We start from the raw sequence: 57538 nt of genomic DNA on the forward strand, positions 1-57538 counted from the left end.
CAGCAGGTGGCTGCCCGCGAGGACAGTCTCTCCGCTCCCGTCGGGCCTGCCGATGGCCAGTCTCGGCCCCTCTGCCCCCCAGGTCACGGACCGTGCCACCATGCCCTCGTGAAGCTGGACCTCCTCCCTGGCCATCGCGGACCGGGCTACCTCCACCAGCTCCGGGTCGTCCCGGTTCAGCAGGCTGGCCATCTCCACCAGATGGACCTCCGCCCCCAGACGCCGGAAGGCCTGGGCCATCTCGCAGCCGATGGGGCCGCCTCCCAGGATCAGCAAGCGCTGGGGAAGGTCTGCGAGATCGAAGAGCGTCTCGTTGGTCAGGAAGGGGCCGTCGGAAAGGCCAGGGATGGGCGGCACCAACGGCCTCGATCCGGTGGCGACCACCACCCGTCGGGCGCTCACGCCTCGCTCTGTTCCGTCCGCTGCCGTCACGGATAGACTGGTGGCGCCGGTGAAGCGGGCTGTGCCGGTGAGCACGGTCACACCCAGCCCTGCGAACCGCTCCACCGAGTCGTGCGGTGCAATGCCCGCGATGACTCCTCGGATATGGTCGCGAACCCGGGCCATGTCGATCCGGGGAGGATCCAAATCCACACCGAATTGGCCCGCAGTCCGGGCTGACTGGGCGGCATGGGCCGCCGCGAGCAAGGCTTTGGATGGCACGCACCCGAAATTCAGACAGTCTCCTCCCATCGGTCCGCGTTCCACCAAGGCCACACTTGCGCCCATCTGGACGGCTCCCGCCGCCACGGACAGCCCCGCAGAGCCGCCCCCGATCACACAGAGGTCAACCGCCAAGGGGGAGAATGTCGTCATCTCCATCTTCCTTTTTCTGAGCCCCCTTGAAACTTTTATAGGCCACAGGCAGCAAAGCCAGGGCCGCGAGTCCCAGCAGGGGGCCGAAGACAGCAGGGTCGAAAATAAGGGACAGGTCAGGGCGTCCGCCCGCCTCCAACACAGCCCCCAAGCCATTCCCAACCGAGGCATAAACAGCGGTCCCCGGGATGATGCCTAGGACCGTGCCTAAAACATAGGTCCGCGTGGGCACCCCTACGAAGGCCGGGACCAAATTGACCAGCCAAAAGGGGAAAAGAGGGATCAGACGGAGAACCAGCAGGTAAGAAAAGGCGTGGCTTCGAAACCCCCGTTCCATTCGTCGGGCCATCTTGCCGGAGACCTTGTCTTTCCAGCCATCTCCCAGAACATAGCGGGCAAGCAGGAAAATCGCGGTGGCCCCCAGGGTGGCCCCCAAGACCACATAGATCGTGCCCGCCAGAGTCCCGAAGACATAGCCGCCAATAATGGTCATCCACAGCGCCCCGGGCAGGGAAAAGGTCACCGCCACGAAATACAGCAGGATGAACAGGCCAATCGCCAGAACGCCGTGTCGATCCACCCAGCTCTGTATGGCCTCGTGGTTTTCGGCAAAAGCCGCAAAGCTGAGCTGATGATGAACGCCACTGGCAAAGATCCCGGCCACCAGGGCCAGGAACAGCCCCAGGACCAACAGGCGCCCCCAGGGCCACCCAACCGCCGGTTTGGTGGCCTGCTCAGCCGGAGCGGCATCCGTTTTGCCTAGATCAATCGGTTCCATGAATCCTCCGGCCACTTGGCCGTTTTCTTTTTAGGACAGGGGTGGTACTTCTCGCCGGGGCGGAAGCCAGTTCACCCCATCAGGGTGCGCCCCGGGGCTTCCAAAGGTCCAATAAACCTTTCGTGAGGCGGAATTTCCTGCGGTTGGTCGTTGACCGAACGCAATCCCGCCGCTATACACACCGCCTTTCGGAATTCTGGAGCGCCAGGAGGCGCTCCCAAGTCGGAGTACAACCGGTGAAACGCACCTATCAACCGAGCAACCTGGTCCGCAAGCGCCGCCACGGCTTCCGTAGCCGTAGCGCCACCGTTGGCGGTCGTCGTGTCCTGGCCAACCGTCGGTCCAAGGGTCGGAAGCGCCTGTCCGCTTAAGAGAGCGGCCGGGAGGCTCGGGAACGGAGTCTCTCCCATGGGATCCATGAGCGAAGAGTCCGGGGAGACATCCTCGATCCATTCGCGCAAGGAGTCCAAGGGAGAGGATCGGCAAGTCGATACAGAAATGCTCCCATCCCAAACGGCTTCCGCGACCCAGTTCGAGTCCTCTTTCGAGGACTCGGAACCGCAGCGGAATGCCCACAAGGGCACAGCCGAGGCGGTACATTCGGAATCAGTTCTGAAAAATCCGAACCCCAAAAAGTCAAATTCGGGTGAAAGCCCCCCGATCGGTCGCTTGAAACAGCGCACCGACTTTTTGCGCGTGGCCGGAAAGCGGAAGAAGTGGGCCGCCCCGGGACTCGTTCTTCAGGTGGCTCCCCAACCCGGCGCGACAGCCCGCCATCCGGCCCCCGATCGGCCGATCCGCGTGGGGTTCACCACCAGTAAAAAAGTGGGGGACGCTGTCGAGCGGAATCGGGCCCGTCGGCGGCTCCGAGCGGCTGTCGACATTGTCTTCCCAGGGGAAGCCCAAACGGGCCGCGATTATGTGGTGATTGGCCGATCGGCCACAGTAACGCGCCCCTTCGACCTGCTTGTGGCCGATCTCCGCGCCGCCTTGAAACGCCTGGGTTCCAGGCGATGACCAAAACGCCTGGGCGGCAGGCGAGGAGCAAAACGCCTGGGTGGCAGGCGAGGATCCTCCTGCGCTGGGCGTCCCGGGGAGTTGGGCTCGTCCTGATGGGACTCATTTACATCTACCGGCTGTTCCTATCGCCCCTGCTGGGCCAAAACTGCCGATACGACCCCACCTGTAGTCGCTACACCCTGGAGGCGATCACCCGACACGGCCCCTTTTGGGGCGTTTGGTTGGGGCTCAGGCGGATTTCGCGTTGCCATCCGTGGGGAGGCATGGGATACGATCCCGTTCCCGAAGACCCCCGGCCCCAACGCTGGAGGTCCCCGCATGCGCCCACGCCGGACGCATCAACGGAGGGGGACATGTCAACGGGGCGCGGGCCAAGTGATCACAGGATCCGCAGTCCGGGCGACCCGGCGGCCAATCAAAGTAGTGGGAAGACGGATTAATGCTGGAACAGCGTAACCTTATCCTCGCCATCGTGCTGTCCATGGCGGTTCTGTTTGGGTTCGAACACTTTTTCGGATCCAAAGCGCCGCCACCAACACAGCAAACGGCAGAGACCAGCGCTGGCGCGCCCTCCGTCGCCGCACCGGGCGCCGCACCGGGCGCTGCACCGGGCACAGCCCCTTCGGCTCCCGGCGGAGCAACGGTGCCGACCGCACCCGGCGCGACCGCTGAACAGGTCGCCACCGAGACTCGGGCCCAAGCGCTGGCCGCCGACACCGATCGGGTCACCATCAACACGCCCAGTCTCAATGGCTCGATCCGGCTGAAGGGCGGCCGCATCGATGATCTGACTCTCGTCACCTACCACGAGACCACGGACCCCACGAGCCCGGAGATCACCCTTCTTTCGCCCACCGGTGCCCCCCACCCCTATTATGCCGAGTTCGGTTGGGTCACCGGGGACAAGAGCGTGAAGGTTCCTGACGCCAATACGGTCTGGACCGCGTCGTCCAAGACTCTCACTGATAAGGCTCCCGTCACCCTGACCTGGGACAACGGCCAGGGACTGAAGTTCACCCGTCGGATTTCCATTGACGCCCACTACATGTTCACCATTGAGCAGATGGTCGAGAACACCTGGGACACCCCCCGGACCCTGTTCCCCTACGGCCTGATCAAGCGGGATGGCGAGCCGAAAACCGTCAACTTCTACATCCTTCACGAAGGTCCTCTCGGCGTGTTTGACGGCACGCTGAAGGAGGAGAAATACAGCGCCGTGAAGGACGATGGCGAAATCAAATACACCACCGAAGGGGGGGGCTGGCTGGGGATCACCGACAAGTACTGGCTGACCGCCCTGGCCATGGACCAGACCATGCCGAGCAACGCCCGGTTCCTTTATGCTCCCAAGGGCACCGAAGACGGCTACCAGACCGATTATACCAGCAGCAAGCCCTATGACGTGTCCCCCGGTAGCATGGTCCAGGTGACCAACCGCTTCTTCGCGGGCGCCAAGGAAGTGGATCTGCTGGACGCCTATACGGACAATTTGGGCATCACCAATTTTGATCTGGCCATCGACTTCGGCTGGTTCTACTTCCTGACCAAGCCCTTCTTCCTGGCCCTGCAGTTTCTGCACGGGATCCTGGGCAACATGGGATTGGCCATTCTGGCCTTCACGGTTTTCCTGAAGGCTTTGTTCTTCCCGCTGGCCAACAAGTCCTACCGGTCCATGTCCAAGATGAAGCTGCTCCAGCCGGAGATGAAAAAGCTTCAGGAGCGTTTCAAGGACGACCGCCAGCGCCTGAACACGGAAATGATGGCCCTGTACAAGAAGGAAAAGGTCAACCCGCTGGCCGGCTGCTTGCCCATCGTCATTCAGATCCCGGTGTTCTTCGCCCTCTACAAGGTGCTGTTCGTTTCCATCGAAATGCGCCACGCGCCGTTCTACGGCTGGATCAAGGATTTGTCGGCGCCCGATCCCACCAATATCTTCACGCTGTTTGGTCTCATTCCCTGGGATCCGCCAAGCATGCTGATGATCGGGATCTGGCCGGTGATTATGGGTATCACCATGTTCCTGCAGCAAAAGCTGAACCCGGCCCCCGCTGATCCGACCCAGGCCAAGATCATGATGTTCCTGCCCTTGATCTTCACCTTCATGCTCGGGCACTTCGCGGCCGGTCTGGTGATTTACTGGAGCTGGAACAATACCCTGTCCATCACCCAGCAGTGGATCATCATGAGGCGCATGGGCGCCAAACCCTAGGTCCGCACGATGAACGAAGCTCCCAAGACTCCAACCATTCCTGACGGTTTGGACGCGGCCTTCCCCGAACAGGGGGAGGCCGCAAAGGCCGTTGAACGGGGCCGCTGGCTGTTCACCCAGTCCTGCAGCTTCCTCAAGGGCTGCGTTGCCCTGACCGGTCTGCCCGAGCACAGCCTGTCGGAAATCGCCTTCGCCGGACGCTCCAACGTGGGCAAGTCGAGTCTGGTGAACGCGCTGACCGGCCGCAAGACCCTGGCCCGGACCTCCAACACCCCGGGCCGCACCCAGGAACTGAACTACTTCCGCCTCGGCCCGGACGAGGCGGACCCGGCCCTGATGATGGTCGACCTGCCCGGCTACGGCTTCGCCCAGGCCCCCAAGGATACGGTGAAGCGCTGGACGCGGCTGATCATGGACTACCTGCGCGGTCGTCCCCAATTGCGCCGGGTCTGCGTTCTCATCGACGCCCGCCATGGCATCAAGGACAATGACCGGGACGTGATGGAGATGCTCGATGCCTCGGCGGTGGTCTATCAGATCGTCCTGACCAAGGCCGACAAGCTGAAGCTGACCGAGCAGGAGGCCATCCTGACCAAAACCCGCGCGGAAGCGGCGAAACACGTCGCCGCCCACCCAGACGTGATCCTGACCAGCAGCCAAACTGGCATGGGTGTGCCCCAACTGCGCGCCCAACTTGCCGACTTGGCCTTGGGTTGGGGCGACCGGTGAGAGACAGCACACACAAAAATCAGCATCGACGGGGAGACCACAGCATGAGCGACACACCCAAGGCCGACTCCACCCTGTCTGCCGAGCCCACCATTGCCGAAGATCCGGACCTCTGGCTGCGCAAGGCCAAGACCCTGTCGGAGGCCCTGCCCTATATGCGCGCCCATGCCGGGCGCACCATCGTGGTGAAATACGGCGGCCATGCCATGGGCGACCCCGAGTTGGCCAAATGCTTCGCCCGGGACGTGGTTTTGCTCAAGCAGGTGGGCATGCACCCGGTCGTTGTCCATGGCGGCGGCCCGCAGATCGCCAAAATGCTGGAGACCCTGCGCATCCAAAGCAGTTTTATCGATGGCTTGCGGGTGACCGATGCGGCCACGGTGGACGTGGTGGAAATGGTCCTGGCCGGATCCATCAACAAGGCCATCGTCACCGAGATCAATCAAGCCGGCGGTTTCGCCGTGGGCCTGTCGGGCAAGGACGGGCGCCTGATCCAGGCCCGCAAGCTGCACCGCACCGTCCGGGACCCCGATTCCAATATCGAGCGGGTGCTCGACCTGGGCTTCGTGGGCGAACCGACGGCGGTCAATCCCCATGTACTCGACCAGTTCCGGGAATCAGATATCATCCCCGTCATCGCCCCCATCGGCATTGGCGAGAACGGCGAGACCTATAACATCAACGCCGACACGGCGGCGGGCGCCGTGGCGGCCCAGATGAAGGCCTCGCGCCTGTTGATGCTCACCGATATCAAGGGCGTTTTGGACAAGGACAAGAACCTGATCCAGGACCTGACCGTGGAGCGGGCCCGCTTGCTGAAGGGCGACGGCACCATCAGCGGCGGTATGATCCCCAAGGTGGAAACCTGCATCGACGCCGTGGAAAAGGGCGTGGAAGCGGCGGTGATCGTGGATGGCCGTGTCCCCCACGCCATCCTGCTGGAGATCTTTACGCCCCGAGGCGCAGGCACTCTGATCCACACGTGATCCCGAGGATGTCGAGACTACAGAGAGCACCGGGACCCCCTCATTCTGGAGAAAGCACGTGACGCAACGGGAGTTCGAGACCTGGGTTTTCGACCTGGACAATACCCTCTATCCGGCGACCGTGGATTTGTTCTCCCAGATCGACATGCGGATGAAGGCCTATATTTCCCAACTTCTGGACCTGCCGCCGGAAGAGGCTTTTCGCCTGCAAAAGCACTATTACAACACCTACGGCACCTCCCTGCGCGGGCTGATGGTGGAGCATCATGTGGATCCAGCGGACTTTCTGGCCCATGTCCACGACATTGACCACGGTGTGTTGTCCCTGGACCCGGAATTGGATGCGGCCCTGTCGCGCATCAAAGGCCGAAAACTGATCTACACCAACGGCAGCGCAAAGCATGCCCAAGACGTGCTGGCGGCCATCGGCCTACACCACCACTTCGAGGCCATTTACGACATCACGGCGGCGGACTTTATCCCCAAGCCCCAACAGCCGAGCTATGACAAGTTCCTGCGGATCCACGGCGTTGACCCAACGGCGGCTATTTTCTTCGAGGATTCCCACAAGAACCTGCTGCCCGCCCATGAGATGGGTATGACCACGGTCTTGGTCCACAACGAGGTCCACTGGTCCTCCCTAGACATCGACCCCACCACCCTTGGCCATTGCCACCACATCACCGACCACCTTGGAAGTTGGCTGAACGGCTGGTTTGACGGACATATTCCCGACAAGGGAGCGGATAGAAGTCCGTCGTTTACCCCTACTCAGACTGACAGCTGATCGGATGCGCCCCTCTCAAAAAGAGTGCACAGCTCAGCCATGCCCAAGCGGCAAGGGTTGAAACCCACACCGCTTGAGATCAGGAAGAGGTACAACCAATTCCACCCGCAATAGATGAAAAATGCCGACCCGCCTTGGGTTTCTACGCTTTTTAACAAGTGCTTTAAGACCGGGTGGAAAAATCGCATCGGGCAAAAACAAGGCGAAATAGACCCAAACAATCGCCACAATCCGGGACCAGATTGATCCTCAGAAAGCTAGAGAGTTCGATTTATTGACCTCCCTGGCCGGACGGTCCGCCCAAGTGCCCCCGGGTGGCTCCGTCCTTCGCGCATCAACGAAAGCGCGAGCGGCTGGCGCCTTCCATTCCCTCCATCACCCCCGGAGCGCCAGCCGCTGTTTCGTTCTCCCTTCCCTTTCTCGCCTCCCGTTCAAAAACGGTTTCCCCCGGCCTTCACCTAGGGTAAACGGGAGCGGTGATGATTGAAACTACCCCTATCTCCAAGCCATCCTTGAGCTCCGCCCCCTTTTCCGGGCGGGATTTGCTCTGCATCCGCGGAGAGCGGGTGGTCTTTGCCGAGTTGTCCTTCGACATCGGTCCAGGGGATGCCTTGCTTTTGCTGGGACCCAATGGGTCTGGCAAGTCCTCCCTCCTGCGCCTCCTTGCCCTCTTGCTGCATCCGGCAATGGGACGGCTGACCTGGAATGGCGAACCGGTGGACAAGAACCCCGAGACCCACGGCGCCCGAACCCGCTACCTGGGCCACCAGGACGCCATCAAACCGGTCCTCTCCCTGCGCGAGAACGTCGCCTTCTGGGCGCGCCTTTATGGCGCCGGAGAGACGCAGGTGGACAAGGCCCTTGAGGCCTTTGGCCTGACGGCCTTGTCCGGTGTGCCGGGACGCATGCTCTCAGCAGGGCAGAAGCGGCGCACGAATCTCGCCCGCCTGCTGGCAGCGCCTGCCCCCCTTTGGCTGCTCGACGAACCGACGACGGCCCTGGACAAGCAATCCATCGCCATTCTGGAAGCCCTGATGGCCGAGCACCGCAGCCGTGGCGGCATGGTGATCCTCTCCACCCACCAGGATGTGGTCCTGCCCGACGCCAAACTTTTGACTCTGGACAGCTTTGCTCCGGATCCCGACCGCCATGGCGGTCTCTTCCTGGAAGACGAACCGTCCATAAAAGATGCACTGGCCATGAAAGACGCGTCGGCATGAGTGTCTTTTTTGCTATTCTTGCGCGGGAATTGCGACTGGCCCTGCGGCAAGGAACCGACAGCCTGATGGTCGTGGCCTTCTTCGTCGTGACCGTCGTCCTGTTTCCCTTCGGTGTGGGGCCGGAAGCCGCGATCCTGGAGCGCATCGCCGCAGGTGTCCTTTGGGTGACTGCCCTGCTTGCCTCCATGCTCTCCCTGGACCGCCTGTTCCAACAGGATTACGAGGACGGGAGCCTGGACCTTCTCACCCGAGCTCCCGCCTCCCTGTCCCTGGTGGTGGCCGCCAAGGTGGCGGCCCACTGGCTGACCTCTGCCCTGCCCCTGATGGCTGCGGCCCCCCTTCTGGCGGTCCTGATGCAGATGCATGGGGACGGTTTCGGAATTCTATTGGCCGCCATGGCGCTGGGAACGCCGACCCTCAGCCTGGTGGGGGGCGTCGGTGCGGCCCTCGTCTTGGGGGCACGACGGGGTGGCGTTCTGGTGTCCCTGTTGATCCTACCTCTCTATGTTCCCGTGCTGATCTTTGGCGTCTCCGCTGTGGATGCTGCGGTCATGGGCTTCGCCTACGACGCCCAATTGAAGGTCCTGGCCGCCATCCTGCTCGTCGCCCTGGTCATTTGCCCCCCAGCCACGGCGCTGGCCCTTCGCCAAGCTCTGGAATAGGGGATCCTGAGCGGACGGAAACACCTCTCCCCGTACCGATCACGACAACGAAAACGGGACGGGGCTAGAGGGAAACGGGATCAGCTTGAGTCAAGCTGGCCCCGTTTCCCTCTAATTATATAGATTTTAGAGTATCTTCGAGATCAAGTTTGGTCGCAAAGCGACCCAACTTGATCTCGGAATACTCTAGAAACGGCGAAAGCCATTGGCTATGGTGGCCGCGCTCATATTAGAGGCTCCTATCCGCGCCAGAGCGGTAGGGCGAGCCGAAGGATGAAACGAGTCCACTCATGCACAAATACGCCAACCCTACGCGCTTTCTCCGCCTGAGCAAGATCCTGGTGCCCTGGTGCGCCGGATTGACCGTCATCCTGCTGATCGCAGGCCTGGGGTGGGGTTTGGTTTTCTCCCCGCCGGACTACCAGCAGGGCGAGACGGTCCGCATCATGTATGTCCATGTTCCCGCAGCCTGGCTGGGCATGTTCGCCTATACCTTCATGGCCTGCGCCTCGGCCGTGGCTCTGATTTGGAAACATCCCCTGGCCGACCTCGCCGCCCGGGCGGCGGCGCCGATCGGCGCGGGCTTCACCCTGCTCTGTCTCGTCACCGGATCCCTCTGGGGCAAGCCCATGTGGGGCACCTGGTGGGTCTGGGACGCCCGCCTGACCTCCATGCTGGTGCTGTTCTTCCTGTATCTTGGCTATATGGCCCTGGCCAATGCGTTCGACGACGTCACCCGGGGCAACCGGGCCGCAGCCATCCTCTGCCTTGTGGGGGCTGTCAACGTGCCCATCATCAAGTTTTCCGTGGATTGGTGGAATACCCTGCATCAGCCTGCCAGCGTGATGAAAATGGGGGGGCCGGCGATCGATCCAGCGATCCTGTGGCCCCTGATCTTGATGGCTCTCTCCTTCCAGTTCTACTTTGCCACCCTCATCCTGTTGCGCATGGAAAGCGGGATCGCCGCTGCCAAGATCCGTGCTTTGAGTGGACTGGAGTCCCGGGCATGAGCGATTTTCTATCGATGGGGGGCTATGGGGCCTATGTCTGGCCCTCCTTTGCGCTGACCGCCTTCATTCTGGTCGGTCTACTCGTCCAGACCTTGGCCGAGCGCAGACGAAATCTCAGGCGGCTGGAGCAATTGCGATCCCTGCGTCGGGGCCGCACCGACTCCTCGGAGTGATACGCAAGCGACAGTACGGCGCGCGCGGGTGGTTCCTGCCCCATTTTTGCCCCAACTTATGGGATAAACCGGAAGCCAGCGGTCGCGCAGAAACAGTCAGGGGGGACCCGGGAGGGGACCTCCGGTTACGGGAGGACACAGGGTGACCCGCAAGAAACGCCGTCTCTATTTCGTGGTTTTAGGCATGCTGGCGCTCGCCGCAGCGGCAGCCCTGACCCTGACCGCCTTTCAGGACAACCTCGTCTTTTTCTACAGCCCCTCCGACATCAAGGAAAAGGGGGTCGAGGAAGGCCGCCGGTTCCGCGTCGGTGGTTTGGTGGAAGAAGGCAGCGTCGTGCGCAACGGCAAAACCGTGGACTTTGTGGTTACGGATCTGGTCAACAGTGTTCCCGTGACCTTCACCGGTATCCTGCCTGACCTGTTTCGCGAGGGGCAAGGCGTGGTTGCCGAAGGGGCCTTGGAATCCGATGGCACCTTCCAGGCCTCCAACGTTCTGGCCAAGCATGACGAAAAATACATGCCTCCCGAAGTGGCCGAGGCCCTGAAGGCCAGCGGTCAATGGAAGGACGGTCCGCCCAAGGGCATGACCGGCGCCCAATAGGGCCATCCCTGCGACGCATTCTCCCTTTTTCCGGACTCAAGGACGCCCCGCTATGATCGCCGAACTTGGACATTTCTGCCTGGTCCTGGCGCTGTTCGTCGCCCTGACCCAGGCCATTGTGCCGATGGTGGGTGCCCACCGGGGCGATGCCGCCTGGATGGGCTTGGCCCGCCCGGCCTCTGCGGTGCTGTTTACCCTGATCGCCCTGGCCTTCCTGGCCCTGATGCATGCCTTCGTCGTCAGCGACTTTTCTGTGATGAACGTCTTCCAGAACAGTCACACCGACAAGCCGATGCTCTACAAGATCTCCGGTGTCTGGGGGAGCCACGAGGGCTCCCTGCTGCTGTGGATCCTGATCCTCTCGGGTTTCGGGCTGGCCGTCGGGCTGGTGGGGGGCAACCTGCCGCCCTCCCTGCGGGCGCGGACCCTGTCGGTCCAGGCCCTGATCATCACCGGCTTCCTGCTGTTCATCCTGTTCACCTCCAACCCCTTCGACCGTATCCCGGACGGGTCCATCCCCCTGAACGGTCGGGGCCTCAACCCCTTGCTGCAGGATCCGGGTCTGGCCTTCCACCCGCCCATGCTCTATGCGGGTTACGTGGGCTTTTCCATGGCGTTTTCCTTCGCCATCGCCGCCCTGATCGAGGGTCGGGTGGACGCCGCCTGGGCCCGCTGGGTGCGTCCCTGGACGCTGGTGGCCTGGATCTTCCTGACCTTCGGCATCGCGCTCGGCAGCTGGTGGGCCTATTACGAACTGGGCTGGGGCGGCTGGTGGTTCTGGGATCCCGTGGAAAACGCCAGCTTTATCCCCTGGCTCTCGGGCACGGCCTTGCTCCATTCGGCCATTGTGGTGGAGAAACGGGACAGCCTGAAGGCCTGGACCATCCTGCTGGCCATCATCACCTTCTCCCTCTCCCTGTTGGGCACCTTCCTGGTGCGCTCGGGTGTGATCACCTCGGTTCATGCCTTCGCCAGCGATCCCACCCGGGGTCTGTTCATCCTGGGTCTGCTGCTGGTCACCGTGGGGGGGTCTTTCACCCTGTTTGCCATCCGCGCACCCATCCTGAAGGGCGGCGGACTCTTCGCCCCCATTTCCCGGGAGGGCGGGCTGCTGATCAACAACCTGTTGATGGCCACGGCCTCGGCCACGGTCCTGTTGGGCACCCTTTATCCCTTGATTGCCGACTCCCTGGACCTGGGCAAGGTCACCGTCGGCGCGCCCTTCTTCAATTCAGTCTTCGTCCCGTTGATGGTGCCGACCATGCTTCTGATGGCCATCGGCCCCCTGCTCGCCTGGAAGCGGGCGGATCTCAAAGGCGCTCTCAACCGGCTTTGGGTAGCCCTTGGCGTCTCGATTGGCGTCTTCGCCGTGACCTTCATGGTCACGGGGGGCGGGCTGGATCAATTGGGCGCGGCCTTCGGCCTAGGTGTGGCCGCCTGGTTGTTTGCCGGAACCCTGGTGGAACTGTCCGAGCGGATCCGCCTGTTCCATGTCCCCTTCCGCGAATCGGCCCGGCGACTGATCAACCTGCCCCGGTCGGCCTGGGGCATGACCCTGGCCCACCTGGGTGTTGCCGTCGTGGCCGTTGGCGCCGTGGGCAACATCGCCTGGAAGCAGGAAATCGTCCAGTCCATGAAACCGGGGGAGAGCCGCGAGATCGCCGGGCACACTTTCACCTTCATGGGGGCCGAGGAAGTCCAAGGCCCCAACTACACGGCCATCCAGGGCACCATGCGCCTTTCCAAGAATGGGGAGGAGATCACCACCCTGTTCCCGGAAAAGCGCACCTACCAGACCCCGCCCATGCCGACAACGGAAGCGGCCATCCACAGCAACGGCGTGAGCGACTATTACGCCGTGGTCGGCGATCCCACGGAGGATGGGGGCTATGTCACCCGGTTCTATTACGAACCCGTCGTTCCCTTCCTGTGGTATGGCGCCCTGATGATGGGTTTGGGTGGTCTCGCCTCGCTGGCGGACCGGCGCCATCGGATCGGAGCCCCCCGCGTCCGAAACGCGAAGGGTCGCTCCTCACACACCACGACCACCCCGGCGCCCGCCGAATAGACTCTGGAGCCTTCTTCCCATGGATACGACGGAAACCCAGGACGGCCCCACGCCGGAAAGCAGTGATGGTCTGCCCAACACCCATGTGCCCCAGGCCAGCCGCCGCTGGTTCTATTTCCTGCCCTTGGCGGTCCTGGCTGTGCTTGCCGTGCTGTTCGCCATGGGTCTGGGCAACGATCCACGCATCCTGCCCTCAGAATTGATCAATCGGCCCCTGCCCGAATTCTCCCTCGACGCCCTACCGGAGCGGGGGAAGCCCCTCACCAGCGAAGACGTGAAGGGCGATGTGACCCTGGTCAACATCTTCGGCTCCTGGTGCGTGGCCTGTTTGCAGGAACATCCGGTCCTGCGCGCCATCTCCCAGGAAGGCTTCGTGAAAATCCACGGCGTTGACTGGCGGGAGAAAAACCCCCGGGATGGTTTGGCTTGGCTGCGCAAGCATGGCGACCCCTATGACCGGGTGGGCCTGGACCCCGACAGCAAACTCGCCATCGACCTGGGGGTGACCGGCGCACCGGAGACCTTCGTCGTCGATGCCCAGGGCATCGTCCGCTACAAATACATCGGTCCCATTACGCCCCAGGCCTGGACCGAGAAGCTCAAGCCCCTGATCGCCGACCTGCGGAAAGGCACCCCATGATCCGCCGCCCCCTGGCTTCCCTTGCTCTGGCCTCCTTTGCTTTGGCCCCCTTTGCTTTGGCCTGTGCCCTGTTCTGGGTGGCTCTGGTCAGCCCGGCGGGTGCCGTCCTGCCAGACGAACAACTAAGCGACCCCGTGCTGGAAGCCCGCGCAAGGGAAATCAGCGCGGGCCTGCGCTGCGTGGTTTGCCAAAGCGAGAACATCGACGGCTCCAATGCCGAGCTGGCCCGGGACATGCGCATCCGCGTCCGGGAATTGCTGGTGGCCGGCAAAACCAACGAAGAGGTCATTCAGTATATGGTTGATCGCTACGGCGATTATGTCCTGATGGATCCCCCTTTCAAGGCCAGCACCTATCTGCTGTGGTTCGGCCCTTTCCTGATCTTGATCCTGGGCGGCATTGGCGTGCGCTCCTTCTATCGGAGCCGAGCCACATCAGCGGCACCACTCCCGGGCGCCGCGGGATCCGACCTTTCAGCCGAAGAACGGCGGCACCTTGAGGATCTTCTGGTGGACTCCACTGAACAGGACAGGGGCCAGGACGAGGACCAAAAAACGGATATCGACGGAAACAGGGACTCCAAGGCATGATTTTCTGGCTGATCGCCATCGCGCTGGCCCTCGCCACTGCGGGATTACTCGCGCGTCCCCTGATGAAGTCCCATGCGAAAGCGGCCCGTCGGGCCGATTACGATATCGCCGTCTACAAGGACCAGCTTTCTGAAATCGACCAGGACCTGGAACGCGGTGTGCTCACCGCCGATCAGGCAGGCGCCGCAAAACTGGAGGTGCAACGCCGGGTCCTCGCCGCAGCCAGCCGGGGCGAGAAGGAAGGCGAACCCCAGGATGCCTCCGTGACGGTTCCCAAGACCGCGCGGACCGTGGTCACCTCCCTGATCCTGCTCATCCCCTTGGCCTCCGTCGCCCTTTACTTGGGCGTCGGTAATCCCGGCATGCCCGACCATCCCTTCGCCCAGCGCATGGCAGACATGGAAGCCCAGCGGCACGCCGCCCTGGAAGAGGCCAATAAGCGTGTGGCCGAGCTGCGCGGCCAATTGGAGAAGGACCCCACCTCCCTCGACACCCGCGTGAGTCTTGCCCGACTGCTGCTCCAGATTGGCAAGACCGACGAAGCCCGTAGCCTGATGACCGAAGCGGTCAAAGCCGCACCCAATGACCCCGCCGTCCAGGCCGAATATGGTCAATTCCTGGTCAGCGCAGCAGATGGGGAGATTGCGGGAGAGGCCCATGCGATCTTCATGCGGGTTCTCACCCTCGACCCAGGCGACCCCCGTGCCCGGTTCTTCCTGGGTCTGGAGCGCCTGCAACTGGGCGATCCGTCGGGTGCACTCGCCATCTGGCGCGACTTGAAAAACGACACCCCCCCAGACGCACCCTGGGCGGAGATGTTAAACGGCCAGATCCGCGACGTGGCCATGGAGGCCGGGATTCCCCCGATCTCCATCAAGCCCGCCCCGCCCACCGCCTTCCCTGCGGACAGCTGGACCGCCGATACGGCAGCCATGGCCCAGGCAGCCCCTGGCCAAGACACCTCTCCGGGAGCGGCCATGAGGGCTGAAGCCGATGCAAAACGTGCGCCCGGGCAGGGCTTCACGGAAGACGAGAAGGCCATGATCACCAATATGGTCGCGGGCCTCCAGGACCGTCTAAAAACCGAAACCGAGGACTTCGACGGCTGGATGATGTTGGGCCGTAGCCTCGCCAACCTGGGTCGCCCAGGGGAGTCCGCAGAAGCCTATGCCAAGGCCGCAGCCCTGCGCCCCGACGACATAACACCCAAGCGCCTCCAGGCCCGCTCCCTGATCGCCCAATCCCAGCTCGACGGGGCGAGCGCACCGCCAGACGCGGTCTACCCGCTGATGGATGCCATCCTTGCCGCCGAGCCCAACGACATGGAGGCCCAATTCTTCGTGGGCCTGCGTGCGGCGAACACCGGCGACGCGGACAAGGCTCGGGCCTTGTGGGGAAAGATGCTGAAACAGCTTCCTGAAGAGGGTCCCCTGCGGGACCAGATCCAACGGCGCCTGGACGCCCTGCCCAAGTGACGAAAGCAGACCGACCGACGCCCCATCCCGAATACTCTAATACCAAGCGGCGCGGGTTGAAACCCACGCCGCTTTTCTTGCGTTCAAATGCCAGGCGGGCTTTTACGCGCCATAAGGCGCGGCGGCCACTTGGCCGCTTCCAAGGTGCGGTGAGGCAAACTCACCGCACCTTGGTATAAAACTTATAGAAGGAGAGTGAAACGGGATCAGCTTGACTCAAGCTGATCCCGTTTCACTCTAGAGCAGGGTACACGACATCCCGTCACGGGACTTTGCTCCGTTCCCCACCGGGGCCGAAAGGCCCCAGACCCCGGGCACTTATTCTTGAAAGAAAAAGGGGAGGGGAGGGGGCATTTGCCCACAAATGGGTTTGGGTAATCGCCCAAAAAAGACGAGACACCGTCGTGGCCTATGAGATTGAATCGGAAGGCACTCTAGACTTCTGTTTAAGTGAGATTTTTCGCAATGAAATTCGGTCGATCAGACCTCATTTCATCGTGACCTAAGGCGCCTTTCCCGTCGCTCGTTTGATCGTCATCCAGGATTCTGTAGGATGGTAGGGTGAAGGACACCGTGGTCCCCATCCCAGGCTCACTCTCCACGTCAAGCGTGGCACCGTGGATCAAAGCCAGATCCTGGGCAAGCGGCAGGCCCAGACCCGTTCCCTCGTGGCGACCGGAGAGGGAGATATCGACTTGGCCAAACCGACTGAGCGCGATGGAGATTTCCTCCTTGCTCATCCCCATACCCGTATCCGAAACTGCCAGGATCAGGGCACCATCTGGTTGGAACCGGCAGGTCAGGGACACCGACCCTCCCTCTGGAGTGAACTTGATTGCATTGGTCAACAGGTTCAAAAGCACCTGTTTGATGCGCCGGGCATCGACACGAATCAGACGATCCTTGGCGTCGCCCAAATCCACACGAGGGATCAATCCCGCCTGTCGGGCCCGGTCAGAAACCAAACGCAGGGCGCTATCCACCACATCAGCCAAGGCGACATCTTCCTCACACAGGGTCAAGCGCCCGGCTTCCAGCGCCGCGACATCAAGGATGTCGTTGATCAAATTGAGCAGGTGTTGCGCGGCCCGGTTAATGTCCTGGACATAGTCACCATAGCGATCGTGCCCCAAGGGACCGAAAAGTTGCTCTCCCATGGCATCGGAAAAGCCGATGATCGCGTTCAAGGGGGTTCTCAATTCGTCGCTCATATTGGCCAGCAATTCAGACTTGGCCCGACTCGCGAGTTCTGCCATGTCCCTGGCCCGCGCCAAGTCCCGTTCGGTGTCCTTTTGCGCGGTGATGTCGGTCTGGATAACCACGAAACGCCTGCAGCCCCCTTCGCTGTCGTGAATCGGCGTCAGCGTCACATTGACCCAGCCATCCCGCCCTTGCGGACCCACGGGCAGATCGCCGCTCCAAGAACGGATTTCGCGAATGGCAGAGGCGACCGTCAAAGCATGCTCTCCCGGAATCAAGGACACGATATTTCGCCCAAGAATTTTGCGTTCCGAGACCTTCCTGACGGAGAGGAAACGTGGATTGGCGTATTCCACCCGCCCCTCTTGGTCCGTGAACAGAACCATGTGGGGGCTTTGCTCAAAGGCTATGGCGAAAGCCTGAAGGTGCCTTTTGACTTCCACATGGTCCCGCGCCTCTTCCTCCAATTCCTGAGTCCGCCGGGCCACCCTTTGCTCCAAGGTGTCCCGCGCTGTGATCAACGCCTGCTCTGCGGCAATCCGATCGGTCACATCCAAGGCCACACCCATAACCACCGTCGCGTCAGAATCCCGGCGCACCACCGTTCCCTGGACCTCCACTTGAAACCGTTCCCCGGTTCGACGCAGCCCCGTGAAGGTATAGCGCGCCACATCGGTAATACCTTGCTCCCGCTCCTCGAACATACGGGCTACGCGCTCGCGGTCCTCCGGGGCGATCAGCATGGCCAAAGTGGAGACCCCGATGACCTCGGACGCCTCATACCCGAACATCCGTGTCATCTCCGGATTGGCATAGGTCACAACCCCATCCCGGATTTCGTAGATCCCTGCCAGGGATTGCTCCACAAGTGCCTTAAACACCATATCTGCAGAGGCCCGCTCCTCAGCCATGCGCTGGAAGACCATCACCAGAACGCCCACTCCCCACAGAAGATGGGTAATCAGTCCCAATGCAACGGAGACCACGACCACGGGGTGCGCCATGAAGGAGGCCGAGGGGTCCCAATTCAACACCCCCATGGCCGCAGTGAGAAGCATCAGCAGGGCGTGCGGAAGGAATGACAGCGCCGCCAAGGATCGCCCGCTTCTATTCTCGTCACCGGCCTCAGGCCAAAGACTCAATATGGTTGCAAGCGCGAAAAACGCGATAACCAACCGCACGATCACAATCCGCGCAGAAATATTCGGATCACCGAGAGTGAACCAAGTAAAAATGGCCAAAAATACCAATAGAATGCAGAATAACAGAAGAAAAGGTGCGGGTTCTTCCTTGTGCACCTTGGCGGCACACCACGCCAGCCCTTGCCCTAAGACCAGAAGGCCGTTGGGTATCAGGACAGAGGCAAGCTCCGGAAGCACACCCCGGGTCAGTAGAAGAAGGATACCCGCCCCCCAACAGCCATGGGCCAACCCCCAGACGGTCAGCGCACGGGACCGAATTCCCCCCTTTCCCAGGATCAAAAAGGCCACAGCCAGTGTCATCGACACCAAAGCCGATGCCATCAAAACCGTCACCATATCGATGTGAACCACATCACCTCTCCCGGCCCCTGATCCGGCCCACTCCATCATCCGGCCGTTCCCTTGCCATTTGACAGAAAATTGCAAATTGCATCGCGCATTGCGACGAGCAGCTCCCCGGAAAGGCTGCCGAGACGCGCTTAATGACCCATGCTGGAAATAGAACGGAAGAACAGACCTACCAAATAGTCTATAAGCGCTAAAAATACGCCGACTTCCGAGCACAATTTGACCGAAAACACTCTTTCCTACGCACGAGGATGCATGAATTTACTGCAATTATTAGACCAAGTGCCGTGGGCTACCGGCTCGTCTGATGTGTCTGTCGATAGGTTGCCACTTGGGCTCGGGCTGCCTCTCGGCTATCGGAGGACATGCTTTCAGACAGGCGTTTCGCCGCCTTGATTGCCTCCTCATGGCCCAGATCCGCAGCCAGAGTAAACCAGACCAGGGCCGCGACCGGATCCGCCTTGGCGGCATCTCCCTGGGCCAAGGCCAGCACGCCGAGCCGGAAGCGGGCCTGAGGTTGCCCCTGGGCTGCAGCCCGGATCAAAAGCGCTTCAGCCCGCTCGGGATCGGGGGCGATGCCATCGCCGGACAAAAGTAGGTCGGCTAAATTCACCATGGCCGGAGCGTACCCCCCGGTCACCGCCTTTTCCAGCCATGTCGCTGCTTCCTTGGGGTCGCGGTCAACACCATCCCCTTCAAGCAGAAGTGCGGCCAAACTGAACTGGGAAACGGCCAAACCCTGCTTGGCTGCCCGGCGGTACCAAATGGCGGCCTGGGTCACGTCCTTGGGCTGTCCCAGGCCAAAATAGGCCATGGCACCCAGGTTGTGTTGGGCCTCCGCATAGCCCTGTTCGGCAGACTTTTGGTACCATTCCAGGGCTTTATTCAGGTTCTGCTCCACACCCCATCCCCGGTCGTAGAGCTTCCCAAATTCCTTTTGGGCGGCCGCATGCCCTGCTTCTGCCGCCGCTTCAAGCCACCGATGGGCCGCCGCGTAGTCCAGATTTACCCCGTCCCCATACATATAGGCCCGCCCCAGACGGTACATGGCCTCTCGCTCTCCGGCATCGGCCAAGGGACGCCAAAGGGCCACTGCCGAGCCAGGATCCCCCGCATCAAGGGCCGCCTGGGCCTGTCGGTAGCGGTCATCGGTGGTCACGGCTTTCGCATAGAGGCCAAAAGCAAAGGTTATTAAAAGCGTAAGGGCAAGAATCGGCAAAAACGGCATTGTGAGGACGCCTGGCAGAGAAGATGTCACGGAATACCGTCACCATACCGGTCCGAGTCGTCAAAGGGAATTAGATTGCTCTCCCCTCGTCTTTCCAATTGACGAAAGCCCAGGAGATCGCCATATTCGCCACCTCGCGCCGGAAGGCTGCGGTGCCCCTGTGGCGGAATCGGTAGACGCGGCAGACTCAAAATCTGTTTCCCTTACGGGAGTGGGAGTTCGAGTCTCCCCGGGGGCACCACCTTCAGGTCCTGGTCAGACGGGACCTGAATTTCCGAACCTTTCCTGTTTCCGAAAACAGACTCTTATCCCCAAGCGATGGTCACCGTCGTTCACCTCTGGCCTTCAGGCCCGGGCATCGTCGGCCTTTCAGGTCCAGTCTGTTTTATGGACCGCTTCGCTGGTCTGTTTTATGGACCGCTTCGCTGGTCTGTTTTATGGACAGCTTCGCTGTCGTGGCCCCTCAAAAAGGTAATAAATTTATCCAGGGGTACAGGTCGGCTAAAAAGGTAGCCCTGCGCGATGTCACATCCCAATTCACCGAGGATCCGCAAATGCTCCTCTGTCTCCACGCCTTCGGCGACGACCTTCAAATCCAAGGCATGGGCCATCTTTATGATCGCATCAACGATCACTCGGGAATCCCGATCCTGATGAATCCCCATGACAAAAGATCGGTCGATTTTCAATTCGGAGAAGGGCAAACGGTGTAATTCCGCCAGCGACGAATACCCCGTCCCGAAATCATCAATGGACACGCCGCACCCCTTGATCCGCAAACGCGTCAAAACATCCATGCTGGTCCTGGTATCACGCATTGCCGTAGCCTCGGTCACTTCCAGGATCACGGCGTCGGCAGGGACCCCGTATTTTCGCAGCTTATCCCCAATCCGGTTGGGAAAATCCAAATCCACCAACGCAGAAGCAGAAAGGTTTACCGCTACGCTTGGGGTAAACCCTTCCTTTCCCCAGGTCATCCTGTCCACCAGAGCTTGATCCAACAGCAGATCCGTCATGGGTGGCATCAAGCCACTGCTTTCGGCCAAACCGATGAAGTTATCCGGAAAAACCACCCCGCGACGGGCATGGTTCCACCGAACCAGGGCCTCGGCGCTTGTCACCCGCCCCGAGTCGATGTCCACCTTGGGTTGGTAATAGAAAACCAACTCCTTGGCCTCGATGCCCCGGGCCAATTCATCGGCATCGACATCCCGTTCCATGGCAGGACGATTGGCGATCAGGTCGCGCACCTCCCTGGGTTTGACCGGCTTACGCAAGCCTCCCAGCATCGTGAGACCGTAGGACTGCCCCACCTTCAACGCTGTTCCCAACAGGCGTTCATCAAAGCTGGAAACGAGCGCTACACCCGCCTTGCAGCCCTCTTCGGCAAGCCAACGCAACACTTCAACACCGTCGCCGTCATCCAGGGACAGATCAAGGAAGATGATATCCACGTCCGAGAGCGACCCCCGGTCTCGCAGGGCGCCAAATCCCGACAATTCCTCCGCATCGAAATTAAGAGGGGTGACAATCGCTTTAATGAACCCCCGGATCTCGGCATCGTCATCGATTAACAATGCAACCGGATTGAAACTACTCATCTCTAACGATCCTTATCGCGCGGGACACTATCCCGTCGCTTTTTCCATTTACAGCGTCAAAATCACATTTTCCTCACAACTGCACGCAAAGATCATACCAATTACACGGTTCTATATCGGTCCGACAAATAGGCGAGGGTCTCCGTCATGGTAGGCGCCAGGGATTCGGCCAACACGCGAGCCGCATCCAGATTCCCTTCCTTGCAGGTCGCGTCCAACTCCGTCGCCAAGTCCCGAACGGCACTCAAGCCCAAAGTCGCAGAAACCCCTTTCAGACTGTGCGCCTCCCGTCCCGCCTCGGCAACCTTGCCCTGCGCGAGGGCGTCGGACAGCACGCTCAGCCGCCCCTCTGCTGCCTCAGAGAACTGATGGGCCATGGCCGCCATGACATCGATCCCAAGGTCCTCTTCCAATTCCTGTAAATGGGCTTCATCGACGGCGATCATCAGTCTTCCCTTTTCCAAATCGATTTCCTTCGATACCTCCGCGTTCCCGGAAGGCGTCTCCTCTCCCGCCAAAAGCCCGTGCATTACTTGAAACAGGGCCTCCCGCCGAAGCGGTTTAGACAAGAAGGCGTTCATTCCAGCGCTCAAACACCGCTCCTGGTCTTCCGCATAGGCATTCGCTGTGACGGCTACAATGGGAGCCGAACGGGATTTCCCCTTGCCCGACCGGATATGTTCCGTCGCGGTAACACCATCCATTTCCGGCATCCGCATGTCCATCAGAATGATGTCATATAGTTTGGTTTCGGCCATGGTCCATGCCTCGACCCCATTCCCAGCCACGTCAACATAAACCCCGTGGGGCTCTAGAAAGCCTTTTAGAACCTGCTGATTGATCGCGTTATCCTCTGCCACAAGCAAATGAATAGGGCGGCCATTGGGCAAACGCGGCGGAAGCAGCTTGCGGGATTCCTGTATGGCATGGAGAAGAACCTGACTTTCCTCCACCTCAGGCAGGCGGACACGAATGGTGAAAACGGACCCTTCTCCCAAAGTGCTTTCCGCGGTAACCGTTCCCCCCATCATGCTCACCAACCGCCGGGAAATGGTCAGCCCCAGCCCTGAGCCTCCGAAGCGACGAACAATCGACACATCGGCCTGGGTAAAGCGTTCAAACAAACGGGGCAGCGCCTCCGAAGCGATACCCGCACCGGTATCCCGGACAACAAAGACGACTTCATCGGGCAGGTCCCCCCGGGTGACCAACAAGTTTACCGATCCCTCGTCCGTAAATTTGATCGCGTTGCCCAGGATGTTCAGCAAGACCTGTCGCAATCGACCGGGATCGCCGAGCACCATGCGTCTTGGCGCTGGATCAAAAATGTGGTCCAGGACCAGCGCCTTCTCCTCAGCGGAGGGGCGCAAGAGATCCAAAACCGCGACACAGGCTTCCACCAAGTTGAAAGGAACAACTTCCAAGGTCAATCGTCCCGCTTCCATGCGCGAAAAATCGAGAATATCGTTGATCACAGCCAACAAGGCCTCAGACGACCCTTTTATGGAGCCCAAAGCTTGACGTTGGCTGTCAGACAGCTCCGTATCGAGCATTTGCTCTGATAGGCCGAGAATTCCATTCATGGGTGTACGAATCTCATGACTCATCATGGCGAGAAAGTCAGATTTCGCCGCATTGGCGCGCTCAGCCACATCCCTGGCCTCCTTCAGATCGGCTGTCAAACGCTGCTGTTCGGCCTCACTCTCCCGCAGGGCGTCCTCGCGAATCAGACGTTCGGTCACATCCATGGCATAAACCAGCACCGCAGGGGCCCCGGTCACAGGATCACGCGACCGCCTCCCGCCCACTTCACTGAATGTGGTTCCGGACCGGGTATTCATCGCCGCCACCCGGGGCTCCACATCTCCCCGCTTTAGAACGTCGTCCAGCAGCACCACAGCAGAAGCACCATCGACGAATCGATCGAAAAAGGTCCAAGCCCCACCCTGCGTCCCTGTTCCACTGTTTCGCCCGAAAACCCGGTCGGCGGCCACATTCTGGGCGACCACAGTTCCATCGGCGAGGACGAGGGAAACAGCCAGGGGCGTGCCCCTCCCCAACTCAACGCCCCGCAGCAAGGTGCTCCAAGATGCCTCGCCGCCCGCGTCGGGATCCGCAGGTTCAGCCGATCCGTCCAAGGAGGCCAAAGGCAAGCCATCGATGCGGGACAGAATTTCCACGCCCATGGCTGCATTCCCCTGCCAAGTCATCCCCCAGAACCGGCATCGAAGAGTTACCGGAGTATCCCGTGGATAAAGCGTCCAGACATCGATCACCTCTTCACCCTTGGCAAATTGGATTCGATAATTTGCCAACCGCTCTAAATGGGTCGGAGAGCTGGGAGCCATGTTCCGACGCGCCAACCCCTCCAGCCCATCGGCGTTCCACAGGTCCAAAGCCACCCTATTGGCCCATAGGATCCTTGCCCGGTCCAGGTCGTAGACCCAGACAGGTGTAGACAGACCATTTAGTATCTCGGCCAAAAGGACGATTTCCACTCTATCCATACTTAACCTTACCCCTAAACAGGGGTATTCTCCATGCTCCTATCCAGAAGATGAGATCCAAGGGTCGCCTCACCAACAGAAAGGATGCATGATGTTTGCGTGAATTCGGGAATTGATTTTTCTCGATCTGAGATTCGCTTTCCCTCCATTTTTCTCCCTCCATCGACTTTCGGTGGAGCCCCCTCAGACCCCGAAAGCGATCGGGAGCAAGGAGCCGCACCGCATGACCGAGAACAGCAGGCCTACGGTCGAACGGAATGTCGAAGGCGTGAGCCCCGCCCTCTCCGCAGAAGGGACGAGATCCCAGTCCCTCCTCAAATGGATTTGGCGTTCCTATCTGCATACGGCCCTTGTCCCGCTGATTTTCATCGAATTGGTCTTCTTGGGAATTTACATTGGATCGCACCATGTTTCCACGGACAGAACCCTGGACAGCTTCGGGCGATCCATTGAAACAGAATTCCATATCCTTGCCCAAAAGGAGGCTGAGGTTCTGTCCGAACGGCTTTCAGCGGTCGGAAGACAGGCCCAGGTTTTAGCCGCCCAAACCGCGCGGGTCCTGAGTTCTTCCTGTCCGGATAATGCCCCGGAAAGACGTCGCCTAAAACTGTCACCTGATGGCTCGCTCTATTCCACCAACGACGGGGGAGGGGAAGCCGCCCTTTTCTATTCCGGCATTGTGCCCATTGGACCAGCTCAATGGGATAGGGCTGTCTGCTCGGCCCGGCTGGACCCTCTGATGCGAGACATAAAAGACGTTACCCCCCTGGTCGACCAGATTTACTTTACCACCTGGGATTCCATGAATCGGATCTATCCCTATTTCAACGTCTTGGATCAATATCAACCGAACATCGACCTCTCCGCTTTTAATTTTTATTTTGAAGCCGATGAACGCAACAACCCAGAACGGAATGTTGTTTGGACCGATGTCTATCTGGATCTGGCTGGCCAAGGCTGGATGGCCTCAGCGCTCGCGCCAGCCTACGTCGGGGATCGCTTGGAAGCGGTGGCCGGACTGGACATCACAGTGGGAACCTTCATCAACCAGATCCTCTCCCTAAAGCCGCCCTTTGGCGCTTATGCTATCCTTCTCGACCGCAACGGCGCCATTCTGGCTTTGCCTGAGAAGGCCCGCCGGGACTGGAACCTCCGCCCCCTTCCTGCCACACAGTCCAAGGGTCCCAGCTCCTCAAGCACTGCCCATCAGGATAGCGTCACAGATCCCGCCGAAAATCTGTTCATCCAAGGGGCCGACAGGCGCATCATCGAAGCCTTGCGGACAAAAAATAATGGGGTCGAGGCCGTGCCCTTGAACGGCGAGGATAAACTGATTGCCTGGGCCCGGGTGGCGGAAACGGGATGGACCTTGGCGATCGTCGCAAACCGGGCCGAAGCATTTAGCGAGGTCCTCACGTTGGATGCCCTGTTCACTTTCATAGGGTATTCCATGGCCCTTGGCCTTTTGGTGTTCTACCTGGGGTTCCTGGCCTTCCTTTATTTCCGGGCGCGGAACGTGAGTGCCCTCTTGGCAACCCACTTGTCCCGTCTGAAAGGCATGATCCGAGACGTCGCGTCCGGTTCATACTTTCAAGAGACGCCGTCGTTCCCGATCCAGGAACTTGACGAAACCGGTCGAGAAATTGTGGCCATGGGGGACAGCTTGGGCCGCGCCAACGAAGAATTAATCGCCAATAGGGAAGATCTGATCCGCGCGCGGGATGCTGCTCAAACGGCGGCCAGGGCCAAGGCCGAATTCCTTGCCACGATGAGTCATGAGATTCGCACTCCCATGAACGCTGTCATCGGCATGACAGGCCTGCTCATGGAAAGCCCCCTGAATGAACGCCAGACCGAATATGCCAGAACCATCCAAAGGTCTGGGGAACATCTATTGGGTCTGATCAACGACATTCTAGACTTTTCCCGCATCGACGCAGGCCGCCTGACCTTGGAAGAACGGGATTTCTCCCTGGAGCATGAAATTCAATCCGTGGTCAGTCTCTGCGGCGTTCCCGCCAGCGCCAAACGGCTGCCCATTTCCGTCCGCCTGGACCCGGCCTTGGCTCCTGGATACAGGGGGGACGCGACCCGGTTGCGCCAAATTCTGGTCAATCTGGTGGGGAACGCAGTGAAATTCACCGATACCGGAGGCGTGCGCATCGAAGCCGTTCCCGCCTGGGAAAAGGACAACCTTCACCAGTTGGTTATCAAGGTCGTCGACACGGGCAGCGGCATTCCCACCGGCAGGTTGGAAGATTTGTTCAGCGCCTTTCAGCAGTTGGACGGGTCGGCGACCCGCCGACATGGTGGGACCGGTCTGGGGCTGGCTATTTCCCGACGCCTCGCCCGTCTGATGGGGGGAGACATCCGAGTCCGCAGCACCCCTGGAGAAGGCAGCACCTTTATCCTGGAAGTGCCCCTCGCCCCCCTGGAACATGTGCCCAACCTTGGCATAGAAGAAGGGCCGACCCACCAGACTGAACAGCCTCCCCCCGCCCCAACCCGCCCCCTGCGTATTCTGCTTGCCGAGGATATCCTGGAAAACCAAATCCTGGCCCAGGCCATTCTGGAAAAACAGGGGCATTCGGTGACGGTTGCCGACGATGGTCGGCAAGCCCTGGAGCACATCCACTCGAGCGGTCCCTTTGATGTGGTCCTGATGGATATTCAAATGCCCGTGATGGATGGCATTGAAACAACCAAAGCCATTCGCGACTTGCCGCCGGGCCAGGTGTTCCCGGATGGGCGGCCCATCGCATCCCTGCCCATCATCGCCTTCACCGCTGACGCCCTTCCCGGCGACCGCGAGCGTTTCTTGACCGCAGGCATGAACGAGCATCTACCCAAGCCCCTCAGCATCAAACGCCTGCGGAGCCTGTTGGCCGATGTTGCGGCCAACCGTCCATTAGGGGGTGGGGTGGAGCCCAAACGTCCAAGTAAATTGACCCAGTCGAAGCGGTTGCTTGATCCAGAAGCCCTCGCACAGTTACGGGCGGCCTTGGGGGAAGACTATCCCATCTATTTGCGTGCGGCGTCCGAATCCCTGCGCCAGCGTGCCACAGCCCTCGTCCCCACTCTCCTCCGACAGGATTTCGAGGAAGCGAGTCGCTTGATCCACGGCCTCAAGGGAACCCTGGCCGCCTTCGGTTTGGAGACGGAATCCGCACTTTGCGCCCGCTTGCGGGGGGACTTGGCCGGGGGAGCTGGCTTGGCCATCCGAATGGAGGCAGAAACCTTGGCCGAACAGGTCCTCGCCACGGTGCGCGAAGTGGATCAGCGTCTGGAGCACCTGCCGACCGCCCCCTCCTTCGCTCCAGATGCCCCTCCAGAGTCCCGTTGAGCCTGTTGCACCTGCTGCCAAAGACCATCCCGTTCAAGCGGCCAAACGCCGAGGCTCCCCGGGGGTCTGCAGAGGCCGTTTTCGCCCTTTCCAAGGCCAACGCCTTAGGGTATGGAGATCTTGGCCGAGCCCGCGTGCAGGGTTGATCCAGGAAAACGCCCAGCGTCTTCCTGGATCCGCGTCCTGTCGAGAGCTTCCCCCCGGTCGTGAACCTGTATTCCATCATGATAAAGGAGCACGCCAATGGCGTCTTTCATGGTCAAGGTCGCGGGCGAGGGCCTGGTCGACAAGGCCCACCGGTTGGCCGATTCCGGTCCCACCTCCGGTTCCACCATTATCTATGAAGTCATCGATGTGCCAGACGGCGTATCCTTCGAAACGGTAATCGAATTGGTCAAGAAAGCCGGAGGCAAGCCCGAACACAAGGATTACGAGATCTCCTACAGCTCACTGACGACGGCATGATCTTCCAGGCCCCGGCCACACTCTGTGATCGGGGCCACTGTCGCATAGTCACAAACACTTATTGAAAAAAAAAGGGGTTTGGGGGCATTGATCCCCAAATGGTCTTGGGCAATCGCCCAAAAAAAATCAGGATACAGTCCTGTCCCATAGAGCCGCAGATCAGGCAAGAGACTCTGAACACAGCACCAGAGATTTGGTGGACGGGGGGCGGGGAAAGACGGAACGGGCAAGGCCGCCCGATGGCCCGACACGGGGTTATTCCCCCACTCGTATCCCCGATTTTTTTGGCCCATGATGCACCGAAATTACTTTTCGGGATCAATAGCCATGCTCATCGCCCAGATCTCAGACACCCATATCACAGCCCCAGGGCGCAAAGCCCTAGGTGATCGAGTCGACACGGCTCAGGCCCTGAAACGAGCCTTGGATCACATCCTCGGCATGGCCGTCCCCCCTGATACCCTGATCGTCACCGGGGACGTCGCCGACCACGGACAAGCAGAGGAATATGATCACTTCCGGATGTTGCTCGCCCCTCTCTCCCTCCCCCTCCTTGCCTGTCCGGGCAATCACGACGATCCCGCCCTTTTGAAAGGGGCGCTTGCTGCCATGGACCCCCATCAAGGCCAATGGTCCAAGGGACCGACCCTGGACGTCACCATGGACCTGGGCTCCCTGCGCTTTGTCGGACTCGATACAACCGTGGATGGGGCTCCCCATGGCCAGATTCGCGAACACCAATTGGCTTGGTTGGACTCCAGATTGGCCGAGGCGGCTTTTCTCGAACTGCCCGTCGTCCTCTTCCTCCATCATCCCCCGTTCACCACAGGCATCGCCCATATGGACCGCATGGGGTTGAGAGAATCCGACGGCCTTGCGACGGTCCTGACGCGCCACCAGGGTCGGGTTGTCCGACTTCTCTGCGGTCATATCCATCGCCATATTTCGACACTATGGCATGGCGTTCCGACGATCGTCGGCCCTAGTACCGCCTATTCCGTGTCCCTGGACCTGGATTCCCAGGCTTCGGCCACATTTGCCTTCGAAACGCCAACCTTGCTCCTGCACCATTGGAATGCCCGGGAATCCACCATGGTCACCCATACTGTTCCCATTGGCGCTGCGGACGGGGCTTTTCCTTGCGAAACGTAATCCAACCCGCCTCGACCATGGCATGGACAGATGGAATGCGATAGGTTAACTCTGCATGAGATCATCATTCGTATTGGCCCGTCCCACCAATCCTGATGATTGTGATCGATTACAATGAATTAGAAGGGCATGAGGACGGAATACCGCTGTCCACTTTTCCCCTTGCCGCTCGAACGGTTAAGGGAGCCAAATGGGTCTTTTGTGGTTTCGAACGTAGTCTTTAGGGTGGGCGCACCCCAAAAATTCTGGTGTGTTGTATATGGCAAAGTTGGAGAATGCGGTGAAAACCGACAGCACGACGCGAAGCTCCCAGGGAGGATTCGTTGGTTGGCTTGCGGGCAAACTGCGGGGTGCCGCCGACCGATTGGCCCCCTCCACACAACCCCGAGCCAACCAAACGAAGCGTGACGCAGACCGCATGTCCTCCCCCCACAGTGCCTTGGACCAACTGCTGAAGGCCTATTTAACCGACCAAGGCGATTCCGCCGTCTCCAAGATCCACTTGATCAGCCTGGACGAGATGAAAGAAGCCTTCGGTCCGGAATGGGATCGACTGGCAGCCAAGGCCATGATGATCACCGAAGGGATTATCCGAAAAAACCTGACCGGCGAGGATTATTATTATCGCCAGGCCGATGATTCCTATCTTCTGCTGTTGTCAGGCTTGGGCGTGCACGAAGCGGCGGCCAAGGTCCAAATGATCGCCAACCAGATCCGCCGACGTCTTCTCGGTGATCGGGCTGACAACATGCGAGGTTTCGGCGTCAAGGCGGCCGTTGTCACCCTGTCGGAACTGCTGGAACAGGGCACCATCCCCTGTTTTGACAACATCAACCGGATCCTGGAGGAGCGCCTGCCCGAGGAAGTGGGCGTCCGCACCTTCCGACGTCAAGCCGCCGGGACCGGAGTCAGCCCGCAAGCCCGGGTCTACGAAAGCCTGAACGTGCGCTACCGTCCCGTCTGGAACCCGGCGAGCCAATTGGTCTTTGCCTACCAATGCCAACCCTACCGGACCACGGACTACGGCATTTTTGCGGGTCAGTGGACCCTGAATGGCGGCTACCTGGACCCCCTCGGGATCGAGGTTGACAAGAAAGTCATTGAGGATGCCCTGAAACACATGCGCTCCATGCGCGATGACACCTCGCCCCCGGTCACCCTGATCCCCCTGCACTACAAATCCTTCACCGGGCAGGCCCGGAACGAGATGTTCAGCCTTATTTCCTCATTGCTCAATCAATGTCGACAGGAAATGGTGGCCTTTGAACTGGTGGGGCTGCTCGACAGCCTGCCGGTCAACCGTCTGCCCCAAATCGTCGCGGCCTTGAGCCGCCTGTCCCGCTTTGTGGCCGTCCGGGCCGTCCCGGACCAATTCGACCACATCAAAGGCTATCTGAATGGGGTCCGCCTTCTGGGTCTGGACCTGAATGATATAAGCCGACATGGCGCTGATACGGCCAGCCGTGGCCGTGCCATGATCGATTTCGCCCGTTTCGCCAAGGAACAGGGAATCGCCAGCTATGTCTGGGATCTCAAAACCATAGACGAAGTCAGGCTGGCCCTGGAAATGGGCTTTTCAAATCTCAATGGCCTCGCTGTCGCCTCCGAACTGGCTGAGCCAAAGCATTTGTTCGAACTCAGCGTTCAAAGGGTCATACGGTAGAGGACTTTCTGTCTGATAGAGTGTTCCCGCAGACCCAAGGCAAGAAAGCGACAGTTTTACGCAACACATCCCAGATTCCACCCTGGTTTTATTGCACTGCGGTCCTGTGTTCCCCACGAAACTCCACGCTTTGTTTGATTTTTCGACGAAAGACGTCTACGGTTAGATAGATAGTCCGGAAAATTTCATGACTTTCGCACACCGTTCTTCCTTCCCATATGGGAGTGTCGGTGAGATATAAAGTTTTGTTCGGACCGCCGACGGGTCACCGAAAACGGAGGCATGATAAAAGACCTTCTCTGGCCCAGAACACTGGATGGTGACGGGAGAGCAAATAATGGTTGGCTATCGCAAAATGGAATCACGGAATAGGCGAGACACGGGAAAGCCGGTCACCGCAAGCTGGCCGGATCCCTTCCCTGGCACGGAGGAGCCCCATATTGCCGACCTGATGTCTGACGACGTGATGTTGAGCATCATGTCTAGCGACGGAGTGGCTACCCACGCCTTGGAAGCCCTGATTTCCTCGACGCGCATTCGGCTCGTCGAATAGATTGCACCCGTTCCCTATCCCTCCTTTCGAGTAAAATTTAACATCCTGAGATCTCAGAGTTCCATGTTCGGCGTCCGCCGAACATGGAACTCTTGTCATGACCACAAGGGATAGAACATCAGGGGTTTCCCTGTCACATCCTGCGGAAAGATGGGATAGGATTGGCGCCATGGACGCGCATACGGACATCACGGGCATCGCCTATATCATTCTCATCGCCATGGGGTGCGGGTTGCTTTTCACGCGCCTGCGCCAACCGGCAATCGTGGGCTATATCCTTTGTGGAGTCCTGCTGGGGCCTTCCGGCTTTGAGCTCGTGGAAAGTCGCGGCGACATCAGCCTGATGGCCGAATTGGGCGTCTTGATGCTGTTGTTCGTCATCGGCCTGGAGCTCAAGGTCTCCACCCTGATAACCGTCTGGAAAATCGCCCTGGGCGCCACGGTCATCCAGGTCGGGGGTAGCCTGGGTGTCATGCTCTTGGTCAAAGACTGGTTGGGCTTCCCCCTCGGCCAAGCCATCCTGCTGGCCTTTGCCCTGGCCCTGTCTTCCACAGCGGTGGTCATCAAACTACTGGAGCAATTGGGCGCCTTGCATAGCCGTACCGGTCGGGTGGTGGTCGGTGTCCTGATCGCCCAGGACATGGCCGTCGCGCCCATGATCATGGCCTTGAACGGCCTCGCCGGAGAAGGGTTCACGGGTATCGACGCCGGCAAGGTCGTCGCCTCGGTTGTTTTCCTGGCGGGGCTGGTTCTCTGGCTGGCCCGTCGTCCGCTCCCCCTTCCCTTCGCCAAGGAAGCGACCCGCCATAAGGATCTTGTTCCCCTGGCGGGCATGGCTTTCTGCTTCGGTGCTGCGGCCCTTTCAGGGTCCTTCGGACTATCAGCAGGCTATGGCGCCTTCCTTGCTGGCCTTGTTCTCGGGAACTCGGACCACGCGGACTCCTTCGAGCAGGGCGCCCAACCCATCCAGGCCGTCCTGCTGATGGTTTTCTTCCTGTCCGTGGGCCTGTTACTGAACCTGAGTTTCCTTTCGGAGCATGTGGGGCAGGTGGTCTTCCTCGTGGCGATGGTTTTGATCTTCAAGACCCTGCTGAACATCGGGGGATTGCGCCTGCTCGGCCTGGATTGGCCCAGGGTGATCCTATCCTCGGTCATGCTTGCCCAAGTGGGAGAGTTCTCCTTTGTCCTGACGGGCATGGGCTTGCATTTGGGATTGCTCGACGATGCCACGGGTCAGCTCGTCGTGGCCATCACGGTCTTGTCCCTGGCCGTCACCCCCCTTTGGGTGGCGATCGCCCGGCGCCTGGGCCGTCCCAGCATGCCCCTCCGCACCCTGGCGGACGTGAGACGCGGAATCTTCGGACCCGTTCGCCACAATCTGACGCGGACGAGGGACAGGCTATGGCGGCGAATAAAACCGGCTTCCCGCCCTCTTGTCCCCGCTCTGGCAGAGATATCGGAAACCAGACAGGAAACCCCGGAGGGATTCTCCGAAGCCTTTCCCAAAGGAGACGCCACAATCGAAACGCCCCTCTCCGAGAGACCGTCCCCCACTGCCACAGGCTGCAGTGAAGGAGAGGAGCCCCCTGACGAAGACACTCCAAACACCTCCGAAACAGAGGACTCCAAGCCCCATGCCTGACCTGTCCCTGGAACGCGAGCAGCCCGGTTTCGTCATCGGTGTCGATGAGGTGGGCCGCGGTCCTCTGGCCGGACCGGTGGTGGCCGCAGCGGCCTGGATCGACCCACACCGGGCCGACCCAACCCTGCTGGCCGCCTTGGACGATTCCAAGAAGCTCTCCCGGAAAACCCGAGAGGCGCTGGCCCCGGCCCTGCTCGCCGATCCTGGAGTGCTTGTCTGCCTCGCTGAGGCCTCCGTCACGGAGATCGACGACTCGAACATTCTGCGCGCCACCTTCCTGGCCATGACCCGCGCCGTACAGGATCTGGCCCAGGTTATGCCCGGCCCCATCGCCCTGGCCCTGGTCGACGGCAACCGGCCACCACCGCTGCCTTGTGCCGTCCGGACGGTCATTAAGGGCGACAGCCTGTCCCTGTCCATTGCCGCCGCCTCCATTGTTGCCAAAGTGACCAGGGACGCCACCATGGCCGCGCTGGCCCAGGCCCACCCTGGATATGGTTGGGAACGCAACGCCGGATACGGTACGGCAGAGCATCGCGAGGCCCTCACCCGACTGGGGGCTACCCTCCACCACCGTCGCTCCTTCGCCCCGGTGCGCCTGGTCCTTGGGGAGACCGGGATCCCGTAAATTCCGCCAAGAGCAGGACCGTTTCCTGCCTGCCCCACCGCCCTTATACCAAGCGGCGCGGGTTGAAACCCTCGCCGCTTTTCTTGCGTTCAAACAGCCAGGCGGGCTTTTACGCGCCATAAGGCGCGGCGGCCACTTGGCCGCTTTCAAGGTGCGGTGAGTCAAACTCACCGCACCTTGGTATTAGATCATATGGTTAGAGCATCAAGTGGACCAGAAAACCGGTGCCCAGGTTTCCGCTCAATGCGTTAAGTTTTAGCCTCGAGCCGACGGCTTTCCATCGGCCACTCCCTAAAATTGCGCGAAACACACATCCTCACATACCGCTTTCGGGTCAGCGACTCGAAAAAAAGTTGGAAAAAATTCGCCCCAGATCCTGGGTCCGCCCCATTTTCGCCACACCAGATGAAGCGTCGCACGACTCCAGTCACTCTCTTCCGTTAAGCTTTGATAAACCTTCCGAAGATCTTGATTCTATTCGGTAATTATTGGTTTACGATTCGGGCTGCAGAGTGCTTTCCATGATGAACACGCTCCGCACCAACCGCATCTATCAAGGCGACTGCATTGACGTGATGCGCTCACTCCCCGCCGGATCAATTGACATGATCTTCGCGGATCCCCCCTACAACCTCATGCTCGGTGGCCAGTTGCTCCGCCCCGATAATAGCCGCGTCGATGGCGTGGACGATGATTGGGATCACTTCGAAACCCAGAAGGCCTACGCCGACTTTACCCGGGCTTGGTTGACTGAAGCCCGCCGCGTCCTCAAAGACAACGGCAGCCTGTGGGTCATCGGCAGTTACCACAATATCTACCGTGTGGGTGCCGAGTTGCAGGACCTGGGCTTTTGGATGCTCAACGACGTGGTCTGGCGCAAGTCCAACCCCATGCCGAACTTCAAGGGGACCCGCTTCACCAATGCCCATGAAACACTGATCTGGTGTTCGAAAGGCCAGGACGCCAAGTACACCTTCAACTACGAAGCCATGAAGAGCCTGAATGAGGGCCTTCAGATGCGCAGCGACTGGACCCTCCCGCTGTGCAATGGCGGTGAGCGCCTGAAGTCGCAGGAAGGCAAGAAACTGCACCCGACCCAGAAGCCCGAATCCCTATTGTACCGGGTCATCCTGTCCTCCACGAATCCCGGTGACGTTATCCTCGACCCCTTCTTCGGCACAGGCACCACCGGCGCTGTCGCCAAATTGCTCGGTCGCCGTTGGGTCGGCGTCGAACGGGATGACGACTACATCGCCGCCGCCCGCGAGCGCATCGCTGCGGTTCAGCCCGTCGACGACCTTTCCATGCTGATCACACCGTCGAAGAAGACGGAGCCGCGCATTCCCTTTGGCACGGTGATCGAGCGGGGACTGCTGGCACCGGGTACCGTCCTGACCGATGTCCGCAAGCGGTTCAGCGCCCGGGTCCGGGCCGATGGGACCCTCGTGTCCACCTCTGCCAATGGTGACGTGAAAGGCTCCATCCATCAGGTGGGGGCCGCCGTCCAGGGAGCCCCGGCCTGCAACGGTTGGACCTTCTGGCACCTGGATCGTCCCGACGGGTTCGTGCCCATTGATGTCCTGCGCCAGCAAGTGCGCTCGGAAATGCAAACCCTGCAGTAGCAGTCAAGCCAAACGCGGTTGAGCGACCAAGAGCCTGTTCATATTCCGTAAGGGTTCGTCCTCTAAGTTGGGGGCGGACCCTTTGGCTTTGTTTCGACACTTCAGGCCAACAGGGGTTTCCCCGTTGATGGCATCCACCATGCGTCGTTTGCCCTTGGTTGGCGTAAAGACGGGACCTCAATCAAACAGACGGTCGATTTCGTCCTGACTGATCCCCTTTTCCGTATCCTGAGGACCATTCAGCAGTCGGTTTTCCTCGCCCCGGTCATTCCCTCCTGACTTACTTGGGTTTTCTGGCTCGTAGGGGAGATCGTTAAAGGTATCGCGGCCCCAGATTTCCATCATCCGATCCACCCGTTGTTCGATGAACTTCATGGTGTTGACCACTTTGGTGATTCTCTGGCCCGTCAAATCCTGGAAGTTGCAGGCCTCAAAGATGCCCATGGTGCTTTCCTGGATCTCATCGGCCAGTTGGCGGATGAAGCTGTCCTGCTCCTGTGCCTGGATCTGAGACGTCAGATTTCCGATCACTTCAACCTGATCAAGGATGGTGTCTGTCGCCCGTTCCGTTGCGGAGACAACCGCGTCCAATTCGTCGGTGACCGTGGTCAAGCGGTCCCCTTCGTCGCTTTGCGCCATCAGAAGGGCAATTTCTTTCTTGGTCGTGTCAATGCTGTGTGCAAGGGCATTCAACTCGATCTTCAACAGCCGGACTTCCCCGGCATCCCGTTCCTTCCTCTCGCGGAGGGCCTCGGCTTCGGCCCGCTCCTCCTTCGAAATCAAGGGGGCAGGGGCGACCTCCATCACGGCGGTCGGCAGGGCCTCCATCCGGGATTCCAAAGCCTTGACACCCGCTGTCAAGGCCCTGATCTCGGCCAGAATCTGGGCATTGTTGGCTGAGGCTGGCTCGGCTGCTCCCGTAGAACGACGGCGTTGAAGCTCTGCGGTAAAGGGCCTCTGGTTATCGACGCGCGGCATGGTATCTATATCCCTTTGGTCATGGTCGATCTTAGGTCTTTGCTAGACCGATTGTGATGCCAACCTAATGGCTCTATCATCATTCTCCCAAGGCTCGCGGTCAACCATCGGAACGCAAGGCCAACAGAATTGACCGAATTCCCTGACCGCTTTTTCCAAAACACTGGAATTTGTTCGATTTTCCTCGGCCCCTCCTTTGGGCTCTGATAATCTCCGAATATGAACAGAATTGTATACACGTTTTATCTCCTTGGAAATTTCCCAAGGCGAAGAACGCTGTCCAATTGCGGAAAAACAAACGGTCTACAAGAAATGAACCAAACGGCGTGTTGTTTTTTTAAGGCATCCGCATAGTGGGAAACGGGCCAAAGGGCCCTTCGATATGTGGGAGCGGACATGACGGAACAGGACTTGGTTACCAACCTTTTCAAGGAAACCTCGCTGCCGGATGATCTCCCGCTGGAAAGGGGGGATCCCCTGTTGATCGAGGTTCTGTCCAAGATGCAAGATGGAGTCGCCTTGTATGATTCCAGCGATCGCCTCATCTACCATAACAGCGGTTTCGAAACCCTGTTCGAAACCCTGCGCCCCATCCTGACCCCCGGACGCCCCTTCGAGGACATCACCCGCACCTTCGCAACGGGCGGGTGCGTCGATGTGGGTCCCGAAGGGGTCGAAGATTGGGTCACCCGTCGCAAGGCCCGCCGCGAGCGGGGCGCCCCCATTGAATTTCGACTCTGCAATGGTCACTGGGGTGAGGCCACCGACACCCACCTGTCCAATGGACATATTCTAACGACCGTACGCGATATCACCGCCATAAAGATCCGCGCCGATCAAATCGCCGAAAGCTCGCGCCGGATGGAGGAAGCTGAGAATCAGTTGGAACAGGCCCTGGATTCCATTTCCCAGGGGTTCTACCTTTGCGATTCGAATGACCATCTGGTCCTATGCAACGGTCGCCTGGGCGCGCTTCTGCCCGGTCTTGGCCGACCAAAGCCCGGCATCCCTTTTTCCGAAATGATGGGAACGGCCAGTTTCATGGGGGCCATTCCCGCTGCGACCAAGGACCCGGCAGGCTGGTTGGGCCTGTGTCTGGCCCGCCACGAATCTCCCCGGGGTCCCTGGGACTTCCTGAATAGCAAGGGTCGTTGGATCCGCGTGTCCGAAGCTCGCACCCCTGAAGGAGGTTGCGTGGGTCTGATGACCGACATTACGGAGACCCGCGCGGCTGTAGATTTGGTTCGCCAAAGGGAGCAGCGCCTCGACGGAATCATGAACTCCATGCTCGATGCCCTGATCGTGATCGACGAGACGGGGTGTATTCAGTCCTTCAACAGCGCAGCAGAAACCCTATTCGGCTATCAAGCAGAGGACATAATGGGGGCGAATGTTGCCCTGCTGGTCGGCGAGAACCACGCGGGACAGCACGACCAGTATATCGCCAACTATCTGCGCACCGGCCAAGCCAAAATCATTGGTATCGGACGGGAAACCCTGGCGCGACGGGCGGACGGAACAGAAGTCCCGATCAGCCTGTCCATCAGTGAACTGCGCCAGGGCAACATGCGCCTGTTTGTCGGTGTCATCCAGAACATCACAGAGCGGCAGAAGAATGAGCGCCTTCTGCGGGAGAAGGAAGAACGCTACGCCCTAGCGCTGGCAGGAACGAACGAGGCCATCGTTGACTGGGACGTTGAGAGCGACAAGATGACCTATTCGGAGCGGATCGGCGAAATCATCGGGCTAGCGCCAGATGCGCTGAAGACCTCCATCGACTGGCTGTCCGTGATCCATCCCGATCATCTGGGCGGCTATCGGGCCCAGATGCGAGCGTTGATGAAGGGCGAGACGACCTATCTCTCCTGCGAATACCGCTTGGCGGACTGGCTGGGACCGGACGAGCGCTGGGTGCGCCACCGGGCCACGGCGCTTCGCCACCCGAACGGTCGGGTCTACCGCATGGCCGGATCCGTGGGCGACATCACCGACCGCCGCCGCGCCCTGGAGCGCCTGAACGAGGCTAAGAATCAAGCCGAATACGCCAACCGCGCCAAAACAGAGTTCCTGACCAACATGAGTCACGAACTGCGCACCCCCTTGAACGCGATCATTGGCTTCTCGGAAGTCATCCAGCACGAGATGTTCGGCCCCATGGGCGCCCCCCAATACCGGGAATATGCCGGGAATATCAGCGACTCCGGTCACCACCTGCTGGAGGTCATAAATGACATCCTGGATGTGAGCCGCATCGAAACGGGTCGCATGAAGCTGTTTCCCGAACCCCTGGACTTTACCGAAGTGGTGGAGAGCGTCAGGCGGCTGATCACCCAGCGGGCCCAAATGGCCGGGGTGCGCCTGGACATGACCGTCGTTGCCCCTCTGCCCCGCATCCAGGGCGAGATCCACCGCTTAAAGCAGGTGCTGGTCAACATCCTGGGCAATGCCATCAAATTCACCCCCGATGGCGGGCTGGTGCGTCTGGTGGCCCGGACCGACGGCATCACCGGCAATCTGGTGGTTGAAGTGGTCGATTCCGGTATCGGTATTGCCCCCCAGGACATTCCCTTGGCCCTGGAGCCCTTCCGCCAAGTGGACGGCAAGCTGGCCCGTCGTTACGAAGGCACGGGCCTGGGGCTCCCGCTGTCCAAGGCCTTTGTGGAGTTGCACGGCGGCAGCCTATCCCTGGACAGTGCCTTGGGTGAAGGGACGAAGGTCACCATCCGCCTACCAGCCGACCCCAACGACGATGGAGAGGAAGCTCCGCCCCGCTTCGGGAGGCCAAAAGGGATCTAGAGTGAGTTTAGAGTGCCTTCGAGATCCCACCCCCTCTCCACCCAAAGGGAGGGAAGGCAACGAAATAGGCCGCTTTTATAAGTCCCCGGACGATTGCCCCAGGGACGGGCGCCCCACCGACGGACGATAAACCCAGTCCACGACGCCTGAAGCGGCGGCCTCCTCCGCCAAAGCGACCATGGCCCCATGGTGGGGCGAGCGGGAACAGGCGGGATCCGCCTCCGCCGCATCCCCGGCCAAGGCCAGGGCCTGACAGCGGCAGCCCCCGAAATCCCGGTCCCGGTGCTCGCAGGTGACGCAGGGCTCGCGCATCCAATCCTGGCCGCGATAGGCCTGGAACGCAGGCCCTTCCAACCAGATTTCCCGCAGGGGCACGTCCCGCACCGATTGGAAGGCCAGATGGGGAATGCTCTGGGCCGCATGGCAGGGCAAAGCCAGCCCCTCGGGCGTGACGGTCAGGCTCTTGCGCCCCCAGCCCCCCATACAGGCCTTGGGAACCCTGGCGTAGTAATCCCCCGGCACGTAATCGATCACCAACCGCCCCTTCAATCGCTCCCGGGCCGCGCGCACGGTTGCGCTTGCGCTCTCCACCTGGGCACGGCTGGGCATCAGGGCCTCCCGGTTGCGCTCCGCCCAACCATGGAATTGCACCGTGGCCACTTCCATGCGGCGTGCCCCAAGGGCGAGGGCCAATTCAATGGTCTCTTCCAGGCGATCCAAGTTGTGGCGATGCATGACCGCATTCACGGTCAGCGGGAGACCCTCCTCCGTCACCCAACCGGCCACGGCCATTTTACGGTCGAACCCGCCCTTATAGCCGCCAACGGCATCGGCGCTGGCCCCATCCACCCCTTGCACGGAAAGCTGAACATGGTCCAATCCAGCGTCGGCAAGCCCCTTGACCCGATCCCGGGTCAAGCCGATCCCCGAGGTGATCAGGTTGGTATAGAGGTCCCGTCCCCGGGCGGCGGCGACCAGATCGGGAAGATCCCGGCGGACCACCGGTTCCCCTCCCGTAAAATGGAAATGGAGGATCCCCAGATCCGCCGCCTGATCAATGACCGAAATCCACTCCGTCGTGGTCAGTTCTCCGGTCCGTTGGGTCAGATCCGCCGGGTTGGAGCAATAGGGACAGGCCAGGGGACAGCGGTAGGTCAATTCCGCCGTCAGTCCCAAGGGGAGGGCCACATTCCCTTGCCCCTGCCCCTGCCCTTGTGGGCCCATCGCCGGAGCCACCGCGTTCATGTCGCGCCCCCGATTCCCCCAGTGTTCGGGTTCTCTGACGATACCCCGCGTTTGGACTCCGCGGATGGCGGATCCATGTCCAGCATCCGCCGGTCCCGTAGAGAGCCAAGGAAGGTCATCACATCCCGAGCAATCTGCTCCCGGGGAGCCTTGAAGCGGGCAACCAGGGCATCCACCACCTGATCCAGATCCTTTTCGCCGTCCACTTCCGCCAGGATGGCCGCCCCTACGGCGTCCAGCTTCAAGGTCCGTTCCGGCGCCAGAAGCATCCACGTGCCCCTGGCCTCATCGAACCGGGTTCGTACCCCACGGGGAAGGCGGGGCCGGTTCCGGTTCGACGGCCCATTTGCGGCAGAGGCGGAAGTCTCGCTCATCCCAGCAGTCCTTCCCCCGGGTTCCAGGCGCCGGGCGGGATGCGTCCGGGGTCGGCATAGGCGTATTCCAGGGCATCCAACTGGGCCCAAAGGACATTGGTCTTGAAGGTCAGTGCCGCTGCCGCCGCGTCCTGCTTCTCCCGGGTGGTCGCCCTCTCGAGCACCCAGTTCAAGCCGAAGGCCACGTCCCGGGGCGCCTCGGTCAGGCGTTTGCGGAAATAGCTCAAGCTGTCATCATTGGCGAAATCATAATGGGCCAGCAGCCCTTCGATGCGCTCGGAATGGATGGCCGGAGCGAACAATTCCGTCAGGGAAGAGGCCACGGCGTCGAGCAGGGGCATGTCGCGCACAAAGCGCACATAGGCCTCCACAGCAAACCGGGTGGCGGGCAGGGCGCCCTTGCAGGAGGCCACATAGTCGGGATCCAGGCCCACGGCCTCGGCCAGCTTGAGCCAGCGGCGGATGCCGCCGCCTTCTTCCACGCCCCCATCGTGGTCTTCAATCCGCGACCGCCAGGCCCGGCGCAGGTCCGGATCCTCGCACCGGGACATGAAGGCTGCGTCCTTCATGGGAATATGGCTTTGGTAAATATACCGGTTCAATACCCAGGCCCGAACCTGATCGGGGGTAGCCCCGCCCGAATGCAGCCGTTTATGGAAGGGATGCTTATCATGGTAGCGGTCCACCCCGATCTGGCGCAGACGCCCTTCGAAATCCTCACGGCTTTGCGGTGCCATGTCTCCCTCGGTTCCATCTCTCACCAGACCACCTCCTGTCCGTCACGGCCAATTTCCCAGCCTGCGCGCTCTGCCTCCCGACGTTCCGGCGAAGCCGGGTCGAGGACGGGGTTCGTGTTGTTGATATGCAGGTAAATCCGACGGGCCACATCCAGATCCCGGAAGGCCGCTATGGAGCCGTCTTCCCCCCCCATGGTCATGTGCCCCATGCGGGCGCTCGTCTTTTCTCCCACGCCGGTTCGCGCCATTTCGTCGTCGGCCCAGGCGGTGCCATCAAAGAAGACCAGGGGCGCCCCCCGCAAGCGGGCCGCCAGTTTGCCGGTCATCTTGGCACAGCCGGGAATATAGAAGGCCCGGGAGGCGCCCCCCCAAAGCTCCACGCCCACGGTCTGTTCGCCTTCCATATCCGTCACCACCTCGCCGCTTTCCGCCCAAAGGGGCACCTTGCCCGGGACGGCGAACAGGCGGGCCTGAAGTCCGGGCAGCAGGTCGAAGGGCTGTTCCAGGGAGACCTGGACGATGGTCACCTTCTCCGGATTCAGAACCCGGAAGACAGCGTTCGTGGCGATGATCTCGGCGATGACCGGCGTGACGAACAGGGTAAAGGCCTGCTGTTCCCGCAGGGTCAGCAATCCGGCCAAATGATCGATATCTCCGTTGGTCACAAGGACACTGGAGAGGGGCGAGTCACGGAGTCCCGTGGGATGGAGCGCGGGGTTCCGATTGATTTGCTCCCGGATATCCGGAGAGGCATTCAGAATAGCCCAGCGCCGTCCATCGACGGAGACTGACAGGGAGGACTGCGTGCGGGGCTCAAATCCCTCGACCCCGGCGCGCGCCTTCTGGCAATTGTCGCAGCCGCAATTCCACTGGGGAAAGCCGCCACCCGCTCCCGACCCCAAAACGACGGCGCGCATGGGAAGGATGCTCCTTGAAGCCTTTCCGGCCAAACCCGAGCGGATCCGGAAAGAAGAATTGTGGACGCGGGAGGGCCAAACACCCAAGTCCCGCGTCCACCTCATCACCACCGAACCGGAATCCGTGTTCGGCAGAAGGAGAGGACAGAGCGCCGCCCCTTAGAACAGGGGCATATCGCCTTCATCGGCGGGGGCGTAGGCGCAGATTTCGGCGCCGCAATCGATTTCGACAATCTCGGGGGTGGTCCATTCCATGGGTAAATCCTCCTGATGTTTTGTTCCAGTGGCCCGTCCCTTTTGGTTGCCGGGACAGTGCCTTTTTGCTTGGTACCACCCCAATCTCTTTACCGCTTTGGATTGAAAACCCAAAAGGAAGTCCAGGGCGGACGGGTTTTTGAACCCGGATCAATTAAGGACTTCGGACCCGGTTCGGTCAAGCGGGCGGAATAAGACTTTGGTCGCAGCAGCCTGCGAAGACGAACCGCGAATCCTACGGTCATCACAACCCCAGGCCCGCTTCTATGTCAGCCACCCGTGAGGCGAGATCAATCGGCAAGACGCTGGTGATTTGGAGCCCCCGATCCTCGTACACATTTCCGCTCGGATGGGACTCGGCCCATTGGGCGATGGTGCGGTCCCGTTCAGCCACCAAAGCAGCGATATCCCGCCGATAGAGGCTTACCATATCGGACACCCATCCGCTGACGGCGCCCCACTCCCCGCTTCGCCCCAGCGTGAAGCAATCGAGGAAGGACAGGACTTCCGGGGCGTTGTACCAGGTTTCCGCGCAGACCCACCGGTTGGTGGTGAACAGACGGAAGGGGCGCCCCCGATCATCGGTCGAGATGCCAACCAGATGGGCAGAACGGGCGACCAGATCCTTGGGGATCCCCCCATCCGGTACGGTCGCGGGTTCCGGTGCCAACCCGGCCACATGGGGTCGGAGGAACACATGGAAATGCCCCAACTCCCCGGGTGCCCGGTCGGTAGCAGCATGGGCATGGTAATAGTATTGACCGCCTGTCTGCGGATCCCAGTGGTCGCCTTCGGGGTAATGGCCCCATTCCTCGAACCGATCGGCGCCGCGCAGAACCTCCGACACTACGGATTTTCCCTCCGCAGCCAGGGCGGCCTGGGTCTCGAGGATGTTCCCCGCCGTGTCGTGCAGGGCCTCCAACTCCCGGCGGGACAGGGTGCTGAGATCGGGCTCGGTCATCGTCATCTGCCTTTTTCGTTTTTCGGAAGCATCTACCGGTCCTGACTCCATGGATAGTTGCCTCCCCCTCTCCGCTCGCTTTACGCTTGGTCCTTCTCGTCATCCCTCTAGTAAGCCGGATTCCATGGCCGATCTGCCCCCCATCGACATCACCACCGACGAAACCACCGGAGACCGCTTCCTCGTGTACGGCACCGACAAGGGCCTTCGCATTGACATCCGTTATGACGGCGAAACCCTTTGGATGACCCAGGCACAGATCGCCGCCCTTTTTGGCCGGGATGTTTCCGTTATATCCAGACATTTAGGAAAAATCTTCGAGACCAATGAGCTCGACGAAATGACTTCTTTGCAGAAAATGCAAGCAACTCTAGGTCGACCATCCATCATATACAATCTGGATGTCGTCATTGCCCTTGGCTTTCGCGTTGAGTCCCCCCAAGCCACCGTTTTCCGCAAATGGGCAAACCATGTCCTCGGAACCTTCGCCCGCAAAGGCTTCGTGGTCGACAAGGAGAGGCTCAAGGCGCCCGAAAATGCTGATCGCATCGCCGAACTGCGCGACATCATCCGGGATATCCGCTCGGATGAAGCCAATCTGTACCGCGAACTGCGAAACATTTGCGCCCTCTGTCAGGACTACGATTCCAAATCGGACAGTTGGCGAACATTTTTCCAAGAAACCCAAGCCAAACTCGTCCACGCCGTAACGTCGATGACCCCATCGGAGATCATTCGGAGCCGCGCGGATGCCGACGCATCGCATATGGGCCTCACGAACTGGCCCGGCGACAGGATCCGGAAAAGCGATGTTACCGTCTCAAAAAGCTTCCTGGCCGAGGGAGAAATCAAAGAGCTCAATCGCCTGACCTCAATCCTCTTGGACATCTTTGAGGACCAGCTCGACATGGGGCGCATTGCGGTCATGCCGGATTTGATTAGCCTTTTAGACCCGCCCCAAGACCCGCCCCAGAAAGCGATAGGGCGCACGCCCCTTTCACGGCCTGCGCCCTCCCCTTCAACAGCTCACCAATCCATCTATCCCTCGGTGGGCAGGCCCAATTGCTCCCGCACGGCCTCCTCCCGCGAGGGTTTCAGGCCTACGGTGCGGCCTTCCTGGATGGCGATCTCGGCAGGCACGCCCGTCGACGCCCGGTAGAGCGCCCACATGGCCCCCACCCGGTTGGCCGAATGGCAGTGCAGCAGGACCGGATACATTTCCGGATCTTCAACGATTTTCGCCAATTCGGCCACCTGCTCAGCCGTCGGTGCCTTGGTTGGCACCGCGATGGAGACATAGTCCAGACCCGCAGCCGTGGCGGCCTTGCCTTCGGTCTCCGCACCTTCCTCTTTGGTGTTCAGATTGATGATGGTTTTGAAACCCAACTCTTTCAACGTCGCGAAGCTGCCCTCCTTGGGCAGACCGCCGGTGCCGACATGGGGCGCGGCCCGCAGGTAGTTGGGCACAAGGTCAGGCATGACATCGCCATAGGGGGCCTCGGGCCATTTGGCCTCGACGTTGTAGGGATTGGCCGCGCCCTTGGATTGGCCCGCCTTGCCGGGCATGACCTTGGCCGCTGGAGCACAGGGATTGGCGGGTGCGCAGGGGTTGGACAGGGCGGCGGGTGCGCAGGGGTTGGACAGGGCGGCGGGTGCGCAGGGATTGACCAAAGCAGCCGGAGCACAGGGGTTGGCCGCTTGGGCCTGGGCCGCTGGCACCAGAGAGACGGCGGGCAGAGCCGCGTCCAGAACCATGCCCCCGGCGAAGGCCAAGGCAGCGGCGGGCAGGGCAGTCAGAAGGGATTTGCGGGTGCTCATGCCTTGAAGGTCTCCATGGAAACGGAAGGGGTGTCGTTCAGGGTGGGTTCGCCGACTCCGGCGACGACGTGCTCGGCCGTCAGCGGTCCGCCGAACTTTTTCTCGAAGTGGTTTCCGGCCTTGTAGGCACCAAAGGCCGCCCCTACCAAAGCGAGCAAAATCAGCCACTCCGGGAGGCCCGTCAGGTCCATCAGGGTCTGGCCCTGGGTCCCTTGACCGGAAAAATAGAACCCTTTCAGGGGCTCGAAAGCCGCCGCGAAGGCCGCCGTGCCCGCCACCATGCCCAGGATGAAGGCGATGGCGTCCAATCGCCCCGAAGCCAGGGCCACGGCAGCCGTCCCCGGACAATAACCGCCCATGGCGAAACCGGCACCGATGAGCAGCCCGCCCAAAGCGATGGCGCCCAAATAGACGGTCGGTACGAACACCCCATTAGGCCGGAGCAGTCCGACCAGTTCCGCCAGATAAAGGCCAATGGCACAAACGACCACGGCGGTGAACATCACTTTGATGACCGACCAGTCCGACAGGCGAAACTGGGCGGTGAGCTTGCGGGGCGAGCCAAAGCCAGCCGATTCCAGGGCGTATCCGAAAAGAACCCCGGCGAAGAGACCGGCCGCCGCGCCGCTGTCATAAACGGGAAGCATCAGGTCCATGCCTTCTTCAGAAAATAGGAAGCGATAAAACCGGCGATGAAAAAGCCGATCAGGAACAGGAACCCGGCAACGGCCAAGGTCGCGCCACCGGACAACCCCAGACCACTGGTGCAGCCCCGGGCGAAGCGGGCGCCGATTCCGGCCAAGGCCCCCCCGGCGAAGGCCATCACCAGACGACCACCGGACGTGGCGCGAGGTCCGCGCTCGACCATCGCCTTGAATCGGCCAGAGGACACTGCCCCCAACAACCCGCCGATCATCACACCGACAATCTCCCAGGAGATCCAGGCCGCGAGGGGATTGGTTTGGAGGAACGGGCCGAAATACCCATTGGCAGCCGCCCAAGCGGGGCTCACCCAACCGGACAAGGCCGCAGCGACGCGGGTGAAGAAACCAGAGGCACCCAAGCCATGGCCCGTGATGAGAAACGTGGCCAACAGGGCCAAACCAAGGGCAAATCCGGCGGCCAGGGGAGGCCAGTAGGGACGGACTGGGGAGGAGGACATATGAGGTTCCGGGTCCTTTTTGAGAGGAGATCGAACCACATTAAATCAGCAAAAACTAATTATTCAATATCTAATATTCCCATCAGAACCAATCACCCTTGCTATCCGCCTAATCGACTTTGGTGAACGCCAATTCCCGGGCAACCGCGCGCATCCGCTTGACCATCTGCAGCATGACCTTGCTCATCACCGGATTGACCGTTTTCATTTGGGCGCGAAAGGCTTCGGCGGGAATACAGACCAGGGTTGCTTCCATGGAGACCTCGGCCGTCGCCATGCGCGGTTCGTTATCGATCAGGGCCATTTCCCCGAACATTTCGCCCTTGCCGATGGTTCCGATCACCGTCCGTCCCCCATCTGGGCGACGGATAATAATATCGACCAGCCCCGATTCGACCATATAGACGCAATCAGGGGAGTCCCCCTCCCTGAACAACACCGCGCCATCGGCAAAGGTCTTTCTCTCGAAACCCGCAGGATTGGCCACGAAATACCTCACTCTTTTTCAGTACACCTACCCCAAACGAAAGGTCGAATGCCTTAACCTTGCCTCTCAGCAGAGGCTACCCCCAGGGAGTAGAGAACAGAGAATAGAGTCATTAATATGGATGCTCCGAGCGCTTTTGGAAATGTGTCAAACGGTCAACGGTTCCCCAAATCCCTTTGCATAGCCCCCGCCAAAACGGGAATATCGCTTTGTCTGAAGGAAGCCCAAAAGAAAAAGGATATTGCCGGTTCCGGTTCGGAACCATGGCGCAAGGATCCTCCCCCCCCTATACTCCGCGCCATGTCCGACCCCTTTGACCTGCCCGCGCCGCCGTTTCCCGAGGATCCTCCCCCCGCTGTGGATCCCATGACTCCGGCACGTCCAGCCGTTCCCCCGCCCGTGCCCGCCCTGGTGGCCGGAGCCGGAGGCGGTGTCATGCTCTCCCCCGATGGAGAGATCGAAACCTTGCTTCCTGGGCCGGGTACGGAGGGGCGCCTGCGCATGGCCCGCCCCATGGTTTGCCATTTGCCCGCGGTTGCCCAGCGCCTGGGGGTGACCTGGTTCCCGGGCCATGACCTGCTGGAGTTGTTCGCCTTCGTCCACCCCGCCCGCTTCTGTGCCCCCACCCCCCGGGGCCTCGCCCGGGCGCTCCGCCTGCCCGTGCCCCAAAGGCCGGAGGAGGAGGCGCGCGTCCTGGCCTATGCCGCCATGGCCCTGCTGGGGACCTTGGCCCAAATGCCCGAGAAACGGGCCAAGGACGCCCGGGGGATCGCCTGGTCCATGGCCCGGGCGGGCTGGTCCTGGGGTCAAGCGGTGATTGCCGCCCTCGGAGCCCAGGGAGACGCCCCCCACGGCACCACGGTGTTTCGCGCCATGGCCGTCTGGAAGGACTTGCCGGAAATCTCGGAACATGCACCGGAACCACCTCCGGGCAATATTCCCGTCGATCCGGCAGACGCCCGGACGCGTCTGGCCGCCCTGCTCGGATCGGGCGCGGAGCAACGGCCCCAGCAGGCCGATTATGCCAGCGCCATCGCCCAAGCCTTCCAACCCCGGGCCACGCCAGACGCCCCCCTTTTCGTCCTTGCCGAGGCCGGAACCGGTGTGGGCAAGACCCTGGGCTATATCGCCCCGGCCAGCCTTTGGGCCGATCGCAACGAGGCCCCGGTTTGGATCAGCACCTATACCCGGAACCTGCAACGCCAGTTGGACAGCGAACTGGACCGCCTTTATCCGGACCCTGCGGAGAAAGCCCGCCGGGTGGTGGTCCGCAAGGGGCGGGAAAACTATCTCTGCCTGTTGAACCTGGAGGAGGCTGTCGGCCGCCTGGGCACCAACCCCCACGAAGCCATTGCCCTAGGGCTTGTGGTCCGATGGACCCGGGCCACCCGGGACGGGGACATGGTCGGCGGCGACTTTCCCGGGTGGCTGGGCGATATCCTGGGCAAGGACCGGGGGTTGGGGCTGGCGGACCGGCGAGGCGAATGCATCTTCTCCGCCTGCGACCACTTCAACCGCTGTTTCATCGAGCGCACCATCCGCCGGGCCCGCCGGGCGCGGCTGGTGGTGGCCAACCACGCCTTGGTGCTGGCCCAGGCCGCCCTGGGAGGACTGGACGACGACAACCGGCCCACCCGCTATGTGATGGACGAGGGGCACCATGTGTTCGACGCGGCGGACAGCGCCTTTTCCGCCCATTTGACCGGTTTCGAGACCTCTGAACTGCGCCGTTGGCTGCTCGGCGCGGAGGGAGATGGGCAGAGGTCCCGCGCCCGAGGCCTGAAGCGCCGGGCCGATGGTCTGTATGAGGGCGACGGCCCCATCGCTGCGGATTTCGAGGAGGCTCTGAACGCCGCACGCTCCTTGCCCGGTCCAGGGTGGCACCAGCGGATTGCCGGGGGCACGGGTCGGGGAGCGGTGGAAAAATTCCTTACCGCCGCCCGGGAGCAGGTCCTGGCCCGGGCAACCGGTACCGATGGTCCCCATGCCCTGGAAACGGAGCTCAGACCCCCAACCGATGGTGTCCTCGAAACAGCCCGGGCCGTCGGCGCGGCCCTTTTCGATATTTCCGAACCCTTGAAGGCCGTCGTCCGCGCCCTGGTCAAGCGCCTGGACGACGAGGCTGACGAGTTGGATAGCCAGACCCGCACCCGCATCGAGTCCATCGCCCGCTCCATCGAAAGGCGGGCCATCAATCCCCTTACCGCTTGGCGAGACATGACCGCCTCTCTGGCAGGCGACCAGCCGGAGCAGTTTGTGGATTGGCTGGGGGTCGAGCGCATTGATGGCCGTGAGGTGGATTACGGCCTGCACCGCCACTGGGTGGACCCGACCGAGCCGTTCGTTGGCGCCCTGGCCCGCCGGGCCCATGGCATGGTGGTAACTTCGGCCACCCTGAGGGACGGCACGGGTGACCCGGAACGGGACTGGGCAGCAGCGGAAGATCGGACCGGCGTACCCCACCTGGGCACCACCGCCCTGCGGACTGCGGTTCCCTCCCCCTTCGACTACGCCTCGGCCACCCGGGTCCTGGTCGTTGCCGATGTGCGACGGGACGATCCGGCCCAGGTGGCCGCAGCCTACCGGGAATTGTTCCGCGCCTCGGGTGGGGGCGGCTTGGGTCTGTTCACGGCCATTGGCCGCCTGAAAGCCGTTCACCGCGCCATCGCCCCCGCCTTGGATGCCGATGGCCTGCCCCTGTTCGCCCAACATGTGGACGCCATGGACATCGCCACCCTGGTGGACGTCTTCCGGGCGGAGGAAAATGCCTGTCTGCTGGGAACGGACGCCGTGCGTGACGGCGTTGATGTGCCTGGGCGATCCCTGCGATTGATCGTTTTTGATCGGGTCCCCTGGCCTCGCCCAGACATCCTGCACAAGGCCCGCCGCAAGGCTATGGGGGGCAGCGCCCACGACGACCGCATTACCCGCCTACGCCTGAAACAAGCCTTTGGACGATTGGTCCGCCGCGCGGGCGATCGGGGTGTTTTCGTCATGCTCGACAGCCGCATGCCCTCCCGCCTTGCTGGTGCTTTTCCCGAAGATGTTCGCATTGAGCGTGTGGGACTCCTTCAAGCACTCGACATTGTCCGGGATACGGTTGGACCCGACACCTTGTGGGACCGGTAAAACCTACTATTTGCTGATTTCCGTTCGTTCGAGAAAAGATTCGCTTGTCTCATTCGGCAAAAACCAGCACCCTTAATTCAAGGGAAGAGGGTAGGCATTAGATGGAGAACGGGTAATATAGGCACTCGCGTCTTTTCAGTTGAAATCAAAACATGGGGACGTTTATGTCTTTGAATAGCATTCGGGGAAAATTAACTGCAGCGTTCTTGGCCGCTTCCATAGGTACACTTGCGGCAGGGGCTACGGGCCTATATCTCGTGTTGTCCATCAGCGCGAAAGCCCATCGAGCGGCCGTAGAGCTTGCCCCTCAAGGGGATGCAGCCATGGAGATGAAGCTCTCCGCCACCCGTGGCCACTTACTGCTGGAAGAAATCCTGTCCGGCGATACGGGGGAGAAGGCGGACAACGCCTGGGCTCTGTTCGACGAGAGCGCCTGGTATCTGGAGGCCATCCTAAAAGGGGGCAAGAATGACGAAGGCACCTTTGAGGCCACGACCAACCCCCAGGTTATCGACGCGCTGAACAAGGCCAAGACAGACTTGGCAACTTTCCGTGACTTGGGTGAGAAACGCTATGCTGCCATGGTGTCAGGAACCAAAAGTGGCGCGGGATCAAAGGCAGATGAACAGTTCGACGAATCCTTCGAGCAGTATCTAAAGGCAGCGGACATCGCCGAGGAGCACATCCATGATGACATGGATGTTGCCACGGCAAACATCTCCACCGCTCAAACAGAAGCCTTCTTTCTGATGAGTCTGATCGCCATCGCCTCCGTCTTGGGAACGGCTGTCACGGCCACCCTCATTGGCCGCCAGATTTCAGGACGCGTGGTGAGCTTGTCCGAGGCCATGGAAGGGGTCTCCAGGGGATCCCTGGCCACCACAGTGCCCCATACGGACAGTCAGGACGAGGTCGGCACCATGGCCCGCTCCCTGTTGGAACTGCGCGACAGCTTGAGCGAAGCGGAACGTCAGCGGACGACACAAGCCGCACAGGAAGAAAGAAACAAGCACCGGCAGGAGCAGTTGGAACAAGCGGTTCGGGACTTCGACAAGGGCGTGGGCCAGGTGATGACCGCTTTGCGTGATGTGGCCCAGACCATGGGCGAGGCCGTGACCAACCTGAACCGCGAGACTCAGGCCGTGAACACTGTCAGCGATGAAGCCGGACAGGCCACCATGGAAGCCTCCAGCAACGTTGATTCCGTGGCCGCCGCCATCGAAGAGCTTTCCGCCTCCGTCGCCGAGATTTCCGCCCAGGCCAGCCGGTCGTCCAGCGCAGCCTCCGAGGCCTCGTCCGAAGCCCAAGGGGCCAACCAACGGGTTAGCAGCCTCCTGGAAGCCGCAGAATCCATCGGCGAAGTCGTAACCCTGATTACCGACATTGCCAGTCAGACCAACCTGTTGGCCCTGAATGCCACCATTGAAGCGGCTCGAGCCGGGGAAATGGGCAAGGGATTCGCTGTGGTGGCAAACGAGGTCAAGAGCCTCGCCAACCAAACCCAAAGGGCGACGGACGAAATCCGCGGTCAGGTGGAGGCCATGCAGAGCGCCACACGGGAATCGGTGGATTCCATCCGTTCCATCTCCCAATCGGTGGACACCATGGAAAGCATGGCCACCTCCATTGCCTCCGCAGTGGAAGAACAGGGGGCTGCAGCAAACGGCATCGCCCGCAACGCCGAGCAGGCGGCGGCCGCTACCACCCAAGTCTCCAGCAGCATCGAACGGGTCCATGAAAGCGCCCGGGCCACGAGCGCGGCCTCGGGATCCATGGAAACCGCCGCACAGCGCCTACGCCACGAGATGGAGAACCTCACCTCTCTGGTAAACGGGTTCCTGGGCAAGGTGCGTGACTGATTCCACTCCAAACGGGGGCGGAGCGCTCCTCTCCTCCCCCAAATAGGTTGGAGTGAAACTGGGTCAGCTTGAGTCAAGCTGGTCCAGTTTCACTCTGATTATATAGATTTTAGAGTGCCTTGGCGGCTATTTTACCGGAACGCTTTAAATGCCATAATCGTGAATGTGTCTTTTATTCCAGTAATGGTCTGGACGTTTTGGGTAACAAAATGCCCGATGTCGGCATCGTTTTTTAAGTAAAACTTTGCCATAAGATCATATTGACCGGAAATACTGTCAACTTCCGAGACTTCTTCGATGCGTTCGATTATGTCGTCGGCGACTTCATAGGCCCGGCCCAGCTCGCATTTGATCATCACGAATATTTTTTGCATGGGAGTCTCCCGCTGAGTCTGGAATGGGGTGCCGGGGGTCTTTGGCGGCAGGGGTGTTTCGATCGACGGACAGTAGAGCATTTCTCCGGTTGGGGGGAGAGGGCTTTCGCAGAACGGATGCCCTCACGAAAGTCGAACGGCGAGCCAGGACAGAAGCGGCCCCTCTGGATTGGCCAGATCGTCGAGGATGGTGAAATGGTCCCGCTCGGCGCGGGGGAAGACGCTCACATGGGCGCCGGCGGCCTGCCACCGTTCGGCCAGTGAATTGGATTGAACCTTGAAGGATTCGCTTTCCAGATCGCCGACAGCCAAGGCCAGTTCAACGGTGTCATGGGGGGCCCGAGGGGAGCGCATGCCGGGGCTCCAGGCCCAGGCCAGGTCTGATGTCAGGCGAAGGGCTCCGTTGATCGAGGTGAAGCGCAGGGGGGAGAGGTCGAAGACCCCGCTGATGGACATCGCAGCGGCCAGCGGTGGGACAGCGCCGCCGGTATCGTCCGGCCCCATGGCGCCCGCATGTGGGCCGTCTCTGTCCGGCTCGGCCAGCATCATGGCCGTCAGGTGGCCCCCTGCGGAATGCCCACTTAGCCCCATGCGTTTGGGATCAAGGGACAGGTCTCCGGCCCGGTCGTGGAGGAACCACAGGGCGGAGCGGATCTGCCCGATGATCCCGCCGATGGAAATCGAGGGACAGAGGTCATAGCCAATGGCAGCGAAGGCGATTCCGCGTGCCCGACATCCCCGGGCGATGAAGGAAAAGACGGCCCGGTCCATGGCCTGCCAATACCCACCGTGGATAAACGCCAGGACCGGATGGGGGCCGGACCCCTCGGGCAGGAACAGGTCGATGGCTTGGCGTTCCGAGGCCTCGCGGCCTGGGGGGGCATAGGCGAGGTTCGGGTGGTGGACCCCCCTGTCCCGTTCGATCCGGGAGTCTTCCATCCAGCGCTCGACGATATCGGCGAATTCGGGCACGGCCCGCCGGGCGTTGTATTCCGCTTCCAGGTAATCGGCGTCGGCATCGGTCCAATTGGGGCGCACGGTCACGGGTCAGACTCCCAACCAACGGCTTTTCACCTCGGGATCCAGAACATCCTGTCCCGATCCCCGCCAGGCGATGCGGCCTTTTTCCATGATGACGTGGTGGTCTGCCAGGGTGGCCAGAACATCCACATGTTTGTCGATGACCAGGATGGACAGCCCCTCGGTTTTCAGCCGGGCGAGGCAGGTCCAGATTTCTTCGCGGGCGAGGGGGGCCAGTCCCTCCGTCGCCTCGTCCAGGATGAGCAGCCGGGGATTGGTCATCAGGGCCCGGCCTAGGGCGAGCATTTGTTGTTCCCCTCCGGACAGCTGGGTGCCCATATTGCTCAATCGCTCGGCCAGTCTGGGGAACAGCGCCAGGACCCGGTCCAGCGTCCAGGGGTGCCTGTCATTTTGCCGACGGGGAGCCATGGCCATGGCCACCAGATTTTCCCGAACGGTCAGGTTGGGGAAAATCCGCCGCCCCTCCGGGACCAGCCCGATGCCCGCCTGGGCGACTCGGGCGGGACGCCAGTGGGTGATGTCCTGGCCCTCCAGGGTGATCCGGCCCTCGCGGTGCGGCATCAGTCCCATGATCCGCCGAACGGTGGTGGTCTTGCCCATGCCGTTGCGGCCCATCAGAGCGAGGACCGAGCCCCGGGGCAGGGAGAGGTCAACGCCGAACAGTACCTGACTTGATCCATGGGCGGCGGTCACGCCGCTGAGCTCTAGCATGGCGCGCGTGCTCCCTCTCCCTCTCCCTCTCCCTCTCCCTCTCCCAGGTAGGCGCGGCGGACATCCGGGTCGGCCCGGACCGTCTCGGGATCGCCCGAGGCCACCACGGTACCGGTCACCAGGACAGTCAGTTGGTCGGCGAGGGCGAAGACCGCGTCCATGTCATGTTCGACCAACAGCATGGCGACGGATCCCTTGAGGGCGAGCAACAGCGTTACCATGCGCTGACTCTCCTCCGGTCCCATGCCGGCCATGGGTTCGTCCAGCAGCAGCAAGCGGGGCTGTCCGGCGAGGGCCATCGCCAATTCGAGGGCGCGTTTCTCCCCATGGGAGAGGGCGCTCGCTGGGACATCGGCGCGGTCGGCCAGACCGACCCGACTCAGGGCCTCTCGGGCGGGCTCGCGCAGTCTGGCATCCCTGCGCGCCGGACGCCAGAATCGGAAGGAGCTTCCGGCCTTCGCCTGGACCGCCATGGCCACGTTGTCCAGGGCGGAAAACCTGGGGAACAGGGTGGTGATCTGGAAGGACCGCCCCATACCCAGCGCGGCTCGGGCATAGACAGGCAGACCGGTGACATCCCGACCGTCGAGCCGGATCCGCCCGGCGTCGGGGCGGATTTCGCCGGTGATCTGGGCCATGGTCGTGGTTTTGCCCGCTCCGTTTGGACCAATCAGAGCGTGGATCTCCCCCGGTGCCACGGTCAGGGAGAGGTTGTCTGCGGCTGTGACACCTCCGAAGGTCTTACACAGGCCATCCAACTCGAGAATGGGCGTGATGGGATCAGGCATGGGGTCCACCTTCCTCCAGGCCCTTGTCCGCCTTTTTGCCCGCGATGACCTGCCAGAGGCCGCCCCGGAAGAACAGCACGGCGAGAACGAGGGCCGGGCCGAAGGCCGCCATCCAATGCTCTGTCCAGCCGGACAGCAGATGTTCCAACAGGAAATAGACAGCCGCTCCCAGAACAGGGCCATAGAGGCTGCCCATCCCGCCGAGGATGACCATCACCAGCATTTCGCCCGACCGGGTCCAATGGAGCATGGCGGGGCTGACGAATTCCGCATGGTTGACGGTCAGGGCTCCGGCCAGCCCTGCGGCCATGCCCGCGAGCGCAAAACAGGCCAGTTTGTAGCGATAGACCGGCAGGCCCAGGGCGGCCAGACGGCGTTCGTTCTGACGGGCGGCGCGGATGACCATGCCAAAGCGGCTGTCCACCAGCCGCCGGGCGAGCAGCAGGAAGGCTACCAGCGCGGCGAGGGAGAGATAAAAGGTCGCCATGTCGCCGGAGACAGTCCACCCCGCAAGCGTGGCCCTGTCCCAAAGGGAGAGGCCATCGTCCCCGCCGTAGGCCTCGAGCCCCACGAACAGAAAATAAAGCATCTGGGCGAAGGCCAGGGTAATCATGATGAAGTGGACGCCGTTCGTGCGCAGGCAAATGGCCCCGACGGCGAGCGCCACCAGTCCGGCCAGCACCATGGCGACGGGCAGGAGGATCAGGGCTTCATTGGTGCCGGGAATTTCGAGACTGCCCAGGACCAGGGTGTCCCCCATGAAGCCATGCGTCATGAGAATACCGAAGACATAGCCGCCGACCCCCAGGAAGGCGGCATGGCCGAAGCTGACCATGCCGCCATAGCCGAGGATCAAGTCCAGGCTGGCCGCCGCCAAGCCGGCGATCAGCACCCGGGTCAGCAGGGAAATGTAAAAGGCCTGGTCGGCGGCCTCCAGCAGAGGCGGCAGGACCAGAAGCAGGGCGAAACAGGCCAGGGGAGCAAGGCGGGCGCGGTTAACCATGGCTTGGGAACAGTCCCTTGGGTTTCCAGGCCAAGACCAGGGCCATGAGCAGGTAAATGGACAGCTGCGAGAGGGTGGCGCCTAGGGAATCCGCCGTCGCCTCGGTGGCGATCAGCCGCAGCAGGTTCGGCAGGAACGCCCGTCCCAGGGTGTCCACCAGACCTACACTCAAAGCAGCCACGAGGGCGCCGCGCACCGATCCGATTCCGCCGATGACAATGACTACGAAGGCGAGGATGAGGATCTTCTCCCCCATGCCCGATTCGACGGCGAGGATGGGGCCAGCCATGGCACCGGCCAGGCCAGCGAGAAGGGCGCCCAGGCCGAAGACCAGGGTTTGCAGGGTGGTGACATTGGCCCCCAGGGCTGCAGCCATCTCCCTGTCGCTGGCGCCTGCCCGGATGCGCATGCCCAGGCGTGTCCTGGAAATCAGCAGCCAGAGGCCAAGGGCAACCAGGATCCCCACGGCGATGATGGCCAACCGGTAGGCGGGGTAGGGGACGCCGGGCAGGATCTCGACCGTGCCGCTCAACATGTCGGGCACATCCAGGAACAGGGGTTGGCGTCCGAAGAGGATCCGGGCCATCTCGTTAAAGAACAGGATCAGGCCAAAGGTCGCCAGCACCTGGTCAAGGTGGTCGCGGGTATACAGGCGTCGCATGACCAGAAGTTCAATGGCCATGCCGACAGCCATGGCAGCAGGCAGGGCGGCCAGCAGACCCATCAGCAGGGATCCGGTCAGGCCCGTGACCCAGGCGGCGACATAGGCGCCCACCATGTAGAAGGACCCATGGGCCAGATTGATCAGCCCCATGATGCCGAAAACCAGGGTCAATCCGGCCGACATCAGAAAGAGCGTCACCCCCAGTTGGAGGCCGTTGAGGATCTGTTCGACGACCAGCATGGCGTCCGGCGGATCCCTTCATGGGTGAAAAGGAAAAAAAGAAAAGGGCGGGGGGAGTCCTCCTCCCACCCGCCTGGGAGCGTTTATGCTACATTTTGCAATCGGCGGCGTAGGCGTCCTGGTGTTCGTCGAAGATCTTGCCTGCGATCTTGTTGGTGACGGTGCCATCTTCGGCCTTCACGACTTCCCTGAGCCAGAAGGATTGGATGGGGTGGTGGTTCGGGCCAAAGGTGAAGTCCCCGCGGACGGAGGCGAAATCGGCTTTTTCCAGGGCGGACCGGAAGCCGTCCCGGTCCTCGGACACCTTGCCGCCGGTGGCCTTCAGGGCCGAGCCGATGAGCTGGGCCGCGTCATAGCCCATGGCCGCATATTGGGTGATGGGGCGGTTGTACTTTGCGGTGAAGGCTGCGGTGAAGGCCTTGTTCGCCGCGTTGTCCATGTCGTGGTTCCACTGGCTGGAGTCACGCGCACCAATCGCCGCGTCGCCGACGGCGCCCAGCAGCCGCTCGTCAAAGGAGAAGCCCGGGCCGAGGACCTGGATGTCCTTGGTCAATCCCGCCTGATTGAATTGCTTGAGGAAGTTGATCCCCATGCCGCCGGGCAGGAAGTAAAAGACGGCGTCGGGTTTGGCGTCGCGAATGGCCGCGATTTCCGCAGCATAGTCGCTTTGACCCAGCTTGGTGTAGGTCTCGCCAGCGACGGTTCCGTTGTAGAAGCGCTTGAAGCCGGTCAGGGAATCCTTGCCCGCAGGGTAATTGGGGGCCAGCAGGTAGACGGACTTGAATCCGGCGTCCTGGGCGTATTGGCCCATGGCCTCGTGCTGGTTGTCGTTTTGATAGGCGACATTGAAATAGTTGGCGTGGCAGCCCTTACCCGCCAGCGCCGAGGGGCCAGCATTGGGGGAAATGTAGAAAACGTCGTCCCGGACCACCTTGGGTACGACGGCCATGGCCACATTGGAGAAAATGCCGCCCGTCATGATCTCGACCTTGTCGGCCTTCACCAGCTTTTCTGAGGCCTGAACGCCCCGTTCCGGCTTCCGTTCGTCGTCCTCGACGATGACCTCCACGGGGACGCCGCC

51 protein-coding genes, 1 tRNA gene and 1 pseudogene (2 of these 53 running past the window's edge) are annotated in these 57538 nt (G+C 61.1%); 29 read left to right on the forward strand and 24 right to left on the reverse strand.

The window, feature by feature from the left end:
* Together ACLIRY_RS16755 and ACLIRY_RS16760 are read right to left on the reverse strand one after the other, a co-directional pair.
* On the reverse strand, positions 1-816 hold the 5' portion of the coding sequence (locus tag ACLIRY_RS16755) for a dihydrolipoyl dehydrogenase family protein (protein WP_413206563.1). The gene continues 636 nt to the left of window position 1, outside the view; 816 of the gene's 1452 nt are visible here — the first part of the coding sequence; its start codon is at positions 814-816; the stop codon falls past the left edge of the window.
* Complete coding sequence (locus tag ACLIRY_RS16760; RefSeq protein WP_413206564.1) at positions 788-1594, reverse strand: TVP38/TMEM64 family protein; 807 nt, start codon at positions 1592-1594, stop codon at positions 788-790. Before ACLIRY_RS16760 ends, ACLIRY_RS16755 begins: the two co-directional genes overlap by 29 nt.
* Before the next feature lie 236 nt (positions 1595-1830).
* On the opposite strand from ACLIRY_RS16760, the gene rpmH reads away from it, so the two are divergent.
* From rpmH to ccmI, 16 genes are all read left to right on the forward strand, one after another.
* Positions 1831-1965, forward strand: coding sequence for a 50S ribosomal protein L34 (gene rpmH / locus ACLIRY_RS16765; RefSeq protein WP_413206565.1), 135 nt, complete (start codon positions 1831-1833; stop codon positions 1963-1965).
* 298 nt (positions 1966-2263) lie between these two features.
* On the forward strand, positions 2264-2611 hold the full coding sequence (rnpA, locus tag ACLIRY_RS16770; RefSeq protein WP_413206566.1) for a ribonuclease P protein component: 348 nt from the start codon (positions 2264-2266) through the stop codon (positions 2609-2611).
* A gap of 95 nt (positions 2612-2706) precedes the next feature.
* On the forward strand, positions 2707-3054 hold the full coding sequence (gene yidD / locus ACLIRY_RS16775) for a membrane protein insertion efficiency factor YidD (RefSeq protein ID WP_413206567.1): 348 nt from the start codon (positions 2707-2709) through the stop codon (positions 3052-3054).
* The gene (gene yidC / locus ACLIRY_RS16780; protein WP_413206568.1) at positions 3054-4823 is read left to right on the forward strand and encodes a membrane protein insertase YidC; all 1770 of its coding nucleotides are present in this window, start codon (positions 3054-3056) and stop codon (positions 4821-4823) included. The genes yidD and yidC overlap by 1 nt, the downstream gene beginning before the upstream one ends.
* A 9-nt stretch (positions 4824-4832) precedes the next feature.
* A complete protein-coding gene (gene yihA / locus ACLIRY_RS16785) occupies positions 4833-5552 on the forward strand; it encodes a ribosome biogenesis GTP-binding protein YihA/YsxC (RefSeq protein ID WP_413206569.1) in 720 nt (239 codons plus the stop codon).
* Between the two features lie 44 nt (positions 5553-5596).
* Positions 5597-6538 (forward strand): acetylglutamate kinase, encoded by a 942-nt coding sequence (argB, locus tag ACLIRY_RS16790; protein WP_413206570.1) that lies wholly within the window; start codon positions 5597-5599, stop codon positions 6536-6538.
* Positions 6539-6596: 58 nt separating this feature from the next.
* Positions 6597-7325: a pyrimidine 5'-nucleotidase gene (locus tag ACLIRY_RS16795; protein WP_413206571.1), complete on the forward strand. Its 729-nt coding sequence runs from the start codon at positions 6597-6599 to the stop codon at positions 7323-7325.
* Between the two features lie 479 nt (positions 7326-7804).
* Positions 7805-8545: a heme ABC exporter ATP-binding protein CcmA gene (gene ccmA, locus ACLIRY_RS16800; RefSeq protein ID WP_413206572.1), complete on the forward strand. Its 741-nt coding sequence runs from the start codon at positions 7805-7807 to the stop codon at positions 8543-8545.
* On the forward strand, positions 8542-9207 hold the full coding sequence (gene ccmB, locus ACLIRY_RS16805) for a heme exporter protein CcmB (protein WP_413206573.1): 666 nt from the start codon (positions 8542-8544) through the stop codon (positions 9205-9207). The genes ccmA and ccmB overlap by 4 nt, the downstream gene beginning before the upstream one ends.
* Positions 9208-9497: 290 nt before the next feature.
* A complete protein-coding gene (locus tag ACLIRY_RS16810; protein ID WP_413206574.1) occupies positions 9498-10217 on the forward strand; it encodes a heme ABC transporter permease in 720 nt (239 codons plus the stop codon).
* Positions 10214-10390 (forward strand): heme exporter protein CcmD, encoded by a 177-nt coding sequence (gene ccmD, locus ACLIRY_RS16815; protein WP_413206575.1) that lies wholly within the window; start codon positions 10214-10216, stop codon positions 10388-10390. The genes ACLIRY_RS16810 and ccmD overlap by 4 nt, the downstream gene beginning before the upstream one ends.
* A 142-nt stretch (positions 10391-10532) precedes the next feature.
* On the forward strand, positions 10533-10991 hold the full coding sequence (ccmE, locus tag ACLIRY_RS16820; RefSeq protein ID WP_413206576.1) for a cytochrome c maturation protein CcmE: 459 nt from the start codon (positions 10533-10535) through the stop codon (positions 10989-10991).
* A gap of 52 nt (positions 10992-11043) precedes the next feature.
* Positions 11044-13059 (forward strand): heme lyase CcmF/NrfE family subunit, encoded by a 2016-nt coding sequence (locus ACLIRY_RS16825; protein ID WP_413206577.1) that lies wholly within the window; start codon positions 11044-11046, stop codon positions 13057-13059.
* A 19-nt stretch (positions 13060-13078) separates the two neighbouring features.
* Complete coding sequence (locus tag ACLIRY_RS16830) at positions 13079-13699, forward strand: DsbE family thiol:disulfide interchange protein (RefSeq protein ID WP_413206578.1); 621 nt, start codon at positions 13079-13081, stop codon at positions 13697-13699.
* Complete coding sequence (locus ACLIRY_RS16835; RefSeq protein WP_413206579.1) at positions 13696-14289, forward strand: cytochrome c-type biogenesis protein; 594 nt, start codon at positions 13696-13698, stop codon at positions 14287-14289. The genes ACLIRY_RS16830 and ACLIRY_RS16835 overlap by 4 nt, the downstream gene beginning before the upstream one ends.
* Entirely contained in the window at positions 14286-15764 is a 1479-nt protein-coding gene (ccmI, locus tag ACLIRY_RS16840; protein ID WP_413206580.1) for a c-type cytochrome biogenesis protein CcmI, read from the forward strand. Before ACLIRY_RS16835 ends, ccmI begins: the two co-directional genes overlap by 4 nt.
* 446 nt (positions 15765-16210) lie before the next feature.
* Here ccmI and ACLIRY_RS16845 read toward each other — a convergent pair whose 3' ends face one another.
* Positions 16211-18517, reverse strand: coding sequence for a PAS domain S-box protein (locus tag ACLIRY_RS16845; protein WP_413206581.1), 2307 nt, complete (start codon positions 18515-18517; stop codon positions 16211-16213).
* Positions 18518-18806: 289 nt separating this feature from the next.
* On the reverse strand, positions 18807-19673 hold the full coding sequence (locus ACLIRY_RS16850) for a tetratricopeptide repeat protein (RefSeq protein ID WP_413206582.1): 867 nt from the start codon (positions 19671-19673) through the stop codon (positions 18807-18809).
* A 223-nt stretch (positions 19674-19896) separates the two neighbouring features.
* Between ACLIRY_RS16850 and ACLIRY_RS16855 the strand changes: the two genes are divergently transcribed.
* Positions 19897-19983: transfer RNA gene (locus ACLIRY_RS16855), tRNA-Leu, on the forward strand.
* Positions 19984-20152: 169 nt separating this feature from the next.
* Here the strand turns inward: ACLIRY_RS16855 and ACLIRY_RS16860 are convergent.
* On the reverse strand, positions 20153-21343 hold the full coding sequence (locus ACLIRY_RS16860; RefSeq protein ID WP_413206583.1) for an EAL domain-containing protein: 1191 nt from the start codon (positions 21341-21343) through the stop codon (positions 20153-20155).
* 101 nt (positions 21344-21444) lie between these two features.
* Positions 21445-23841 carry an ATP-binding protein gene (locus tag ACLIRY_RS16865; RefSeq protein WP_413206584.1) on the reverse strand — a complete coding sequence of 799 codons (2397 nt, stop codon included), beginning with the start codon at positions 23839-23841 and terminating at the stop codon, positions 21445-21447.
* Between the two features lie 232 nt (positions 23842-24073).
* Here ACLIRY_RS16865 and ACLIRY_RS16870 point away from each other — a divergent pair, with 232 nt between their 5' ends.
* The 8 genes from ACLIRY_RS16870 to ACLIRY_RS16905 all read left to right on the forward strand — a co-directional run bounded on the left by ACLIRY_RS16870 (position 24074) and on the right by ACLIRY_RS16905 (position 34918).
* A complete protein-coding gene (locus ACLIRY_RS16870; RefSeq protein ID WP_413206585.1) occupies positions 24074-27193 on the forward strand; it encodes an ATP-binding protein in 3120 nt (1039 codons plus the stop codon).
* Positions 27194-27436: 243 nt separating this feature from the next.
* Complete coding sequence (locus ACLIRY_RS16875; protein WP_413206586.1) at positions 27437-27658, forward strand: hypothetical protein; 222 nt, start codon at positions 27437-27439, stop codon at positions 27656-27658.
* Between the two features lie 327 nt (positions 27659-27985).
* The gene (locus tag ACLIRY_RS16880) at positions 27986-28810 is read left to right on the forward strand and encodes a phosphodiesterase (RefSeq protein ID WP_413206587.1); all 825 of its coding nucleotides are present in this window, start codon (positions 27986-27988) and stop codon (positions 28808-28810) included.
* A 259-nt stretch (positions 28811-29069) separates the two neighbouring features.
* Positions 29070-30473 (forward strand): hypothetical protein, encoded by a 1404-nt coding sequence (locus tag ACLIRY_RS16885; protein ID WP_413206588.1) that lies wholly within the window; start codon positions 29070-29072, stop codon positions 30471-30473.
* Positions 30474-30828: 355 nt separating this feature from the next.
* Entirely contained in the window at positions 30829-31026 is a 198-nt protein-coding gene (locus ACLIRY_RS16890) for a hypothetical protein (protein WP_413206589.1), read from the forward strand.
* Positions 31027-31195: 169 nt separating this feature from the next.
* Entirely contained in the window at positions 31196-32668 is a 1473-nt protein-coding gene (locus ACLIRY_RS16895) for a cation:proton antiporter (protein ID WP_413206590.1), read from the forward strand.
* A complete protein-coding gene (locus ACLIRY_RS16900) occupies positions 32661-33296 on the forward strand; it encodes a ribonuclease HII (RefSeq protein WP_413206591.1) in 636 nt (211 codons plus the stop codon). Before ACLIRY_RS16895 ends, ACLIRY_RS16900 begins: the two co-directional genes overlap by 8 nt.
* A gap of 521 nt (positions 33297-33817) precedes the next feature.
* Positions 33818-34918: a site-specific DNA-methyltransferase gene (locus ACLIRY_RS16905; protein WP_413206592.1), complete on the forward strand. Its 1101-nt coding sequence runs from the start codon at positions 33818-33820 to the stop codon at positions 34916-34918.
* A gap of 177 nt (positions 34919-35095) precedes the next feature.
* On the opposite strand, the gene ACLIRY_RS16910 is transcribed toward ACLIRY_RS16905, so the two are convergent.
* On the reverse strand, positions 35096-35896 hold the full coding sequence (locus tag ACLIRY_RS16910; protein ID WP_413206593.1) for a protein phosphatase CheZ: 801 nt from the start codon (positions 35894-35896) through the stop codon (positions 35096-35098).
* A 396-nt stretch (positions 35897-36292) separates the two neighbouring features.
* Between ACLIRY_RS16910 and ACLIRY_RS16915 the strand changes: the two genes are divergently transcribed.
* Positions 36293-38692: a PAS domain S-box protein gene (locus ACLIRY_RS16915; protein WP_413206594.1), complete on the forward strand. Its 2400-nt coding sequence runs from the start codon at positions 36293-36295 to the stop codon at positions 38690-38692.
* Between the two features lie 75 nt (positions 38693-38767).
* Here ACLIRY_RS16915 and pqqE read toward each other — a convergent pair whose 3' ends face one another.
* The 6 genes from pqqE to ACLIRY_RS16945 form a co-directional block, all read right to left on the reverse strand.
* The gene (gene pqqE, locus ACLIRY_RS16920) at positions 38768-39937 is read right to left on the reverse strand and encodes a pyrroloquinoline quinone biosynthesis protein PqqE (RefSeq protein WP_413206595.1); all 1170 of its coding nucleotides are present in this window, start codon (positions 39935-39937) and stop codon (positions 38768-38770) included.
* Positions 39934-40311, reverse strand: a complete 378-nt coding sequence (gene pqqD, locus ACLIRY_RS16925; protein ID WP_413206596.1) for a pyrroloquinoline quinone biosynthesis peptide chaperone PqqD — start codon at positions 40309-40311, stop codon at positions 39934-39936. Before pqqD ends, pqqE begins: the two co-directional genes overlap by 4 nt.
* Entirely contained in the window at positions 40308-41072 is a 765-nt protein-coding gene (gene pqqC / locus ACLIRY_RS16930; protein WP_413206597.1) for a pyrroloquinoline-quinone synthase PqqC, read from the reverse strand. Before pqqC ends, pqqD begins: the two co-directional genes overlap by 4 nt.
* Positions 41069-41965 (reverse strand): pyrroloquinoline quinone biosynthesis protein PqqB, encoded by an 897-nt coding sequence (pqqB, locus tag ACLIRY_RS16935; RefSeq protein ID WP_413206598.1) that lies wholly within the window; start codon positions 41963-41965, stop codon positions 41069-41071. Before pqqB ends, pqqC begins: the two co-directional genes overlap by 4 nt.
* A 159-nt stretch (positions 41966-42124) precedes the next feature.
* Complete coding sequence (gene pqqA, locus ACLIRY_RS16940) at positions 42125-42220, reverse strand: pyrroloquinoline quinone precursor peptide PqqA (RefSeq protein WP_413206599.1); 96 nt, start codon at positions 42218-42220, stop codon at positions 42125-42127.
* 244 nt (positions 42221-42464) lie between these two features.
* Entirely contained in the window at positions 42465-43187 is a 723-nt protein-coding gene (locus ACLIRY_RS16945; RefSeq protein ID WP_413206600.1) for a DUF6969 family protein, read from the reverse strand.
* 118 nt (positions 43188-43305) lie between these two features.
* Here ACLIRY_RS16945 and rhuM point away from each other — a divergent pair, with 118 nt between their 5' ends.
* Positions 43306-44340 carry a RhuM family protein gene (gene rhuM, locus ACLIRY_RS16950; RefSeq protein WP_413206601.1) on the forward strand — a complete coding sequence of 345 codons (1035 nt, stop codon included), beginning with the start codon at positions 43306-43308 and terminating at the stop codon, positions 44338-44340.
* Between the two features lie 26 nt (positions 44341-44366).
* On the opposite strand, the pseudogene ACLIRY_RS16955 reads toward rhuM, so the two are convergent.
* The 4 genes and pseudogenes from ACLIRY_RS16955 to ACLIRY_RS16970 form a co-directional block, all read right to left on the reverse strand.
* Positions 44367-44999, reverse strand: a pseudogene (locus ACLIRY_RS16955) (fused DSP-PTPase phosphatase/NAD kinase-like protein); the annotation flags it as partial.
* Positions 44996-45655, reverse strand: a complete 660-nt coding sequence (locus tag ACLIRY_RS16960; protein ID WP_413206602.1) for a DUF6691 family protein — start codon at positions 45653-45655, stop codon at positions 44996-44998. The pseudogene ACLIRY_RS16955 and the gene ACLIRY_RS16960, both read right to left, overlap by 4 nt.
* On the reverse strand, positions 45646-46161 hold the full coding sequence (locus ACLIRY_RS16965) for a YeeE/YedE thiosulfate transporter family protein (protein WP_413206603.1): 516 nt from the start codon (positions 46159-46161) through the stop codon (positions 45646-45648). The genes ACLIRY_RS16960 and ACLIRY_RS16965 overlap by 10 nt, the downstream gene beginning before the upstream one ends.
* Positions 46162-46270: 109 nt before the next feature.
* On the reverse strand, positions 46271-46660 hold the full coding sequence (locus tag ACLIRY_RS16970) for a Crp/Fnr family transcriptional regulator (protein ID WP_413206604.1): 390 nt from the start codon (positions 46658-46660) through the stop codon (positions 46271-46273).
* Positions 46661-47014: 354 nt separating this feature from the next.
* On the opposite strand from ACLIRY_RS16970, the gene ACLIRY_RS16975 reads away from it, so the two are divergent.
* Complete coding sequence (locus ACLIRY_RS16975; RefSeq protein WP_413206702.1) at positions 47015-49777, forward strand: ATP-dependent DNA helicase; 2763 nt, start codon at positions 47015-47017, stop codon at positions 49775-49777.
* A gap of 323 nt (positions 49778-50100) precedes the next feature.
* Positions 50101-51636, forward strand: a complete 1536-nt coding sequence (locus ACLIRY_RS16980) for a methyl-accepting chemotaxis protein (protein WP_413206605.1) — start codon at positions 50101-50103, stop codon at positions 51634-51636.
* A gap of 131 nt (positions 51637-51767) precedes the next feature.
* Here the strand turns inward: ACLIRY_RS16980 and ACLIRY_RS16985 are convergent, their stop codons facing one another.
* The 7 genes from ACLIRY_RS16985 to ACLIRY_RS17015 all read right to left on the reverse strand — a co-directional run.
* Positions 51768-52010, reverse strand: coding sequence for an Lrp/AsnC ligand binding domain-containing protein (locus ACLIRY_RS16985; RefSeq protein WP_413206703.1), 243 nt, complete (start codon positions 52008-52010; stop codon positions 51768-51770).
* Between the two features lie 123 nt (positions 52011-52133).
* Positions 52134-53054, reverse strand: a complete 921-nt coding sequence (locus tag ACLIRY_RS16990; protein WP_413206606.1) for an alpha/beta hydrolase — start codon at positions 53052-53054, stop codon at positions 52134-52136.
* 3 nt (positions 53055-53057) lie between these two features.
* Positions 53058-53762, reverse strand: a complete 705-nt coding sequence (locus ACLIRY_RS16995) for an ABC transporter ATP-binding protein (protein WP_413206607.1) — start codon at positions 53760-53762, stop codon at positions 53058-53060.
* Positions 53756-54550 carry an ABC transporter ATP-binding protein gene (locus tag ACLIRY_RS17000; protein WP_413206608.1) on the reverse strand — a complete coding sequence of 265 codons (795 nt, stop codon included), beginning with the start codon at positions 54548-54550 and terminating at the stop codon, positions 53756-53758. The genes ACLIRY_RS16995 and ACLIRY_RS17000 overlap by 7 nt, the downstream gene beginning before the upstream one ends.
* Entirely contained in the window at positions 54543-55553 is a 1011-nt protein-coding gene (locus ACLIRY_RS17005) for a branched-chain amino acid ABC transporter permease (protein WP_413206609.1), read from the reverse strand. The genes ACLIRY_RS17000 and ACLIRY_RS17005 overlap by 8 nt, the downstream gene beginning before the upstream one ends.
* Positions 55546-56457 carry a branched-chain amino acid ABC transporter permease gene (locus ACLIRY_RS17010; RefSeq protein WP_413206610.1) on the reverse strand — a complete coding sequence of 304 codons (912 nt, stop codon included), beginning with the start codon at positions 56455-56457 and terminating at the stop codon, positions 55546-55548. Before ACLIRY_RS17010 ends, ACLIRY_RS17005 begins: the two co-directional genes overlap by 8 nt.
* Before the next feature lie 88 nt (positions 56458-56545).
* Positions 56546-57538 carry the 3' portion of an ABC transporter substrate-binding protein gene (locus ACLIRY_RS17015; RefSeq protein WP_413206611.1) on the reverse strand. It continues 210 nt past the right edge of the window, so only the last 993 of its 1203 coding nucleotides appear in the window; its start codon lies off the right edge, out of view; the stop codon is at positions 56546-56548.

The organism is Rhodospirillum sp. A1_3_36, from assembly GCF_047263945.1.
Lineage (GTDB): Bacteria > Pseudomonadota > Alphaproteobacteria > Rhodospirillales > Rhodospirillaceae > Rhodospirillum.

What these genes read in the sequence shown, in the direction of transcription:
- ACLIRY_RS16760 (WP_413206564.1), bottom strand. Translation starts at nt 1,594, where the DNA reads ATGGAACCGATTGATCTAGGCAAAACGGATGCCGCTCCGGCTGAGCAG.
- yidD (WP_413206567.1), top strand. Translation starts at nt 2,707, where the DNA reads ATGGGACTCATTTACATCTACCGGCTGTTCCTATCGCCCCTGCTGGGC.
- yidC (WP_413206568.1), top strand. Translation starts at nt 3,054, where the DNA reads ATGCTGGAACAGCGTAACCTTATCCTCGCCATCGTGCTGTCCATGGCG.
- yihA (WP_413206569.1), top strand. Translation starts at nt 4,833, where the DNA reads ATGAACGAAGCTCCCAAGACTCCAACCATTCCTGACGGTTTGGACGCG.
- argB (WP_413206570.1), top strand. Translation starts at nt 5,597, where the DNA reads ATGAGCGACACACCCAAGGCCGACTCCACCCTGTCTGCCGAGCCCACC.
- ccmA (WP_413206572.1), top strand. Translation starts at nt 7,805, where the DNA reads ATGATTGAAACTACCCCTATCTCCAAGCCATCCTTGAGCTCCGCCCCC.
- ccmB (WP_413206573.1), top strand. Translation starts at nt 8,542, where the DNA reads ATGAGTGTCTTTTTTGCTATTCTTGCGCGGGAATTGCGACTGGCCCTG.
- ACLIRY_RS16810 (WP_413206574.1), top strand. Translation starts at nt 9,498, where the DNA reads ATGCACAAATACGCCAACCCTACGCGCTTTCTCCGCCTGAGCAAGATC.
- ccmD (WP_413206575.1), top strand. Translation starts at nt 10,214, where the DNA reads ATGAGCGATTTTCTATCGATGGGGGGCTATGGGGCCTATGTCTGGCCC.
- ACLIRY_RS16825 (WP_413206577.1), top strand. Translation starts at nt 11,044, where the DNA reads ATGATCGCCGAACTTGGACATTTCTGCCTGGTCCTGGCGCTGTTCGTC.
- ACLIRY_RS16830 (WP_413206578.1), top strand. Translation starts at nt 13,079, where the DNA reads ATGGATACGACGGAAACCCAGGACGGCCCCACGCCGGAAAGCAGTGAT.
- ACLIRY_RS16835 (WP_413206579.1), top strand. Translation starts at nt 13,696, where the DNA reads ATGATCCGCCGCCCCCTGGCTTCCCTTGCTCTGGCCTCCTTTGCTTTG.
- ccmI (WP_413206580.1), top strand. Translation starts at nt 14,286, where the DNA reads ATGATTTTCTGGCTGATCGCCATCGCGCTGGCCCTCGCCACTGCGGGA.
- ACLIRY_RS16860 (WP_413206583.1), bottom strand. Translation starts at nt 21,343, where the DNA reads ATGAGTAGTTTCAATCCGGTTGCATTGTTAATCGATGACGATGCCGAG.
- ACLIRY_RS16870 (WP_413206585.1), top strand. Translation starts at nt 24,074, where the DNA reads ATGACCGAGAACAGCAGGCCTACGGTCGAACGGAATGTCGAAGGCGTG.
- ACLIRY_RS16875 (WP_413206586.1), top strand. Translation starts at nt 27,437, where the DNA reads ATGGCGTCTTTCATGGTCAAGGTCGCGGGCGAGGGCCTGGTCGACAAG.
- ACLIRY_RS16880 (WP_413206587.1), top strand. Translation starts at nt 27,986, where the DNA reads ATGCTCATCGCCCAGATCTCAGACACCCATATCACAGCCCCAGGGCGC.
- ACLIRY_RS16885 (WP_413206588.1), top strand. Translation starts at nt 29,070, where the DNA reads ATGGCAAAGTTGGAGAATGCGGTGAAAACCGACAGCACGACGCGAAGC.
- ACLIRY_RS16890 (WP_413206589.1), top strand. Translation starts at nt 30,829, where the DNA reads ATGGAATCACGGAATAGGCGAGACACGGGAAAGCCGGTCACCGCAAGC.
- ACLIRY_RS16895 (WP_413206590.1), top strand. Translation starts at nt 31,196, where the DNA reads ATGGACGCGCATACGGACATCACGGGCATCGCCTATATCATTCTCATC.
- ACLIRY_RS16900 (WP_413206591.1), top strand. Translation starts at nt 32,661, where the DNA reads ATGCCTGACCTGTCCCTGGAACGCGAGCAGCCCGGTTTCGTCATCGGT.
- ACLIRY_RS16905 (WP_413206592.1), top strand. Translation starts at nt 33,818, where the DNA reads ATGATGAACACGCTCCGCACCAACCGCATCTATCAAGGCGACTGCATT.
- ACLIRY_RS16910 (WP_413206593.1), bottom strand. Translation starts at nt 35,896, where the DNA reads ATGCCGCGCGTCGATAACCAGAGGCCCTTTACCGCAGAGCTTCAACGC.
- ACLIRY_RS16915 (WP_413206594.1), top strand. Translation starts at nt 36,293, where the DNA reads ATGACGGAACAGGACTTGGTTACCAACCTTTTCAAGGAAACCTCGCTG.
- pqqE (WP_413206595.1), bottom strand. Translation starts at nt 39,937, where the DNA reads ATGAACGCGGTGGCTCCGGCGATGGGCCCACAAGGGCAGGGGCAGGGG.
- pqqD (WP_413206596.1), bottom strand. Translation starts at nt 40,311, where the DNA reads ATGAGCGAGACTTCCGCCTCTGCCGCAAATGGGCCGTCGAACCGGAAC.
- pqqB (WP_413206598.1), bottom strand. Translation starts at nt 41,965, where the DNA reads ATGCGCGCCGTCGTTTTGGGGTCGGGAGCGGGTGGCGGCTTTCCCCAG.
- pqqA (WP_413206599.1), bottom strand. Translation starts at nt 42,220, where the DNA reads ATGGAATGGACCACCCCCGAGATTGTCGAAATCGATTGCGGCGCCGAA.
- ACLIRY_RS16945 (WP_413206600.1), bottom strand. Translation starts at nt 43,187, where the DNA reads ATGACGATGACCGAGCCCGATCTCAGCACCCTGTCCCGCCGGGAGTTG.
- rhuM (WP_413206601.1), top strand. Translation starts at nt 43,306, where the DNA reads ATGGCCGATCTGCCCCCCATCGACATCACCACCGACGAAACCACCGGA.
- ACLIRY_RS16960 (WP_413206602.1), bottom strand. Translation starts at nt 45,655, where the DNA reads ATGGACCTGATGCTTCCCGTTTATGACAGCGGCGCGGCGGCCGGTCTC.
- ACLIRY_RS16965 (WP_413206603.1), bottom strand. Translation starts at nt 46,161, where the DNA reads ATGTCCTCCTCCCCAGTCCGTCCCTACTGGCCTCCCCTGGCCGCCGGA.
- ACLIRY_RS16975 (WP_413206702.1), top strand. Translation starts at nt 47,015, where the DNA reads ATGACTCCGGCACGTCCAGCCGTTCCCCCGCCCGTGCCCGCCCTGGTG.
- ACLIRY_RS16980 (WP_413206605.1), top strand. Translation starts at nt 50,101, where the DNA reads ATGGAGATGAAGCTCTCCGCCACCCGTGGCCACTTACTGCTGGAAGAA.
- ACLIRY_RS16985 (WP_413206703.1), bottom strand. Translation starts at nt 52,010, where the DNA reads ATGCAAAAAATATTCGTGATGATCAAATGCGAGCTGGGCCGGGCCTAT.
- ACLIRY_RS16995 (WP_413206607.1), bottom strand. Translation starts at nt 53,762, where the DNA reads ATGCTAGAGCTCAGCGGCGTGACCGCCGCCCATGGATCAAGTCAGGTA.
- ACLIRY_RS17000 (WP_413206608.1), bottom strand. Translation starts at nt 54,550, where the DNA reads ATGCCTGATCCCATCACGCCCATTCTCGAGTTGGATGGCCTGTGTAAG.
- ACLIRY_RS17005 (WP_413206609.1), bottom strand. Translation starts at nt 55,553, where the DNA reads ATGGTTAACCGCGCCCGCCTTGCTCCCCTGGCCTGTTTCGCCCTGCTT.
- ACLIRY_RS17010 (WP_413206610.1), bottom strand. Translation starts at nt 56,457, where the DNA reads ATGCTGGTCGTCGAACAGATCCTCAACGGCCTCCAACTGGGGGTGACG.